This is a genomic window from Aliiroseovarius sp. (assembly GCF_030148435.1).
GTDB lineage: Bacteria > Pseudomonadota > Alphaproteobacteria > Rhodobacterales > Rhodobacteraceae > JASBTN01.
Genome location: NZ_JASBTN010000081.1, coordinates 107,967 through 164,129 on the forward strand (window position 1 = coordinate 107,967; position 56,163 = coordinate 164,129).

53 protein-coding genes and 1 other RNA gene (2 of these 54 running past the window's edge) are annotated in these 56,163 nt (G+C 64.4%); 30 read left to right on the forward strand and 24 right to left on the reverse strand.

Translation table 11 applies throughout. The annotated features are described in order from the left end of the window. Nucleotides 1-122 carry the start of a GntR family transcriptional regulator gene (locus Q1V43_RS15295; RefSeq protein ID WP_300519855.1) on the reverse strand. 547 nt of this gene lie to the left of the window's left edge, so 122 of the gene's 669 nt are visible here — the first part of the coding sequence; it begins with the start codon at nt 120-122; its stop codon lies off the left edge, out of view. 193 nt (nt 123-315) lie between these two features. Here Q1V43_RS15295 and Q1V43_RS15300 point away from each other — a divergent pair, with 193 nt between their 5' ends. The 6 genes from Q1V43_RS15300 to Q1V43_RS15325 are packed head-to-tail and all read left to right on the forward strand — an operon-like array spanning nt 316 to nt 6,450. Then, nucleotides 316-1,254, forward strand: coding sequence for a dihydrodipicolinate synthase family protein (locus Q1V43_RS15300; RefSeq protein ID WP_300520123.1), 939 nt, complete (start codon nt 316-318; stop codon nt 1,252-1,254). A gap of 11 nt (nt 1,255-1,265) precedes the next feature. Beyond that, nucleotides 1,266-2,696, forward strand: coding sequence for an aldehyde dehydrogenase family protein (locus Q1V43_RS15305; RefSeq protein ID WP_300519857.1), 1,431 nt, complete (start codon nt 1,266-1,268; stop codon nt 2,694-2,696). A 1-nt stretch (nt 2,697) separates the two neighbouring features. Further along, nucleotides 2,698-3,927 carry an FAD-dependent oxidoreductase gene (locus Q1V43_RS15310; RefSeq protein ID WP_300519860.1) on the forward strand — a complete coding sequence of 410 codons (1,230 nt, stop codon included), beginning with the start codon at nt 2,698-2,700 and terminating at the stop codon, nt 3,925-3,927. 10 nt (nt 3,928-3,937) lie between these two features. Beyond that, nucleotides 3,938-4,939 (forward strand): 4-hydroxyproline epimerase, encoded by a 1,002-nt coding sequence (locus Q1V43_RS15315; RefSeq protein WP_300519863.1) that lies wholly within the window; start codon nt 3,938-3,940, stop codon nt 4,937-4,939. A 23-nt stretch (nt 4,940-4,962) separates the two neighbouring features. Beyond that, on the forward strand, nt 4,963-5,979 hold the full coding sequence (locus tag Q1V43_RS15320; RefSeq protein ID WP_300519865.1) for a proline racemase family protein: 1,017 nt from the start codon (nt 4,963-4,965) through the stop codon (nt 5,977-5,979). Further along, complete coding sequence (locus Q1V43_RS15325) at nt 5,980-6,450, forward strand: protein phosphatase (protein WP_300519868.1); 471 nt, start codon at nt 5,980-5,982, stop codon at nt 6,448-6,450. Here Q1V43_RS15325 and Q1V43_RS15330 read toward each other — a convergent pair. The 4 genes from Q1V43_RS15330 to Q1V43_RS15345 all read right to left on the reverse strand — a co-directional run bounded on the left by Q1V43_RS15330 (nt 6,447) and on the right by Q1V43_RS15345 (nt 10,279). Continuing rightward, entirely contained in the window at nt 6,447-6,848 is a 402-nt protein-coding gene (locus Q1V43_RS15330; protein WP_300519871.1) for an ACT domain-containing protein, read from the reverse strand. The genes Q1V43_RS15325 and Q1V43_RS15330 overlap by 4 nt on opposite strands. A gap of 50 nt (nt 6,849-6,898) precedes the next feature. Next, on the reverse strand, nt 6,899-7,933 hold the full coding sequence (gene rsgA / locus Q1V43_RS15335; RefSeq protein ID WP_300519874.1) for a ribosome small subunit-dependent GTPase A: 1,035 nt from the start codon (nt 7,931-7,933) through the stop codon (nt 6,899-6,901). A gap of 244 nt (nt 7,934-8,177) precedes the next feature. After that, an RNA gene (ffs, locus tag Q1V43_RS15340) (signal recognition particle sRNA small type) lies at nt 8,178-8,276 on the reverse strand. A gap of 59 nt (nt 8,277-8,335) precedes the next feature. Next, a complete protein-coding gene (locus tag Q1V43_RS15345) occupies nt 8,336-10,279 on the reverse strand; it encodes a bifunctional 2',3'-cyclic-nucleotide 2'-phosphodiesterase/3'-nucleotidase (RefSeq protein ID WP_300519876.1) in 1,944 nt (647 codons plus the stop codon). Between the two features lie 264 nt (nt 10,280-10,543). Between Q1V43_RS15345 and nudC the strand changes: the two genes are divergently transcribed. Next, nucleotides 10,544-11,503, forward strand: a complete 960-nt coding sequence (gene nudC / locus Q1V43_RS15350) for an NAD(+) diphosphatase (RefSeq protein ID WP_300519879.1) — start codon at nt 10,544-10,546, stop codon at nt 11,501-11,503. Nucleotides 11,504-11,556: 53 nt separating this feature from the next. Continuing rightward, nucleotides 11,557-12,018 carry an SRPBCC family protein gene (locus tag Q1V43_RS15355; protein WP_300519881.1) on the forward strand — a complete coding sequence of 154 codons (462 nt, stop codon included), beginning with the start codon at nt 11,557-11,559 and terminating at the stop codon, nt 12,016-12,018. A 59-nt stretch (nt 12,019-12,077) separates the two neighbouring features. On the opposite strand, the gene Q1V43_RS15360 is transcribed toward Q1V43_RS15355, so the two are convergent. Then, on the reverse strand, nt 12,078-12,914 hold the full coding sequence (locus Q1V43_RS15360) for a prephenate dehydratase (RefSeq protein WP_300519884.1): 837 nt from the start codon (nt 12,912-12,914) through the stop codon (nt 12,078-12,080). A 121-nt stretch (nt 12,915-13,035) separates the two neighbouring features. Between Q1V43_RS15360 and Q1V43_RS15365 the strand changes: the two genes are divergently transcribed. The 5 genes from Q1V43_RS15365 to Q1V43_RS15385 all read left to right on the forward strand — a co-directional run bounded on the left by Q1V43_RS15365 (nt 13,036) and on the right by Q1V43_RS15385 (nt 19,615). Further along, a complete protein-coding gene (locus Q1V43_RS15365) occupies nt 13,036-13,566 on the forward strand; it encodes a cytochrome c family protein (RefSeq protein ID WP_300519886.1) in 531 nt (176 codons plus the stop codon). A gap of 236 nt (nt 13,567-13,802) precedes the next feature. After that, a complete protein-coding gene (locus Q1V43_RS15370; RefSeq protein WP_300519889.1) occupies nt 13,803-15,710 on the forward strand; it encodes an extracellular solute-binding protein in 1,908 nt (635 codons plus the stop codon). 37 nt (nt 15,711-15,747) lie between these two features. Next, entirely contained in the window at nt 15,748-16,908 is a 1,161-nt protein-coding gene (locus tag Q1V43_RS15375) for an ABC transporter permease subunit (protein WP_300519892.1), read from the forward strand. Next, complete coding sequence (locus tag Q1V43_RS15380; protein ID WP_300519895.1) at nt 16,905-18,011, forward strand: ABC transporter permease; 1,107 nt, start codon at nt 16,905-16,907, stop codon at nt 18,009-18,011. The genes Q1V43_RS15375 and Q1V43_RS15380 overlap by 4 nt, the downstream gene beginning before the upstream one ends. After that, on the forward strand, nt 18,008-19,615 hold the full coding sequence (locus tag Q1V43_RS15385) for an ABC transporter ATP-binding protein (protein ID WP_300519897.1): 1,608 nt from the start codon (nt 18,008-18,010) through the stop codon (nt 19,613-19,615). Before Q1V43_RS15380 ends, Q1V43_RS15385 begins: the two co-directional genes overlap by 4 nt. 28 nt (nt 19,616-19,643) lie before the next feature. Here the strand turns inward: Q1V43_RS15385 and Q1V43_RS15390 are convergent, their stop codons facing one another. Beyond that, the gene (locus tag Q1V43_RS15390; protein WP_300519899.1) at nt 19,644-21,050 is read right to left on the reverse strand and encodes a serine hydrolase; all 1,407 of its coding nucleotides are present in this window, start codon (nt 21,048-21,050) and stop codon (nt 19,644-19,646) included. 231 nt (nt 21,051-21,281) lie between these two features. Further along, complete coding sequence (locus tag Q1V43_RS15395) at nt 21,282-21,983, reverse strand: HAD family hydrolase (protein ID WP_300519901.1); 702 nt, start codon at nt 21,981-21,983, stop codon at nt 21,282-21,284. A gap of 123 nt (nt 21,984-22,106) precedes the next feature. Here Q1V43_RS15395 and clpS point away from each other — a divergent pair, with 123 nt between their 5' ends. Genes clpS through Q1V43_RS15410 form a run of 3 tightly spaced genes read left to right on the forward strand, consistent with a single transcriptional unit; the run spans nt 22,107 to nt 24,281 of the window. Continuing rightward, nucleotides 22,107-22,427: an ATP-dependent Clp protease adapter ClpS gene (gene clpS / locus Q1V43_RS15400; protein WP_300520126.1), complete on the forward strand. Its 321-nt coding sequence runs from the start codon at nt 22,107-22,109 to the stop codon at nt 22,425-22,427. 5 nt (nt 22,428-22,432) lie between these two features. Further along, nucleotides 22,433-23,416 (forward strand): class I SAM-dependent methyltransferase, encoded by a 984-nt coding sequence (locus Q1V43_RS15405; RefSeq protein WP_300519903.1) that lies wholly within the window; start codon nt 22,433-22,435, stop codon nt 23,414-23,416. 37 nt (nt 23,417-23,453) lie between these two features. Next, nucleotides 23,454-24,281, forward strand: coding sequence for an SDR family oxidoreductase (locus Q1V43_RS15410; RefSeq protein ID WP_300519904.1), 828 nt, complete (start codon nt 23,454-23,456; stop codon nt 24,279-24,281). Nucleotides 24,282-24,293: 12 nt separating this feature from the next. Here the strand turns inward: Q1V43_RS15410 and Q1V43_RS15415 are convergent, their stop codons facing one another. Continuing rightward, nucleotides 24,294-24,656, reverse strand: coding sequence for a hypothetical protein (locus tag Q1V43_RS15415; protein ID WP_300519907.1), 363 nt, complete (start codon nt 24,654-24,656; stop codon nt 24,294-24,296). 109 nt (nt 24,657-24,765) lie between these two features. Between Q1V43_RS15415 and hemF the strand changes: the two genes are divergently transcribed. Both hemF and Q1V43_RS15425 read left to right on the forward strand, forming a co-directional pair. After that, complete coding sequence (gene hemF / locus Q1V43_RS15420) at nt 24,766-25,656, forward strand: oxygen-dependent coproporphyrinogen oxidase (RefSeq protein WP_300519909.1); 891 nt, start codon at nt 24,766-24,768, stop codon at nt 25,654-25,656. Beyond that, nucleotides 25,653-26,405, forward strand: a complete 753-nt coding sequence (locus Q1V43_RS15425; RefSeq protein ID WP_300519911.1) for an SDR family oxidoreductase — start codon at nt 25,653-25,655, stop codon at nt 26,403-26,405. The genes hemF and Q1V43_RS15425 overlap by 4 nt, the downstream gene beginning before the upstream one ends. Nucleotides 26,406-26,423: 18 nt before the next feature. On the opposite strand, the gene hemE is transcribed toward Q1V43_RS15425, so the two are convergent. Next, on the reverse strand, nt 26,424-27,452 hold the full coding sequence (gene hemE, locus Q1V43_RS15430) for a uroporphyrinogen decarboxylase (RefSeq protein WP_300519913.1): 1,029 nt from the start codon (nt 27,450-27,452) through the stop codon (nt 26,424-26,426). A 116-nt stretch (nt 27,453-27,568) separates the two neighbouring features. Between hemE and hemC the strand changes: the two genes are divergently transcribed. Further along, a complete protein-coding gene (gene hemC, locus Q1V43_RS15435; protein WP_300519915.1) occupies nt 27,569-28,525 on the forward strand; it encodes a hydroxymethylbilane synthase in 957 nt (318 codons plus the stop codon). A gap of 322 nt (nt 28,526-28,847) precedes the next feature. On the opposite strand, the gene Q1V43_RS15440 is transcribed toward hemC, so the two are convergent. Then, nucleotides 28,848-30,248: an FAD-binding oxidoreductase gene (locus tag Q1V43_RS15440; RefSeq protein WP_300519917.1), complete on the reverse strand. Its 1,401-nt coding sequence runs from the start codon at nt 30,246-30,248 to the stop codon at nt 28,848-28,850. Between the two features lie 118 nt (nt 30,249-30,366). On the opposite strand from Q1V43_RS15440, the gene Q1V43_RS15445 reads away from it, so the two are divergent. Next, on the forward strand, nt 30,367-31,653 hold the full coding sequence (locus tag Q1V43_RS15445; protein WP_300519919.1) for a lipoprotein-releasing ABC transporter permease subunit: 1,287 nt from the start codon (nt 30,367-30,369) through the stop codon (nt 31,651-31,653). Continuing rightward, complete coding sequence (locus Q1V43_RS15450) at nt 31,646-32,329, forward strand: ABC transporter ATP-binding protein (RefSeq protein ID WP_300519922.1); 684 nt, start codon at nt 31,646-31,648, stop codon at nt 32,327-32,329. The genes Q1V43_RS15445 and Q1V43_RS15450 overlap by 8 nt, the downstream gene beginning before the upstream one ends. A 200-nt stretch (nt 32,330-32,529) precedes the next feature. On the opposite strand, the gene Q1V43_RS15455 is transcribed toward Q1V43_RS15450, so the two are convergent. The 6 genes from Q1V43_RS15455 to trpS all read right to left on the reverse strand — a co-directional run bounded on the left by Q1V43_RS15455 (nt 32,530) and on the right by trpS (nt 39,587). After that, the gene (locus Q1V43_RS15455) at nt 32,530-33,339 is read right to left on the reverse strand and encodes a hypothetical protein (RefSeq protein ID WP_300519925.1); all 810 of its coding nucleotides are present in this window, start codon (nt 33,337-33,339) and stop codon (nt 32,530-32,532) included. Continuing rightward, complete coding sequence (parE, locus tag Q1V43_RS15460; protein WP_300519927.1) at nt 33,340-35,295, reverse strand: DNA topoisomerase IV subunit B; 1,956 nt, start codon at nt 35,293-35,295, stop codon at nt 33,340-33,342. A gap of 90 nt (nt 35,296-35,385) precedes the next feature. After that, complete coding sequence (locus tag Q1V43_RS15465) at nt 35,386-36,588, reverse strand: hypothetical protein (RefSeq protein ID WP_300519929.1); 1,203 nt, start codon at nt 36,586-36,588, stop codon at nt 35,386-35,388. 74 nt (nt 36,589-36,662) lie between these two features. Continuing rightward, on the reverse strand, nt 36,663-37,439 hold the full coding sequence (gene truA, locus Q1V43_RS15470) for a tRNA pseudouridine(38-40) synthase TruA (RefSeq protein ID WP_300519931.1): 777 nt from the start codon (nt 37,437-37,439) through the stop codon (nt 36,663-36,665). A 70-nt stretch (nt 37,440-37,509) separates the two neighbouring features. Next, nucleotides 37,510-38,415: a haloalkane dehalogenase gene (locus tag Q1V43_RS15475; protein WP_300519933.1), complete on the reverse strand. Its 906-nt coding sequence runs from the start codon at nt 38,413-38,415 to the stop codon at nt 37,510-37,512. Nucleotides 38,416-38,567: 152 nt separating this feature from the next. Beyond that, nucleotides 38,568-39,587 carry a tryptophan--tRNA ligase gene (trpS, locus tag Q1V43_RS15480; protein WP_300519936.1) on the reverse strand — a complete coding sequence of 340 codons (1,020 nt, stop codon included), beginning with the start codon at nt 39,585-39,587 and terminating at the stop codon, nt 38,568-38,570. A 92-nt stretch (nt 39,588-39,679) separates the two neighbouring features. Here trpS and Q1V43_RS15485 point away from each other — a divergent pair, with 92 nt between their 5' ends. Further along, the gene (locus Q1V43_RS15485; protein WP_300519939.1) at nt 39,680-40,366 is read left to right on the forward strand and encodes a rhomboid family intramembrane serine protease; all 687 of its coding nucleotides are present in this window, start codon (nt 39,680-39,682) and stop codon (nt 40,364-40,366) included. A 9-nt stretch (nt 40,367-40,375) separates the two neighbouring features. On the opposite strand, the gene murJ is transcribed toward Q1V43_RS15485, so the two are convergent. From murJ to Q1V43_RS15500, 3 genes are read right to left on the reverse strand one after another with little or no spacing between them, the layout of a single operon-like run. Continuing rightward, nucleotides 40,376-41,917 (reverse strand): murein biosynthesis integral membrane protein MurJ, encoded by a 1,542-nt coding sequence (gene murJ / locus Q1V43_RS15490; RefSeq protein WP_300519942.1) that lies wholly within the window; start codon nt 41,915-41,917, stop codon nt 40,376-40,378. Next, a complete protein-coding gene (locus tag Q1V43_RS15495) occupies nt 41,917-44,670 on the reverse strand; it encodes a [protein-PII] uridylyltransferase (RefSeq protein ID WP_300519945.1) in 2,754 nt (917 codons plus the stop codon). The genes murJ and Q1V43_RS15495 overlap by 1 nt, the downstream gene beginning before the upstream one ends. Before the next feature lie 42 nt (nt 44,671-44,712). Further along, complete coding sequence (locus Q1V43_RS15500) at nt 44,713-45,885, reverse strand: penicillin-binding protein activator (RefSeq protein ID WP_300519948.1); 1,173 nt, start codon at nt 45,883-45,885, stop codon at nt 44,713-44,715. Between the two features lie 91 nt (nt 45,886-45,976). Between Q1V43_RS15500 and rsmI the strand changes: the two genes are divergently transcribed. The 4 genes from rsmI to Q1V43_RS15520 all read left to right on the forward strand — a co-directional run bounded on the left by rsmI (nt 45,977) and on the right by Q1V43_RS15520 (nt 49,120). Then, on the forward strand, nt 45,977-46,828 hold the full coding sequence (gene rsmI, locus Q1V43_RS15505) for a 16S rRNA (cytidine(1402)-2'-O)-methyltransferase (protein ID WP_300519951.1): 852 nt from the start codon (nt 45,977-45,979) through the stop codon (nt 46,826-46,828). Next, entirely contained in the window at nt 46,825-47,178 is a 354-nt protein-coding gene (locus tag Q1V43_RS15510) for a YraN family protein (protein WP_300519954.1), read from the forward strand. The genes rsmI and Q1V43_RS15510 overlap by 4 nt, the downstream gene beginning before the upstream one ends. Nucleotides 47,179-47,240: 62 nt before the next feature. Beyond that, nucleotides 47,241-48,182, forward strand: coding sequence for a glutathione synthase (gshB, locus tag Q1V43_RS15515; protein ID WP_300519957.1), 942 nt, complete (start codon nt 47,241-47,243; stop codon nt 48,180-48,182). Nucleotides 48,183-48,190: 8 nt separating this feature from the next. Continuing rightward, on the forward strand, nt 48,191-49,120 hold the full coding sequence (locus Q1V43_RS15520) for an alpha/beta hydrolase (RefSeq protein WP_300519960.1): 930 nt from the start codon (nt 48,191-48,193) through the stop codon (nt 49,118-49,120). On the opposite strand, the gene Q1V43_RS15525 is transcribed toward Q1V43_RS15520, so the two are convergent. The 4 genes from Q1V43_RS15525 to cobU form a co-directional block, all read right to left on the reverse strand. After that, nucleotides 49,090-50,604 (reverse strand): YifB family Mg chelatase-like AAA ATPase, encoded by a 1,515-nt coding sequence (locus tag Q1V43_RS15525; protein WP_300520128.1) that lies wholly within the window; start codon nt 50,602-50,604, stop codon nt 49,090-49,092. The two genes, Q1V43_RS15520 and Q1V43_RS15525, sit on opposite strands and share 31 nt — an antisense overlap. 147 nt (nt 50,605-50,751) lie before the next feature. After that, nucleotides 50,752-51,618: a glutathione S-transferase gene (locus tag Q1V43_RS15530; RefSeq protein WP_300519963.1), complete on the reverse strand. Its 867-nt coding sequence runs from the start codon at nt 51,616-51,618 to the stop codon at nt 50,752-50,754. Between the two features lie 58 nt (nt 51,619-51,676). After that, entirely contained in the window at nt 51,677-52,249 is a 573-nt protein-coding gene (locus Q1V43_RS15535) for a histidine phosphatase family protein (protein WP_300519966.1), read from the reverse strand. Beyond that, nucleotides 52,246-52,767 (reverse strand): bifunctional adenosylcobinamide kinase/adenosylcobinamide-phosphate guanylyltransferase, encoded by a 522-nt coding sequence (cobU, locus tag Q1V43_RS15540; RefSeq protein ID WP_300519969.1) that lies wholly within the window; start codon nt 52,765-52,767, stop codon nt 52,246-52,248. The genes Q1V43_RS15535 and cobU overlap by 4 nt, the downstream gene beginning before the upstream one ends. Nucleotides 52,768-52,842: 75 nt before the next feature. Here cobU and Q1V43_RS15545 point away from each other — a divergent pair, with 75 nt between their 5' ends. From Q1V43_RS15545 to moeB, 4 genes are all read left to right on the forward strand, one after another. Continuing rightward, nucleotides 52,843-53,670, forward strand: coding sequence for a ChaN family lipoprotein (locus Q1V43_RS15545; protein ID WP_300519972.1), 828 nt, complete (start codon nt 52,843-52,845; stop codon nt 53,668-53,670). Nucleotides 53,671-53,778: 108 nt separating this feature from the next. After that, nucleotides 53,779-54,978 (forward strand): bifunctional phosphopantothenoylcysteine decarboxylase/phosphopantothenate--cysteine ligase CoaBC, encoded by a 1,200-nt coding sequence (gene coaBC / locus Q1V43_RS15550; protein ID WP_300519975.1) that lies wholly within the window; start codon nt 53,779-53,781, stop codon nt 54,976-54,978. A 41-nt stretch (nt 54,979-55,019) separates the two neighbouring features. After that, nucleotides 55,020-55,484 carry a dUTP diphosphatase gene (gene dut / locus Q1V43_RS15555; RefSeq protein ID WP_300519978.1) on the forward strand — a complete coding sequence of 155 codons (465 nt, stop codon included), beginning with the start codon at nt 55,020-55,022 and terminating at the stop codon, nt 55,482-55,484. A gap of 21 nt (nt 55,485-55,505) precedes the next feature. Beyond that, a protein-coding gene (moeB, locus tag Q1V43_RS15560) for a molybdopterin-synthase adenylyltransferase MoeB (RefSeq protein ID WP_300519981.1) crosses the window boundary here: on the forward strand, nt 55,506-56,163 show its 5' portion. Its footprint extends 377 nt past the window's final position; 658 of the gene's 1,035 nt are visible here — the first part of the coding sequence; it begins with the start codon at nt 55,506-55,508; its stop codon lies off the right edge, out of view.

Here is a 56,163-nt window from a genome sequence, read left to right on the forward strand (position 1 = left end):
TCATCCTGCCGAAGCGGTTCACCGTCCTGCAATTCGCCCTCGATGATCGCTTTGCGCAGGGCCTCGAACACCAGGGTCGCAGCTGATGCTGTCTGCGCGATATCGACCGATTTCAGTTTCATGAGCTGCCTCCACTTGTCGCCAAGTTACCCGCAGGAAAGGGAAAAATGAAGAGTGTAAATTTTATATTGCATATTGGATCCAAAATACATTACCAGATTGACCGACCCCATCTACGGGGAGAGCAACCGATTCTCACCCGGGCCGCCCCGGTACATGTCTCTGGAAAGGAGCCCTCTCATGAGCGCCGCGCGCATTGCGAACACGATTTTCTCGGGTACGATCCCCGCCCTCATGACCCCCTGCACCGCCGACCGCAAACCGGATTTCGACGCGCTGGTGAAAAAGGGACAGGAGCTGGTCGCCGCCGGCATGTCCGCCGTGGTCTATTGCGGCTCGATGGGCGATTGGCCTTTGCTGACCGATGCCGAACGCATGGAAGGCGTGGCGCGGCTGGTGGCGGCCGGAGTGCCGACCATCGTGGGCACAGGCGCGGTCAACTCTGCCTTGGCCGTGGCCCATGCGGCGCATGCGCAGGACGTCGGCGCGCAGGGCCTGATGGTGATCCCGCGCGTCCTGTCGCGCGGGCCCTCGATGACCGCGCAGCGCCATCACTTCAAGGCGATCCTGGCCGCGGCGCCCAACCTGCCCGCCGTCATCTACAATAGCCCCTATTACGGCTTTGCCACCCGCGCCGACCTGTTCTTTGCCCTGCGCGCGGAACATCCCAACCTGATCGGTTTCAAGGAATTCGGTGGCGCCGAAGACCTGCGCTATGCGGCCGAGAACATTACTTCGGGCAATCCCGATGTGACCTTGATGATCGGCGTCGACACCACCGTATTCCACGGGTTCGTGAATTGCGGGGCCGGGGGGGCGATCACCGGGATCGGCAACGCCCTGCCGCGCGAGGTTCTGCACCTCGTGGGCCTGTGCCAGAAAGCCGCCGGTGGCTGCGCCACCTCGCGCGCCAAGGCACGTCAACTGGACGCGGCGCTGGGAGTGCTGTCCTCTTTCGACGAAGGGCCGGACCTTGTGCTCTACTACAAACACCTGATGGTGCTGAACGGCGACGCGGAATACACGCTGCATTTCAACGAGACCGACGCCCTGTCCGACAGCCAGAAAGCATATGTCGAAAACCAGTATGCCATGTTCAAAACCTGGTACGCCGACTGGGCGGCGCTGGTGTGATGGGCGGGCAGATGGACTATCGCAACCTCATCGCCGGGGGCTGGGTGGCCACGGGTGCAGGCACACCCAATGTGAACCCGTCCGATATTTCGGACATCCTGGGCCACGCAGCCCAAGCTGGCGCGACCCAGCTGGACGGCGCCATCGCCGCTGCACATGACGCGGCGCCCGGGTGGGCCGTTTCCACCCCGCAGCAGCGGTTTGACGTATTGGATTTCATCGGCTCCGAGCTGCTCGCGCGCCGTGACGAGCTGGGCCACCTGCTGGCCCGCGAAGAGGGCAAGACCCTGCCCGAAGGCATCGGCGAGGTTGCCCGCGCGGGACAGATTTTCAAGTTCTTTGCCGGTGAAGCGCTGCGTCAGGCTGGTGACATCCTTCCCTCGGTCCGACCCGGTGTCGGCGTCGAGGTAACGCGCAGCCCGGTGGGGGTCGTCGGGTTGATCACCCCCTGGAACTTCCCGATTGCCATCCCGGCGTGGAAGGTCGCCCCGGCGCTGGCCCACGGAAACGCGGTGGTGCTGAAACCTGCCGAGCTGGTGCCTGGCTGCGCCCATGCCCTGGCCGAGATCATCTCGCGCTCCGGCCTGCCCGCGGGCGTGTTCAACCTGATGCTGGGGCGCGGGTCGCAGCTGGGGCCGCAGCTGATTGCCGATCCGCGCGTCAACGCCATCTCGTTCACCGGCTCGGAGCCTACCGGGCGGGGCATCGCCGCCGAGTGCGGTGCGCGGCTGAAGAAGGTGCAGCTGGAGATGGGCGGCAAGAACCCGATGGTGGTGCTGGACGACGCCGATCTGGATGTCGCGGTCGAGGTCTGCCTGAACGGTGCCTTCTTCTCGACCGGTCAACGCTGCACCGCCAGTTCGCGGCTGATCGTGACCGAGGGGATCCATGACCGTTTCGTCGCCGCTTTGACCAAGCGGATGCGGGCGCTCTCTGTCGGCCATGCGCTTGAGGCGGGTATGCAGGTCGGCCCGGTGGTCGATGCACACCAGTTGGACCAGAACCAGGATTACCTGCGGATCGCGCGTGCGGAGGGCGGCGAGGTGATCGGCGGCGAACGGCTGGCGCGCGCAACCGAAGGGTTCTTCATGGCTCCCGCCCTCGTCACCGATACCACCAACGACATGCGCATCAACCGCGAAGAGGTCTTCGGCCCCGTCGCCAGCGTGATCCGCGTGGCCGACTATGACGAGGCGCTGGCGGTGGCGAATGACACCGAGTTCGGCCTCTCGGCCGGCATATGCACGCAATCCCTGAAACACGCGACCCATTTCAAGGCCAATGCCCAGGCGGGCATGGTGATGGTGAACCTGCCCACTGCGGGCGTGGACTATCATGTGCCCTTCGGCGGTACGAAAGGGTCAAGTTACGGCCCCCGCGAACAGGGGCGTCACGCGGCGGAGTTCTATACCACCGTCAAGACCGCCTATACGGGGGCGTAGGGTGCCGGAGGTCATTGTTATCGGTGCGGGTGTGGTCGGCATTTCGACCGCGCTGGCCATTCAGCGGCGGGGGTATCATGTCACCGTGCTCGACCGCGCCGGTGTGGCGGCCGAGGCGTCGGCAGGCAATGCCGGGGCGCTGGCCTTTGCCGATATCGAGCCGCTGGCCACACCCGGCATCCTGCGTCAGGCGCCGAAATGGTTGTTGGATCCGCTGGGGCCTCTGTCGGTTTCGCCCGGGTATGCGCCCCGTCTTGCCCCCTGGCTCTGGCGCTTCTGGCGGGCCAGCCGTCCGGCGAGGCACCGGGCGGGTACTGCGGCGCAGGCGGTGCTGATGGGCCTGTCGCGAGCCGCTTTCGAGCGACAGGTGGCTGACGTCGGCGGGCAGGGATTTCTGCGTCCCGAGGGGCAGCTGCAGCTTTACGAAGGTGCGCGCCAGTTCCGCGCAAGCCTGCCCGGTTGGGAGCTGCGCCGGACCCATGGCGTGGTCTTCCGCCTGCTCGAAAGCCCCGAGGAAATCGCCGCGCTGCAGCCCGGGATCCACCCCCGCTTCACTCATGCGGGCTTCACGCCGGGCTGGATCAACTTTACCGACCCGAAGCTCTGGGTCGAACATCTGGCTTTACGGTTCACCGAGCGCGGCGGGCGCATCGAGCGCGCCAAGGTCGCCTCGATCACACCTGCCGCCCGGATCATGGTCGAGGCAGGCGCACCATACGCGGCCGATCACGTGGTTCTGGCCGGTGGGGCCTGGTCGCGCGGGCTTGCGGCTTCGCTGGGGGATTCGGTGCCGCTGGAGACCGAACGCGGCTACAACACCACCCTGCCCGCGGGCGCTTTCGATCTGCGCATGCAGCTGACCTTTGGCGGGCATGGTTTTGTCGTCACGCGCATTGGCGATGGCCTCCGCGTGGGCGGGGCCGTTGAACTGGCGGGGTTGAAATACCCGCCGAACTACGCCCGCGCCGACGCGCTTCTGAAGAAGGCAAAAGCATTTCTGCCGAGGCTGAACACCGAAGGCGGAGCGCGCTGGATGGGGTTCCGCCCGTCCATGCCCGACAGCTTGCCGGTCATCGGTCCCGCCCGGGCCGATGCGCGGGTGATCCATGCGTTCGGCCACGGTCATCTGGGACTGACCCAGGCCGCCGGCACCGCCGAGATCGTCGCCGACCTTGTCTCCGGCCGAGCCCCCACCATCGACCTTTCCCCCTACCGGGCCACCCGTTTCTAAAGGCGCACACATGACCCAGTACACATTCCAATGCATCGACGGCCATGCCTGCGGCAACCCCGTACGGGTCGTCACCGGCGGGGCGCCGATGCTCAAAGGGGCCACCATGCTGGAACGCCGTGCGCATTTTCTGGCCGAGTTCGACTGGATCCGCACCGGGCTGATGTTCGAGCCGCGCGGCCATGACCAGATGTCGGGCGCGATCCTCTATCCGTCGACGCGGGAGGATTGTGATGTCGCGGTGCTCTATATCGAGACCTCCGGCTGCCTGCCCATGTGTGGCCACGGTACGATCGGCACGGTGACTACGGCGATCGAACACGGGCTTGTTACGCCGCGCACCCCGGGCGTGCTGCGGCTGGACACGCCGGCCGGTCCGGTGGTTGCCGAGTACCGGCTGGAAGGCCGTTTCGTGGCAGAGGTGCGCCTGACCAACGTGCCGTCGTTCCTCTATGCTTCGGGATTGACGGCAGAGGTCGACGGGCTGGGCGAGGTCACGGTGGACGTAGCCTATGGCGGCAATTTCTACGCCATCGTCGGGCCGCAGGACGCGTTCCGCGACATGGCGGACCATACTTCGACCGAGCTGGTCGCCTGGTCGCCCAGGCTGCGCGCGGCGCTGAACGCGGAATATGACTTCATCCACCCTGAGAAACCCGAGATCGCCGGGCTTTCCCATATCCTCTGGACCGGCGCTCCGACCCGGCCCGGTGTCACTGCCCGCAACGCGGTCTTTTATGGCGACAAGGCGATCGACCGCTCGCCCTGCGGCACCGGCACCTCGGCCCGCATGGCGCAATGGGCGGCGCAGGGCAGACTTGGCGTGAGCGACAGCTTCGTGCATGAAAGCATCATCGGCTCGCTGTTTCATGGTCGGGTCGAGGGCACCGCCCGCGTGGGAGGCCACAACGCCATCATACCGTCCATCGGCGGCTGGGCCCGTGTAACCGGGTTCAACACCATCTTCATCGACCCGCGCGATCCCTACGCGCACGGGTTCGTCGTAAACTGAACACGGCCACAAGGAGAAGAGCCATGCGCACATCGAAAGTGATCCACGTGGTCTCGGCCCATGCCGAAGGCGAGGTGGGCGATGTCATCGTCGGCGGTGTTGCGCCGCCGCCGGGCGACACGGTCTGGGCGCAGCGCGCCTGGATCGCCCGTGACGAGACCCTGCGAAATTTCGTCCTGAACGAGCCGCGCGGTGGCGTGTTTCGCCACGTGAACCTGTTGGTGCCGCCGAAACACCCGGAGGCGGATGCCGCCTGGATCGTCATGGAGCCGGAGGATACGCCGCCCATGTCCGGCTCGAACTCGATTTGTGTTTCTACAGTGCTGCTGGACAGCGGCATCCTGCCCATGTCCGAGCCGGTGACAGAACTGACTCTCGAAGCCCCCGGTGGGCTGGTGCGGGTGCGTGCGGAATGCGCGGGCGGTAAGGCCCGGCGCATTACCGTGCAGAACCTGCCGTCCTTCGCGCAGCATCTGGATGCCACGTTGGAGGTTGAAGGGCTGGGCACGCTAACCGTGGACACGGGCTTTGGCGGTGACAGTTTCGTGATTGTCGATGCCCCGGCACTGGGCTTTGCGATCACCCCGGACGAGGCCGGTGACATTGCCCGGCTGGGGGTGAAGATCACCAATGCCGCCAATGAACAGCTGGGTTTTACCCATCCGACAAATCCGGATTGGAAACACATCAGCTTCTGCAATTTCGTGACCCCGGTGGTTGAGGGGCAGGCGCGTTCGGCGGTGGCGATCCAGCCGGGCAAGATCGACCGTTCACCCTGCGGCACCGGCGTGTCGGCACGCATGGCGGTATTGGCCGCGAAGGGGCTGATGGGGGAGGGCGATGTGATTTCCACCCGCTCGATCATTGACGGGCAGTTCACCGGGCGCATTGCCGGAATGGTCGACCTGAACGGCACCCCGGCGATCATTCCCGAGATTTCGGGCCGCGCCTGGATCACCGGCACGCATCAGCACATGCTGGACCCGGAGGACCCCTGGCCGGGCGGCTATCGCCTGACCGACACCTGGGGTGCCCGGTAGGTGCCCGACGGCTTCGCCATCCACCAGCTGCCCGCCGGAGGCGGATGGCTGGGCATCTGTCCCCTGCCTCGGGCGGGAGATCTGCCGGTGCTGCTGGACTGGGCGCCGGACCTTGTGCTGTCGATGACCGAGATCGAGGAGATGGCGCAGCTTGGTGCCGGTGGTCTTGGCGAAGCCCTGAAGGGCGCCGGGATCCATTGGCGCCACCTGCCGATCCGTGATTTTGGCGTGCCGCCGACCGAGATACAGACCGTCTGGCCGATGGTTTCCGCCCGAGCGCACGAAATTCTTGCGGATGGCGGCAAGGTGCTGGCCCATTGCCGGGGCGGCTGCGGACGCTCGGGCATGGTGCTTCTGCGGCTGATGGTCGAACTGGGCGAGGCGCCGGACGCCGCCCTGACCCGCCTGCGAGCGGTCCGTTCCTGTGCGGTCGAAACCGAAGCGCAGCGGCTCTGGGCCGAACGGGTTTAACCCGCCTCTTCGGCGATCCGCGCCAGTATTTCCATCGCCTCCGCCTCGCGCCCCTCGGGGACGAAGAGGTGATCGTGAAAGAATCCCGACACCGGGTTCACCCCCATGCCATGGCGGGCAAGCTCGGTGGCAATCCGGGCGATGAAGCCGACCGCTTCCAGCGAGGAATGCACATCCAGTGTGATCATGCGGCAGGGAAACTCCCAGGACAGCCCGTGGGCTTCGGCCTCGGATTGCAGGCAGATAAGCGTCGTGCCCTCGGCTTCGCGAAACGCCATGCGCGGGGACAGGCCTGCAGGCAGGCGCCCTTCCGGCAGGGTCACAAAGACATAAGTCCCCTCAACCAGCCGGGCCGAGAGGGTGGCAAGCAATGCGTTCAGATCGGTTTCGCCGGACATCGCGCCCCCCATGAAAAACGCCCGCCAGCGGTGCCGGCGGGCGCCGATATTTACCGCCCCTTGCGCTTGTGGGACTGTTTCACAACGCCTTTGACCATCTTGGCAAAAGCTTTTCCCTTCGCCCGGTTCTGGGCAATCGTTTCGGTGTTGCGGTTGTCCTCGGCCAACAGTTTGCGCCAGCGGTCCAGTCGCTCGGGATCAAGCGACCCGTCCTCCAGCGCCGCCTTGACCGCGCAGCCAGGTTCCGTCTCGTGCTCGCAATTGGTGAACTTGCAATTGGTCGCCAGCTCCAGGATGTCGGCATAGAGCACCTCGATCCCCTCGCTGCTTTCCTCCAGCCGAAGCGCGCGCATGCCCGGCGTGTCGATGATCCAGCCACCGTTTTCCATCCGTTTGAGCGTGCGGGCGGTGGTCACGTGGCGGCCCTTGGCGTCGTCCTCCCGGACCGCGCCGGTGGCGGCATCCCCGCCGGTCAGCCTGTTGGTCAGCGTGGTCTTGCCAACGCCGGAACTGCCCAGCAGAGCGGCGGTCTGGCCGGGTTTCACCCAGTCCGCCATACGCGCGGCGTCGCCTGCGTCCTTGGCATTCACGACCAGCACGGTCAGCATCGGATCCAGGCTCCGCGCCTGACGTTCATAGTCGCCGGGATCGTCGCAGAGGTCCGGTTTGGTCAGTACCAGAACCGGCCAGGCGCCCGCGTCATGGGCCAGCGCCAGGTAGCGCTCCAGCCGCGCGATGTTGAAATCCGCATTGCAGCTCGACACGATGAACAGCGTGTCCACATTGGCCGCGATCAACTGCACCTTTGCTTCGCGCCCGGCGGCGCGGCGGTGCAGCAGGGTCTGGCGATCCAGAAGCGCATGCACATGGTCCTGACCGTTGGCCAACACCCAGTCGCCGACGGCGAAATCGCCGGTCGAGGCACCGGGGGTCAGCAGCACGCGCGGGCCGTCGGGGCCAAGCGCGACAAGGCGGTCATAATGCACCTCGCTGATGCGCAGGGGCGTTAGGTCGGTGGGGTCATGTTGCGCGAATTGCGCGGCGAAATGGGGGGACCATCCAAGGTCCGAAAGAGTCAGGGTCATTGCTCTGCCTGTCTAACATAAAAATCGACACCGCCCGCGCGCTCGCGGCGGGGGTGAGAAGGGGTCAGGCAGGAAATGGGGCTATCCCGTCAGAAACGGCCTGCCCGAAGGGCGGTTGCAACAATCATCAATGGCCCTCCGTGTTTGGCAGCGGGCAGGTGGCCCGGTTTCCTCAAAACAGGCTCTCGTTGGATTCTGCGAATTCAACTGACGCCCGACGCGCATGTGCTGCGCACATGCGCTTGGGTGAGAGGTTGGACATCGACCCAAGCGGGGCTCGTTGTGGCTGCTACCTTCCGGTCCTGACCAGGTTGGCGAGGCGCTTGCCCGCGCCAACCCCTCGCTGCCCATATAGGCCGGGAGTCGCGAGGATGCAAGATAGTGTGCGCGACAGCCCGGCAATCAGAAAGTCAGCCGGAATTGCTGAAACCCGCTCGGCAGCCGGGCCAGGGGGGACAGGTGCAAACCCGCTGCGGCCTTGTCGATCTCCTGCGCCAGTGGCAATGCGCGCGGGCTGCAATCGAGCGTTGCCGTTGTGCCGTGTGCGGCGGTCAGGCGCCAATGGGGGTCGGGTGCATGGTCCGTCACCGGGCCCTCGCGGACATGATCGCGCAGGATGTCGCGAATGCAGTCGCCCGCGCCCAGCACCTCCTCGGCCACGTCGGGCCGAGGATAGCGCCCTCCACCGCTGGCCCGAAAGCCGTTGGTGATCAACAGGAATTCCATATTGTCGCGCACCGGCGTCCCTCTGTGAGACAGGCCCTGAACGCGCCCGGAGGCAGCAGTTCTGCAAAGCGGCGCTCCCCGCGGGGTGTAGAGGGGCGCTCGGGCCAGATCGATCTGGTACTCCAGCCCCAGGACCGTCTCGTGGAGGTAACTGGGTGTGGACGGGTCGATCAGCGGCTGGTCGGGGCGATTCGGGTCCAGCCGGTTGAACACCGAGGCCGCGCGTTCCAGCCAGTCGCGCATCATGGCCCCGGTCACTTTCAACGCAACAAGGTCATTCGGATAAAGGTAGAGGTCCGCAATGGCCCGCAGGGTCAGTTCCCCGGCCGGTACGTCGGTATAGTGGTCCGGTCCGCCAATGCCGCCGCATTTCAGGGCGGAGGCCGAGGACAGGATCGGCAGCGAGGCATGTGGCGTGCCAGTCAACACCCGGGCCACAAAGTCGCGCTGGGCACGCTGCACCAGTTGGACAGCCGCATTGGGGGCGATCAGAGAGAAATAGCTGTGCAACCGCTGCGCGCTCTGCCCGACCGGGGTGCGCACATAGTGCAATGTTCTTGTGTGGTCAGGCGCCAAAGCGCGACGGATGTCCGGGTCTGCGGGGGCCGTCGCCCGAACCTGCCCGTCCGCGCCGCGCTGATAGGTGGCGCGCAGTTCGGCCCGGTCTGCCGCGACCCGCCAGCAATCGCCGTCATGGACCAGATCCAGGTCGATCACACCGAGGTGCGAGCCCCAGAACCCGGGTATGACCACCGGCACGCCGTTGACATGCCCGGTATCCGGCGACACCCCGGAATGTGGAGGGGAGGGCCGAGGACCGGGAAAGACCTGATGGGCGTGACCGCCGACGATGGCGTCGATCCCTTCGACTTCCGACAGGGGAACAAGCGCGTTTTCCTGGCCCGGATGATGCTCTGCCTCGCCAATTCCGGTATGGGCCAGAACCAGGACCAGGTCCGCGCCATCCGCGCGCAGTTTCGGGACGAGCCGTCGCGCGACCTCAACGATGTCGCCGGTTTCGGGAGGGGTTTTCAGCGTATGTCGCGGGCGAATCGAATGGGGTGGCAGAAAGCCGAGAACCCCGATGCGCAATGTGCGGGCGACGCCTTCCGCCGTGTGAACCTGCCGTGTGAGGATCGTGTAGGGCGGCAGGAAGCGGGCCGTGACCCCGTGTCCCGGCGGGCGGTCGAGATTAGCCAGCACAAGCGGAAATTCCGCCTGTTCCAGCACCCGTTCCAACCAGGCGAACCCATGATCGAAGTCGTGGTTTCCCAAAGTGGCCGCGTCATAGCCCAGTGCGTTCATCACCGATATCATCGGGTGCGGTTCGCCGCCCCCGTCACCAGGCCGGGCCATGCGCTGGGCGAATTCGTCGTCCATCGGTGTGCCGGTCAGGAAGTCTCCGTTGTCGACCAGCAGACAGGCGGCGGACACGGCTGCGGCTTCGGCCCGGGCGGCGTGGATCAGGCTGGCGGTGCGGGCAAGCCCGCGTGTCTGGGATGCGCTGTCGGTAAAGTAGTCATACGGCAGAATATGCATGTGCAAGTCGGTCGTCGCGAGAATGCGCAACCTTGCCCGCCCCGCCCCCTCAGCGCCATGCGCGTGATCTGCGTTGTCCAATCGGTCTTTCCCAGTCTTTCAACCTCTCGCGACGGCGGGAGGGTGGTGTATTGCTGTCTCTGCTCAACAGCCTAGCCCGTCTGTATGGGCAACGCCATATCGGGCGAGCAACTTTTGCTGCTTTCCTCTATAGGTTGAATTGAGGTGTAAGGCCCGCCACGCGCCGGTGCTGCGGCCCCGCTGATGTAGAGACAGGTTTACCTTTGGCCCCCGATCGTTAGGCTGCGCGTGAAACACGCAGGACCGCCAGAAGGAAGCCAGCCGATGCGCCATGCAGAAACCGTGACGTTCGGAGGGGGCGGGCTGGACCGCGCCGCCCATCTGCGCGGGCGTCCGGAGGAACTGGCCGCCTATGAGGCGGCTATCATACCGATGTGGAAAGGCCGCCCCGCCTTCCTGCCTGACGGGGGGGACGGGCAACGGCTTGTACGTGTTGCAGCCGGGCACACGGTATTGGGCCCGGCCAGGCAATCGCCTGTTTTTCTGGGTCTTGATGGCAACAAGTCAATGTTTGCACAAGATATTTCTGCCTGGAAGCCAGAAGGCGAGCAACCTGATCCCACATTGTTCTTCGATGCCAGCGAACAGCCGCATCCGGCGCTTCCGGCCGATGCCCGCTTTGCCGAGCTGCGCGGGCGGATGGCGCTGCTGTCACCGCTGGATGCCGAACTGGCCGCCACTGCCCGCTCAATTCTCAGCTGGCACCGCAGCCATCGGTTCTGTGCGGCCTGCGGGCAACCCAGCGATATGGTGCAGTCCGGTTGGCAGCGCGGCTGCCTGGACTGCGGTACACAGCATTTCCCCCGCACGGATCCGGTAGTGATCATGTTGGTGACACGCGGGAATTCGGTCCTGCTGGGGCGCTCGCCGGGCTGGCCGGAGGGCATGTATTCGCTGCTGGCCGGTTTCCTGGAGCCGGGCGAGACGATCGAGGCCGCGGTGCGCCGCGAAGTGTACGAAGAGGCCGGTGTGCAGGTGGGGCAGGTCGGCTACCTCGCCTCGCAGCCCTGGCCCTATCCCTCGTCGCTGATGATTGGCTGCCACGCCGAGGCGCTGGATACGGAAATCACCCTAGACCCCGCCGAGCTTGACCATGCGTTCTGGGTCACGCGCGAGGAGGTTCTGCGGGCCTTCGCCGGAGGGCACCCGGTGGTGCGCCCGCCCAGAAAGGGGGCGATTGCGCATTTTCTTCTTCAGAACTGGCTTGCGGACAAATTGGAATAGGACCAGAATCCGCGCGCCATGGCTGATAAGAGCAGGAAAGAAGTGAGGCTTTCATGAAACTGTCCACCCGCGAGGATATTGCCGCTCCGATTGATACGGTCTTTGCCGAGCTTTCCGATTTCGACGGATTCGAACGCGCTGCGTTGCGGCGCGGGGCCGAGGTTGTCCGCACGGATGGCAGCGGCATGGTCGGCGTCGGCATGACCTGGCGCGCGCAGTTCCCCTTTCGCAGCCGTGAACGTGTGGCCGACCTGACGCTGGTCGAGTTCGATCGACCCAACGGGTTGAAGGTCTTTTCCCAGTTGTCCGGAGTCGAGGCCGAAATCGTGGTTGACCTGGTGGCCCTGTCACGCAGTCGCACCCGCATGGCCATGTCCGTGGACATGCGTCCGAAGTCGATCCCGGCGCGGTTGATGATCCAGTCGATGAAACTGGCCAAGAGCAACCTGACCAAACGGTTCAAGAAACGCATTGCGGATTATGCCACGCTGATCGAGGACCGCCACGCGACCTGAGCCGCGCCTGCCCCTGACATTCCATTTTGAACCCCATGGTGGCCGGTCCCAGCGTGGTGTCAGTGCCGCTTGGGGTCCGCGGGATAGGTGCCCAGAATGTCCATCTGCGAGGTGAAGTAGCTCAGCTCTTCCAGGGCCAGTTGCACGTTGCGGTCGTCCGGGTGCCCTTCGATATCCGCATAGAACTGGGTGGCCGAGAAAGAGCCGTCGACCATGTAGCTTTCCAGCTTGGTCATGTTCACGCCGTTCGTGGCAAAGCCGCCCATCGCCTTGTAGAGGGCGGCGGGAATATTGCGCACCCGGAAGACGAAACTGGTCATCATGCCATGCTCGCCCCCGCGCCGGCGCAAGTCGGGTTCACGCGCCATCAACAGAAAGCGCGTGGTGTTGTGGGCGTGATCCTCGATGTGGCGGGCCAGGATGTGCAGACCGTTCAGCTCGGCGGCCAGGTCCGAGGCCAGGACACCCTCGGTCCCGCTGCCGGAACGCGCCAGTTCCTCGGCCGCGCCCGCACTGTCGGCCGCCGCTTCGCCCTTGATCCCGTATTGCTTCAGAAAGCCCGCGCTTTGCGGCAGCAGCACCAGATGCGCGCGCACCCTCTCGATATCTTCGATCTGCACGCCGGGATTGGCCATCAGGCTGATGTGTACGCGCACGAAGGCTTCTTCGACGATATGCAGCCCGCTTTCCGGCATCAGCCGGTGAATGTCCGCCACACGGCCATAGGTCGAGTTTTCGACCGGCAGCATGGCCATGTCCGCCTCGCCCTTCTGAACCGCACTGATTGCGTCTTCGAAAGTGTGGCAAGGCAGGGGCTCCATGTCAGGCCGCGCGTCGCGACAGGCCTGGTGGGAATAGGCGCCAGGTTCCCCCTGGAAAGCAATTCGTCCGGTCATTTTCGCCCCTCCTCCGGAATGTTTGCGCCGAAAGGCGCGGCTGAAAGCTGTCATACCGCTTGATATTGAGGAACGGAAGCGGCTAGAAGGCTTGGAAAATCTGGACGAGACGGAACGCGACATGTTCGACACAATGACTATCACCAAGCTAGGCGGCGGCGTACTTGGCGCGCTGCTGTTCTTCCTGCTGGGCAACTGGGCCGCCGAAAGCCTTTATCACACGGCTCCCGCCGCGTATGGCGACAAAGAACCGACCATGGGTTATAAAATTTCTACCGGCGGGGATGCGCCCGCCACCGAGGAAGTGGCCGAAGAAGGCCCGAGCTTCGAAGAGTTGCTGGCCGCGGCCGACCCGGCCAAGGGCGAGAAGGTCTTTTCGAAATGCAAGGCCTGCCACAAGCTGACGGATGGCGCCAACACTACCGGCCCGCACCTCTTTGGCATTTTCGACCGCGCCATCGGCTCGGTTGACGGCTTCGGCTACTCCGATGCGGTTGCTGGATTGGGCGGCAACTGGGGTGTCGATGAACTGAATGCCTTCATCGAGAACCCGAAGGGCTATGCGCCGGGCACCAAGATGTCGTTCAAGGGCATCTCGAAACCCACCGACCGCGCCAACCTGATTACCTTCCTGCAGACGATCGGCGGCTGACCGTCACCGGACGCGCCGAAACAGATGTACACTGGGGCCCGTTGCAGAACGCAGCGGGCCCTTCGCTTTTGGAAGGGTTGAGTTTTCCTGCGGGCGGCCAATTGCCGATCTGTCTTCCGGCGCAAGCCGCAATCACGCTTTGTTCACCAATTCGCACCTTGAATGTACGTGGGTCGCGGCTTTAGCTTGGATTAGAACAAAATCACGCGCAAAGCGCATATGACGGAGGAGAGCACATGCGCCAGACGCACCGCGCCACGGCCATTTCCAGGTCTACCGATTTCCGCCCGGTCCTGCTGGGACTGGCCGCCGGGGCGGTTCTCATCCTCTCCACCGCCCTGAGCGCCAAGGCCCAAGGCACCACAATCTCCCATGGCTATTCGAATTTCGGCGCGCTGAAATACCCGGCGGACATGGCCTATCTGGACTATGTGAACCCCGACGCCCCGAAAGGGGGCGAGATCTCGATCTCGGCCCAGGGCACATTCGACAGTTTCAACCTCTACGCGCGCAAGGGCGTGCCTGCGGCGCAGTCGACCATTGCCAGCGAATCCCTGCTGACGGCGACCGCAGATGACCCCTATGGCACCTACTGCATGCTTTGCGAGACGATGGAATATCCCGATGACCTGAAATGGGTCATCTTCAACCTCCGCAAGGATGTGACATTCGCCGACGGCACGCCGATGACCGCAGAGGACGTGGCCTTCAGCTACAACCTTTTCGTGACCCAGGGCATTGCCGAATACCGCGCCATCGTGTCGGGCGTGGTCGAGAATGTCGAGGTGCTGGGGCCGTACCAGATTCGTTTTACCTTCAACGACAACGTGCCGAAACGCGAGCGGCTCAGCTTTCCGGGTGGCACACCAGTCTTTTCCAAGGCCTGGTTCGAAGAAACCGGCGCGCGACTGGATGAAAGCTCGGACCAGCTGTTCATGTCCACCGGTGCCTATGTGCTGGATGAATACGAGATCAACCGCCGCGTGGTCTACAAACGCAACCCGGACTATTGGGGTGCCGATCACCCTATGCAGATCGGCCGTAACAATTTCGACAGGATTCGGATCGAATATTTCGCCGATGGCACCGCGGCTTTCGAGGGCTTTACTGCAGGCGTCTACACGATGCGGATCGAGAACTCGTCGTTGCTCTGGGCGACGAGCTATGATTTCCCCGGAGTGCAGAAGGGGAACGTGATCAAGGCCGAATTTCCGGACGGATCGGTCGGCACGGCGCAGTCCTTTGTTTTCAACCTCGACCGCCCGAACTGGCAGGATCCGCGTGTGCGTGAGGCCGTGGGCATGATGTTCAATTTCGAATGGTCGAACGAGACCTTGTTCTACGGGCTCTATACCCGGGTCGACAGTTTCTGGCCGGGCACCGATCTGGCGGCCACCGGTGTGCCGACGCAGGAAGAGATCGCCCTGTTGCAGCCGCTGGTGGACGAGGGGCTGATGCCCGCCTCGGTCCTGACCGACGAGGCGCAGGTGCCGCCGGTCCTTGACGGCGATCGCAACCGGCCCGACCGCCGCAGCTTCCGCGCGGCCTCGGCCCTGCTGGACGAGGCCGGGTGGGAAATCGGCGATGACGGCAAGCGCCGCAATGCGGCGGGCGAGGTGCTGACTCTGGACATCCTCAGCGTCAGCCCGCTGTTCGACCGGATCATCAACCCCTATGTCGAAAACCTGACCCGTCTGGGCATCGAGGCCAAGCTCGACCGGGTTGACAACGCGCAATATGTCGAACGCCGCCGCTCGGGCGATTTCGACCTGGTGAACCATGGATTCTCAATGGGATTTGAGCCGGGCATCGGGCTGGAGCAATGGTTTGCCTCCAAGACCGCCGATGACAGCTCGCGCAACCTGATGCGGCTACGCAATCCGGCGGTGGACCGGCTGCTGCCCAAGGTGGTCGAAGCCACGACGCTGGACGAGCTGCGGACCTCGGTTCACGCGCTTGACCGTGTCCTGCGCTACATCGGCTTTACCGTGCCGCAATGGTACAAGGATGTGCACACGGTCGCCTATTACGACATGTTCGGCCGTCCCGAGGCTTTGCCACCGCTTGACCCGGGGTTGCTGGACATCTGGTGGTATGACGCCGAAAAACACGAGGCCCTGAAGGCCGCCGGCGCGCTGCGCTGACCCCGACACGGACAACGACACAGGCAAGGACAACGCGATGGGCGCCTATATCCTCAGGCGATTGCTGCTGATCATTCCGACGCTGATCGGGATCATGATCGCGAATTTCGCGCTGACCCAGTTCGTGCCCGGCGGCCCGATCGAACAGATCATCGCCGAGTTCGAAGGCTCGGGTGACGTGTTTGAATCGATCTCGGGCGGGACCGGCGATGCAGGGTCCGGCGGCAATGGGTCCGGCAGCGACGAAGGCTATCTGGGCGGACGTGGCCTGCCCAAGGAGTTCCTGGACGAGCTGAAGGTCGAAATGGGCTTTGCCCGCATTGTCTGCGAGGACGGGTTCGAGGGTGAACTTGACGTGAACCACGAGGCCTGTGATTTCGAGGATATCGGCGCGGTCGAACGGTTCTTCACGATGATGAGCCGCTACCTGCGCTTCGATTTCGGCGAAAGCTATTTTCGCTCCGTGGGGGTGCTGGAACTGGTGATGGAGAAGATGCCGGTCTCGATCACCCTGGGCCTCTGGTCGACGCTGATCGCCTATTTGGTTTCGATCCCGCTGGGTATTCGCAAGGCGGTCAAGGACGGCTCGCGTTTCGACACCTGGACCTCGGGCGCGATCATCGTCGCCTACGCGATCCCGGGTTTCCTGTTCGCGATCCTTCTGCTGGTTCTGTTCGCTGGTGGGTCCTATTTCCAGTGGTTCCCGCTCAGGGGCCTCACCTCGGACAATTTCGCCGACCTCAGCCCGCTGGGCAAGGTGGCGGACTATTTCTGGCACATTGCCCTGCCGGTGCTGGCCTCGACCATTTCGGGCTTTGCCACGCTGACGTTGCTGACCAAGAACAGTTTTCTGGACGAGATCAAGAAACACTATGTCACCACCGCCCGCGCCAAGGGGCTGTCCGAGGGCAAGGTGCTTTACGGTCATGTTTTCCGCAACGCCATGCTGATTGTGATCGCCGGCTTCCCTGCGGTGTTCCTGGGCGTGTTCTTCGGCAGTTCGGTCATCATCGAGACACTCTTCTCGCTCGACGGGCTGGGGCGTCTGGGCTTCGAGGCGGCGCTGCAGCGTGACTACCCGGTGATCTTCGGCACGCTCTATTTCTTCGGGTTGATCGGCCTGGTGGTCGGCATCCTGTCGGACCTGATGTATGTGTTCATCGACCCGCGTATCGACTTCGAGGCGAGGGAAACATGAGACTGTCTCCGCTCAACCAGCGCCGCTGGCGCAACTTCCGCCGCAACGGGCGCGCCTTCTGGTCGCTGATCCTCTTCGTGGCACTGTTTACCCTGTCGCTCTTTGCCGAATTCCTGGCGAACGAGAAACCGATCCTGGTCAGCTATCGCGGCGAGTTTTACACGCCAATCTTCAAGTTCTACCCGGAAACGCAATTTGGCGGCGACCTGAAGATCGAGGCGGTCTATCGCGACCCCGAGATCGAATGCCTGATCGTGACCGGCGGGGTAGAGGCCTGCTGGGACGACCCCGAGCTTCTGATCGAGGATGCCGGTGACGGCGTGATCGAAGGCGAGGAGATCCACAGGGGCTGGGTAATCTGGCCGCCGATCCGATATGGGTACAAGACCCCGGCCGATCTGGATGTGCCCGCCCCTTCGGCACCCGATGCCGAACACTGGCTGGGCACCGACGACACCGCGCGTGACGTGCTGGCTCGGGTGATCTATGGGTTCCGCCTGTCGGTCTTCTTCACCATTATCGTGACCATCCTGACCTCGATCATCGGCATTGCGGCCGGTGCGGTGCAGGGCTATTTCGGCGGGCGCACCGACCTTATTTTCCAGCGCGCGCTCGAGATCTTCACCGCGATCCCGTCGCTTTACGTGATCATCATCCTCTTCGCCATCTTCGGGCGCAGTTTCTGGCTGCTGGTCTTTGTCACGGTCCTGTTCGGCTGGCCCGCCCTGGTCGGTGTGGTCCGCGCCGAGTTCCTGCGTGCGCGCAACTTCGAATATGTGCGTGCCGCGCGGGCGCTGGGCGTGTCGAACCGGGTGATCATGGTGCGGCACGTGTTGCCCAATGCGATGGTCGCCACGCTGACGCTGCTGCCCTTCATCATTACCGGTACGATCTCAACCCTGGCGGCCCTGGACTTTCTGGGTTTCGGCCTGCCGTCCTCGTCCCCGTCGCTGGGTGAACTGACCCGTCAGGCCAAGCAGAACCTGCAGGCGCCATGGCTGGGGTTCACCGCCTTCTTCACCTTCTCGATCCTGTTGTCGCTGCTGGTCTTCATCTTCGAAGGCGTGCGCGATGCCTTCGACCCGCGAAAGACCTTCCAATGAGCGTACTTGACGTCAAGGACCTGCGGGTCACTTTCCGCCAGGATGGCCAGGAAAACCCGGCCGTACGGGGGGTGTCCTTTACAATCGGGAAAGGCGAGACCGTCGCACTGGTGGGCGAAAGCGGTTCGGGAAAATCGGTGACGGCGCTGTCTACCGTCGCGCTCCTGCCCGATTCGGCGAAGATTGAAGGCTCGGTCAATTACGAAGGCCGCGAGATGGTCGGTGCCTCCGAGGCCACCCTGCGCCAGGCGCGCGGCAATGACATCAGCTTCATCTTTCAGGAGCCGATGACCTCGCTCAACCCGCTGCACACGATCGAGAAGCAGCTTACCGAGTCGATCGAACTGCACCAGGGGTTGCGCGGCGACAAGGTTCAGGCGCGCATTCTGGAACTGTTGAACAAGGTCGGTATTCGTGACCCGGAATCCCGGCTCAAAAGCTACCCGCACCAGCTTTCGGGTGGGCAGCGCCAGAGGGTCATGATCGCCATGGCGCTGGCCAACGGGCCGGAGCTGTTGATTGCCGATGAACCGACCACGGCACTCGATGTGACGATCCAGGCGCAGATTCTAGACCTGTTGAAGGACCTCAAGGATCGCGAGGGGATGAGCCTGATGTTCATCACCCATGATCTGGGCATCGTGCGAAAGATCGCCGACAAGGTCTGTGTGATGAGGGATGGCGAAGTGGTCGAGGCGGGGCCCACGGCCGAGATTTTCGACAACCCCGCGCATGAGTACACCCGCACCCTGCTGGAGGCGGAGGCCACCGGGCAGCCGTTGCCCGTGCCTGCGGACGCGCCCGAGGTCGCCCAAACTAAGGATCTGCGCATCTGGTTTCCGATCCAGCGCGGGCTCTTGCGCCGCACCGTGGGCCATGTGAAAGCGGTGAATGCGGCCACGTTCCGCGTGCGCGCCGGCGAGACCGTGGGCATCGTCGGTGAAAGCGGCTCGGGCAAGACCACGCTGGCGCTGGCCGTGATGCGGCTGATTTCTTCCGAGGGGCCGGTGGTTTTTCTGGGCGAGGACATCCAGGGGCGCAAATCCCGCGCTCTGGCGCCGCTCAGGCGCGACATGCAGATCGTGTTCCAGGATCCGTTCGGGTCGCTTTCGCCACGCATGACGGTCGAGGAGATCATCGCCGAGGGCCTGACCGTGCACGGGGTGGAACCCGGCCGCAACCGGACCGAGATGGTGGCCGAGATCATGCAGGAGGTCGGGCTGGACCCGGGCACGATGCATCGCTACCCGCATGAATTTTCGGGCGGGCAGCGCCAGCGGATCGCCATCGCCCGGGCAATGATCCTGCGGCCGAAACTGATGGTTCTGGACGAGCCGACCTCGGCGCTGGACATGACCGTGCAGGTGCAGATCGTCGAGCTTCTGCGCAAGCTGCAGGCCGATCACGGGCTGGCCTACCTGTTCATAAGCCATGACCTGCGCGTAGTCCGAGCCCTGTCGCACCAGGTTCTGGTGATGCGGGCAGGCGATGTGGTGGAAAGCGGACCGGTTGACCAGGTCTTTGACGCTCCGCAGACGGATTACACCCGCGCGCTGATGGCAGCGGCCTTCGACATGGAAGTGCGGGAAGGGGCGGCGGACTAGGCGCGCCGCCACCGCTGGCCCCCCCGGGTCAGCCCGGGCCGATGACCTTGCAGGACGCGCTGCGCGCTTCAAGGCGGCGGCAGGCCAGTTCGGCGCCGTCTTCGCTCAGCCCGACGAAATTCGCATGCCAGCCGTCGGGCCGTTTCACCACCTTGCGCAGGGCCTCGTCAAGCGTGCCCAGCTCGTTCAGGGCGGTCTTGAGAAGCAGCCGTTCGGCCTGGTAGCGGGTGGTCATGATACCCACGTTCACGCCCCAATGCCGTCCTCCGGAGGTGGACATGCGGGTTACGATCTCGGGCTCGGCGTCTTTCGCCTGCGGAATGTCCAGCGCGGTCAGGGTAATCGTGGCCGGGCGCGGTTGGGGCGTTGGCGTGGTCCGCGGGGCCGAGGCGGTGGCAATGATGATGTCGGCCTCCGCCACGCGGGCCTCTGGCGTTTCGGCGACGGTCGCTTCGGACTGCGGTTCAACAGCCTCTTCCAAAGCTTCGGCCACGCTGGTTTCCAGTTCGGCTATCAAGGTGGCGGGCACCTCGTCAAGCACCGGGCGCGGGATCGGGCGCGGGCTGGTCGTAGGGGCCACGACCACGCGAATGGTTCTGCCGACCGGCGGTTCAGCCGGACCGGAGCCGCCCCCGCCCTGATAGGCGGGGCGCGCCGGTCGGCGCAGTGCAACACGGGTGGGCGCACGGCGGAAGCCCAGGTCCATCAGCTCGGCCACCTTGGCATTGCGCGAGGCGACGCTGCGCCCGCCGAAGACGGTGGTAATGATGCGCTCGCTGCCACGTTCGGCCGAGGCCACCAGGTTGTAACCCGCGGCGCGGGTGTAGCCGGTCTTGATCCCGTCCGAACCGCGATAGCTTTTCAGGAAGCGCGTGTTGGTATGGGCCACGCGTTTCACGCCGGCATTGGCGGTCAGGCGCGAGAACAGATTGTAATACTGCGGATAGTCATAGAACAGCTGCCGTCCCAGCAAGGTCATGTCGCGGGCCGTCGACAGGTGCCCGCTCTCGGTCAACCCGTGGGCGTTTTTGAAATGCGTGCGCGTCATGCCCATCGACCTTGCGGTGCGGTTCATGCGCCGGGCAAAGGCGGCCTCCGAGCCGGAAATCGCTTCACCGATTGCGGTGGCCGCGTCATTGGCGGACTTGATCGCCGCGGCGCGGATCAGATAGCGCAGCTTTATCTTCTGCCCGCGTCGCAGGCCAAGCTTCGAGGGCGGTTCGGAGGCGGCCTTGGCCGAAACCGTGACCAGGGTGTCCAGGCTGATCTCGCCGTTTTCCACCGCTTCGAAGGCGATGTAGAGCGTCATCATCTTGGTCAGGGAGGCCGGGTGCAGCTGCGTGTCGGCATTGCGCGAATGCAGCACCTTGCCGGAGCGCGCATCCATCACCATCGCCGCATAGGGTGCGGCCAGCGCCGCGCCTTGCGTCAGCATTACGCTCGCGCCCAAAATGATCAGGAAAAACCCGAAACGGGCATTTTGCCCCAGACGTTGTATCACGTCGCCACCTGTACTCTGCCTCGAATGTGCCATGGTCTTGCGCCTGGCTGATTTGCCTGAAGCGTAGCACGTGAATTCGGGTGTTGAAAATGGATTGTTTTCAACGGGTTCAAGCGTGGCTGTGACGCCACGCCCCATATCTTGGGGTAGATGGGCGCGCGGACGCTATATCTGCTCGAATTCCGAGATCAAACCGGGCAGGACACCCAAGTGAGAAATTTCGCGAAAGCGGGAATGCGCAAGTGGCGCTTCGGCCTGTTCGTAGGCCCAGGTCAGATCATGCGGCACATGTACGCCCCAGGCGCCGGCGTCCAGTGCCGGAATGATGTCCGATTTCAAGGAGTTACCGACCATCACCGCTGTCTCCGGCCCTGGATCCGCAAAAGCGGTCAGATAGGTCTGCGTGGATTTGTCGGACACTACGTGAACGCCGTCGAACAAGTCTCCCAGCCCGGATTGGGCCAATTTGCGCTCCTGATCCAGCAGGTCGCCCTTTGTGATCAGCAGGATTTCATGCTGCTCGGCCAGCCGGGCGACGGTTTCGGCGGCATGGGGAAGCAGGTGGATCGGATGGGACAGCATCTCCTGCCCCGCTGCGATCAACTCGCGAATGACGCTGGCGGGAACCTGTTCTTCGGTCACGTCAATGGCGGTTTCGATCATCGACAGGGTGAACCCCTTCACGCCGAAGCCATAGTGGCCGATATTGCGCCGTTCGGCATCCAGCAGCCGTTCGGTCAGGTGATCGGGATCGGTGAAGTCGGCAAGAAGGGCTGCGAATCGCTCCTGCGTCACGCGGAAGAACGCCTCGTTCTGCCACAACGTGTCATCCGCGTCGAAAGCAATTGTTGAGACTTTTGTGCCCATTCTGTATGTGCCTTGCAGGTTTGCCCATGGCTGCCCCTTTTCCGGGACGGCTCATGGGTTATATTGTTTTGCCACATGGTGTCGAACACAAGTCCGGAGACGCGCGTGACCCTGAAGCCTTTCATGATGGCCGGAACACCGGATGACGACGGTGATGCCGCTCTGGCAGTGGCGACCAAGCCCAAGACCAAGCGGCCACCGATGTACAAGGTGTTGCTGCTGAACGACGATTTCACACCGATGGAGTTCGTCGTCATGGTGCTGGAGCGTTTCTTCGGCATGGATCACGCTCAGGCGTTCGAGGTCATGCTGACCGTGCACAAGAAGGGCGTCGCGGTTGTGGGCGTGTTCAGCCACGAAATTGCCGAAACCAAGGTGACACAGGTCATGCAGGCAGCGCGCGACCACCAGCACCCGCTGCAATGCACGATGGAAAAAGAGTAACCCTCGTGTCCTCGTCCCGACTGTCCCTGGCGCTGGAAGGTGCCGTATCGCTGCCCGAACAGGGGCGGATCGCCGTCATGGGGGCGCCCGCGGGGTATGACCTGTCGGCCCTGCCGCGTGATCGGCTTCAGGTGGTGCAGCGGTTCTTTCCGGACCATCTGGCCTGGGCGCGGGCCGGATACGACGTCGCGGTGAACCCGGAAGGGGAATTCTGCGCCGCGCTGGTCGTTGTGCCGCGGGCCAAGGCACAGGCGCGCGCGATGATCGCCGAGGCGCTGCGCATCACCGATGGCGGATTGGTGCTGGTCGAAGGGCAGAAAACGGATGGCATCGACAGCCTGTTGAAATCCCTGAAGAAAGAAGTGTCTATCTCGCAGGTGATTTCCAAGTCCCACGGCAAGCTGGCATGGTTCCGGGGCGGCGCCTTGTCCGGGTGGCAGGCTGTCGAGACCACGTTGCCCGGCGGTTTCGTGACCCGGCCCGGCGTGTTTTCCGCCGACAGGATCGACAAGGGCTCCGAGGCGCTGTTGACCGTTCTGCCGGATGACCTCAGGGGCCATGTGGCCGATCTGGGCGCGGGTTGGGGATACCTGTCGCGTGCGATCCTGGAACGGCCCGGCGTGACCGCTCTGGATCTGGTGGAGGCCGATCACGATGCGCTTGAGTGCGCCCGGCGCAATGTTTCCGACGGGCGTGCCCGCTTCTTCTGGGACGACGCCACCACGTTCGAGCCCCGCGCATTGTGCGATGCTGTCGTCATGAATCCGCCCTTCCACACTGGCCGGTCGGGCGACCCGGAGCTGGGCCGCGCCTTCATTCGCACGGCGGCACGCATCCTGAAACCCTCCGGGCGGTTGATCATGGTTGCCAACCGGCACCTGCCCTATGAACAGGAGCTCGCCAGCCGTTTCGGTCTGGTCGAAGAGCTGGGAGGCACGCCGGGTTTCAAGGTTCTGGCGGCTGCAAAGCCACGTCGCCAGCGGCGCTGACTTGAGCTAGGCTCGGCCAGAGAATCAGGAGGCATCCATGTCGCTATCCATCCAGGGCAAGACCGCCATCATCACCGGCGCGGCCAATGGCGTCGGTCTGGCCATCGCCCGCCACTTCGCCGCCCACGGCGCCAATGTGATCTGTGCGGACAGGGATGAAGAGAAGCTGATCGAGGAATGGGGCGAAAACCCGGATCCGGATGCCGAAGAGACCTCGAGTACCCGCTATTTCGCGGGCGACCTGCGCGAGAAACTGACCATCGCGAACCTGCTGTCGGCCACGATCGACGCCTTTGACCGGGTCGACATCCTGATCAACGCCAGCCGCCAGGTCATGACCGCCGATCCCCTGGACAGCGATGACAAGACGGTTCAGCTGCTCTTGGACCAGAACCTGATGACCAGCCTGCGCCTGAGCCAGGCGGTGGCGGCGCGGATGATCAAGCAGGGCGAGGATCTGGACGCGGATGAACAGGACGAACCGCTGGGTGCCATCGTGAACCTCAGTTCGATCGCCGGCACCCGGACGCAGCCCGGACTGATGGCCTTTTCCATCGCCTCAGCTGCGCTGGACCAGATGACCCGCTCGTTGGCGGTGGCGCTGGCGCCGCATCGAATCCGCGTCAATGCGGTCAGCTTTGGCAGCGTGATGAGCGCGAGCCTGATGGACGCGCTGCGCGAGACGCCGGAACGCCGCGTCGACGTGATCGAAGGCACGCCAATGGGGCGGATCGCCTCGGCCGGGGAAGTCGCCGAAGCGGTGCAATTCCTGTCCTCGGATGGGGCGGGGTTCATGACCGGTCACGTGATGGTCGTCGATGGTGGCCGGTCGCTCTGTGACGTTGTGGGCGACCCGGTCCACTGAGGGGCTGCGACCTCATCCTTCGGGATAGGCCTCCGCGCATTGTGCGACCTCACGTTCCAGAGCCGCCTTGCGTATCTCCAGCGCGTTGAGCTTGGCCTGTTCGGCAGCCTGGTCGATACGTACGCGGTGGTATTGCGGCAAGCTCGATCCCGCGCAGAACCGCACGTCGCCCCGGCGTGAGCAGATCCGGGTTCCGAACACGAAGCCTTGATCCCGTTTTACCAGGCTGTACCCGCGCGAGAGGTTGTCTTGGGCCTCGCGGATCTGAAGATTGATGTCATGCAGGTGACTGCGCGTACGGCTCTCACAGGTCTGACGCTCGCTACAGGCTGCCAGAACCAGCGGTAGGATGACGAACGGGTACAGGCATCGCATGAAGCTTCCCCTTTCCCCAGCAGTCTAACCCCGTCGGGCCCGGGTGGGAAACAGCCGTTTCCCTGTGGGTGAATTCCTGCTAATCCGCTGGGAAAACAGGGGGATCGATATGACCGAGATTATGCAGGACGAAAAGGCCCGCGCCAGTGCCTGGTTCCGCCAGCTGCGTGACGAGATCGTGGCGGCCTTCGAGGCGCTGGAGGACAGGCAGGCAACCGGTCCCTTCGCGGATCAGCCCGCGGGCCGGTTCGAAGTGACCGAAACCAGGCGCGCCTCGGATGATGGCAGCGACGCGGGCGGCGGGCTCATGTCTGTCATGCGCGGTGGCCGGGTCTTTGAAAAGGTCGGCGTCAATGTCTCGACGGTCCATGGCACCCTGGGAAAGGCGGCACAGAAGGCGATGGCCGCGCGCGGTGTGCCGGGCATCGAGGATGACCCGCGGTTCTGGGCTTCCGGCATCAGCCTGGTCGCCCATATGCAGAACCCGCACAGCCCCGCCGTACACATGAACACGCGCATGTTCTGGACCCCCGGTGCCTGGTGGTTCGGCGGCGGCAGCGACCTGAACCCCTGTATCGAATATGACGAGGACACCGCGCATTTCCACGCGGTGCAGAAACAGTATCTGGATCCACATGGGACCGACCTCTACCCCGAGCTGAAGGCCTGGGCGGACGAGTATTTCTTTATTCCCCACCGGGGCTGCGCGCGGGGTGTCGGCGGCATCTTCATGGATGACCGCAACACAGGAGACTGGCAGGCCGATTTCGCCCTGACCCAGGACATTGGCCGCGCCTTCCTGCCCGCCTTCCTGCCCGTTGCCGAACGGCGTATGAACACGCCCTGGACCGAGGAGGACAAGGATGTGCAATTGGTGCATCGTGGGCTCTATGCCGAATACAACCTGGTCTGGGATCGCGGCACCAAGTTCGGTCTTGCCACCGGCCATGACGCCAACGCGGTGCTGATGAGCCTGCCGCCGATGGCAAAATGGGTATGAGCATGAAGCTGGCAGTTGTGACCGGCGCCGCCCGAGGGATTGGCCTCGCCACCGCGAAACTCTTCCTTGAGGAGGGCTGGCAGGTCGCGATGATCGACCGGGATGGGCCCGCCCTGGGGGCGGCCTGCGAAGGATTGGAGGGCGTTCTGCCGATCCTCTGTGACGTCTCGCGACCCGATCAAGTCGCGGCGATGGTGGAGGAGATCATGTCCGGTCCCGGCCGCATCGACGCGCTGGTAAACAACGCCGGAGTGGCAGATTTCGGCCCAATCGCCGAGACCGACCTGGCGCGTTGGCGCCGGGTGATGGAAACGAACCTGGACGGGGTGTTCCTGACCTCGCAGGCCTGTCTGGAGGCGCTGAAATCGTCAAACGGCGCAATCGTCAATATCGGCTCGATCTCTGGACACCGCGCCAGCACCCTGCGCGTGGCCTATGGCACGTCGAAGGCCGCGGTCATGCATCTGACCCAGCAGCAGGCGGCAGAACTGGGCGAGTTCGGCATCCGCGCCAACTGTGTCTGCCCCGGCCCGGTGCGCACCAAATTGGCCATGGCCGTGCATACGCAGGACATTATCGACGCCTATCACGACGCCATCCCTCTGAATCGTTATGGTTCTGAACGGGAGATCGCTGAGGTCATAACCTTCCTCTGCTCGGACAGGGCGTCCTACGTTACCGGTCAGATCGTCAGTGTGGACGGTGGTTTCGAAAGCACAGGCATCGGGCTGCCTGCACTCAGGTCATAGAAATTTCCGACCGGCAATTCAGCCCTCGCGTACCGTGTCGATCATGCGTTGCACGTTGTCGGGGTCCGCGTCCGGGGTGATGCCATGGCCCAGGTTGAAGATATGCGGGCCGTTCGACAGGGCCTTGCAAATCCGCCTGGTCTCGTCGACCAGATCCTGACCACCCGTCACCATGTGCGACGAGGCCAGGTTGCCCTGCACACAGCCGTCCACCTGCACATTGGCGGCGGCCCATTCGGCCGAGACCGAGTTGTCCAGCGCGACGCAGTCCGCGCCGGTCGCCTTCGCAAACCCGATGTAACCGTCGCCCGCCTCGCGCGGGAAGGCGATGACGGGAATGCCCGGGTGGCGTGCTTTCAGCGCCTGGGTGATCTCGCGGGCCGGTTCCAGCGCGTATTTCACGAAGGCTTCGCCCTTCAGCGAGCCCGCCCAGCTGTCGAAGATCTTCACGACTTCCGCACCCGCTTCGATCTGCTTGGACAGGTATTCGATGGTGGCCTTGGTCAGCGTGGTGATCAGCGCGTCGAATACCTCGGGGTTTTCTTCGCGCAGCGCATGGGCCGGCCCCTGATCCTTGGTGCCTTTGCCAGCAATCATGTAGGTGGCGACAGTCCACGGCGCACCGGCGAAACCGATCAGGGTGGTTTCCTTCGGCAGCTCGCGCGACAGGATGCGGACCGTTTCGTAGATCGGGTTCAGCACCGCGTCGATCTCGTCGATCGGTTTCAGCCGGGCCAGGCCATCGGCATCCGTGATGGTCGACAGGCGCGGGCCCTCGCCGGTGACAAACCACAGGTCGGCCCCCAGCGCCTGGGGCAATAGCAGGATATCCGCAAACAGGATGGCGGCATCGAAGCCATAGCGGCGGATCGGCTGCAGCGTGACCTCGGCGGCCAGCTCCGAATTGTAACACAGCGACAGAAAATCCCCGGCCTGGGCCCGCGTGGCGCGGTATTCCGGCAGATAGCGGCCCGCCTGGCGCATCATCCAGATCGGAGGCGTGGGCAGGGTCTCACCGGCAAGGGCGCGCAGGATAGTCTTGGTCATGGGGTCGTCCTCGTTCGCGTTGTCTCATGCGTGGTGGGCCACACGTAGCGCGATGTCAAGCCGGGCACTTGATGTAGGTTATGGACAGGCCCTTTTGTCGCGTCTAAACGGTGGCCATGGTGAGCAATCTTCCGACCCCCGCCGAACCCCTGAAAATCGGCACCCGCGGTTCGCCGCTGGCGCTGGCCCAGGCCCATGAGACCCGCGCGCGCCTGATGGCGGCCTTCGAACTGCCCGAGGAGGCGTTCGTGATCGTGGTAATCAAGACCACCGGCGACGACCGCGCGCTGATCGACGCGGACCGCCCGTTGAAGGAGATCGGCAACAAGGGGCTCTTTACCAAGGAGATCGAGGAGGCGATGCTGTCGGGCGACATCGACATCGCCGTCCACTCGATGAAGGATATGCCGGTCGAGCAGCCCGACGGGCTGGTGCTGGACTGCTACCTGCCGCGCGAGGATACGCGCGATGCTTTCGTTTCGTTGAAATACAAGGCGATTTCGGACCTGCCGGAGGGCGCGGTGGTCGGCACTTCGTCGCTGCGGCGCAAGGCGCAGCTGCTCAATCGACGCCCGGACCTGACCATTGTCGAGTTTCGCGGCAACGTGCAGACCCGCCTGAAAAAGCTGGGCGATAACGTGGCCGAGGCGACCTTCCTTGCCATGGCCGGTCTGAACCGCCTGGGCATGGATGACGTGCCGAAGACCGCTATCCCGACCGGGGACATGCTGAACGCCGTGGCCCAGGGGGCCATTGGCATCGAACGCCGCGAGGATGACACCCGCGCCAAGGAGATGCTGACCGCAATCCACGACCACGAAACCGGACTGCGCCTGGCCGCCGAACGCGCCTTCCTGGGCGCTCTGGACGGCTCCTGCGAGACGCCCATCGCGGGGCTTGCCACGCTGGAGGGTGAGACCCTGACCCTCAAGGGGGAAATCCTGCGCACGGACGGTTCCGAAGCACTGGCGGATCAGATCACCGGCCCCACCGCCGACGGCCCCACCCTGGGCCGCCAACTGGCCGAAACCCTGCTGGCGCGTGCCGGCAAAGGCTTCTTCGACTGGAAATAGACCGCTCGCCATGCCGGGGATGCGGCGGGTGTCGCACAGGCCTCCCCGCCGCGTCCGCTGACTGGATGACCCTAAGTGCAGGGCCTTACGGATGGCGGTCCGGCCCCGGGCGAGTTCGTCAAGGCGATTCCCTTCGAAAATTGCCTCTATACGCAAAGGGTGCCTCTACGCCGCAAGGCCCTGCTATCGAATGGATCCTGAGCCCTCCTGTTGCATCCCGGCACGATGCAGCCTTTCATCTTTCAAGAATATCCCCGCCGGAGGCAGAAATCGGAGCGCAAGCGACGCCGCGCGCCTGCGCGGCTCCCCCGTTGCCGTCACGTCAGTCCGGCAGGACTTTACCCGGGTTCATGATCCCCTTCGGGTCCAGGGCCGACTTGATCAGCCGCATTACCCGCAGCGCCACCGGATCCTTTCGGCGTGCCATTGACGGTTTCTTCGACAAGCCGATCCCATGCTCGGCGGAAAAGGATCCGCCAAGCTCCAGCACCACGTCCTCGACCGCCTGCATGACCGCGTCGGCAAGGCCCGCGTCGCTGGGGTAGACCGTGTAGTGGATATTGCCGTCGCCCAGATGCGCCACGCTCAAGGCCCCGGCGCCCGGGTCGATCCCGGGCAGCACGGCCTCCATGCGTGTAAAGAAGGCGCCGACCCGGTCCAGCGGTACCGAGATGTCATTGTTGACCAGCGGATGACGCCCCAGACAGACCTCGGCGGCGGCCTCGCGCCGGGCCCACATCTCGGCCCGCTGGCTGTCGTTCCGGGCAATCACCGCGTCCCGCACGGTGCCTTCTTCCAGCATCTCGCCCAGCACTTCTTCCAGGTGGGACACCACCGGAACCGAACCATCCGGGCCCGGCGTTGCATCACGCGGGGCGGTGGCGCCGGCCTCGACCAGGATGTTGACATCGTGGCGAACGTCAAAAGGCGGACGGGCCCCGGTATGCGCGACATGGGCGTCGATATAGGCGCCGGGCATGTATTCGAACGCCTCGACGGCCCCGCCAGTTGCCTCCTGCAGCCGGTTCAGCAGCGCCAGCGCCTCGCTCAACCCCGGCGCGGCGACCATCGCGGTCGCATAGGCGCGCGGGGCGGGGGAGAGTTTCAGAACCGCCCCGGTGATCACGCCCAATGTGCCTTCGGCCCCGATGAACAGATCCTTGAGGTCGTACCCGGTATTGTCCTTGTGAAGCTCGCTCATCAGGTTCAACACCTGGCCATCAGGCAGCACGACCTCCAGCCCCAGACACAGGTCGCGCGTATTGCCGTATCGCAGCACGTTCGAGCCCCCCGCATTGGTGGCAAGCATGCCGCCCAGCGTGCAGGAGCCCTTCGCACCAAATGTCATCGGAAAGCTCAGCCCATGCCCGGCGGCGGCCTCGTGCAGAACCTCCAGCACCACGCCCGCCTCGACGATGGCCAGCCGCGCCTCGGCCCGGATCTCGCGAATGCTGCGCATCCGGTCGAGTGACAGGGCAATCGCGCCTTCGGCAAACGCCCCTCCCGAAAGGCCCGTATTGCCACCCACCGGCACAACCGGGGTTCCGCTTTCCTGCGCCAATGCCATGACGCGGCTGACCTCCTGGGTGGAGCCGGGCCGCACCACGCAAAGCGGTGCGCCCCTGTACTTGCCGATCCAGTCCGAGGTCCACGGGGCGGCATCAGTGCCGGTCAGGACAAGGGCCGGGTCCAGCACGCCCTGCAGTCGGGTCACGATATCCATGGGGTCTCCCGGTTTTTACACCACGCTATCTTGCTGATACCGCTCTCACAACCGCCCTTCTCCTTGACCTTCCCCGCCCCACGCCCCACTTTGCAACCCACAGAGGCAAGGAGCAGAAATGGCCCGCAGCACAGCCCCCTTTTCCCGCTTCGAGTGGATGATCGCCTGGCGCTATCTGCGCGCCCGCAAGGCCGAGGGCGGGGTCTCGACGATGACCTGGATCAGCCTTGTCGGCATTACCCTGGCCGTCGCTGCCCTGATCATTACCCTTGCCGTGCGCACCGGTTTTCGCGAGGAATTCGTCGATACGATCCTGGGGGCGAACGCCCATGTGACCGTGTTTTCGCAGACATTTATGACCGAGGAGGGGCGGACCGAACGAACCATCCCCGATTTCCGGGGCTGGGCCGAGCGCATCGCCCAGGTGCCCGGCGTCACCCGCGCCGCGCCGCTGGTCAAGGGGCAGGTCATGGTCAACAAGGGGCAGGTCAATGCGGGGGTGGAGGTCTATGGCATCGCCTATGACGACCTTCTGACCATCCCGCGCATCGCCCAGCCGGAACGTGCCGTGGGCGACATTCGTGACTTTGACAAGGGCATCGCCATCGGTTCCGGCGTGGCCCAGGCGCTGGGTGTCACCGTGGGGGACAGGATCAAGGTGATCTCGCCCAACGGGGTCAAGACCGCCTTCGGCACTTCGCCCCGCGTCAATGCCTACGAAGTCACCTATATCTTTACCGCCGGGCGCTGGGACATCGACCGCACCCGCGTCTACCTGCCCTTTGCCGAGGCGCAGAGCTTCTTCAACCGCGAGGGCGTGGCCGACGAGATCGAGGTCATGGTGGCCGAGCCCGAAGGCATCGATCAGTTGCTCATGCCGATTATGCGTGCCGCCGACCCGCTGGCCACCGTCTGGACCTGGCGCGACCGCTCCGGCGCCTTCCTGCGCGCGCTCGACATGGAGGACAACGTGATGTTCATCATCCTGTCGATCCTCGTTCTGATCGCCTCGATGAACATCATATCGGGCCTGATCATGCTGGTGAAAAACAAGGGCCGCGACATTGGCATCCTACGCACCATGGGCCTGACCGAGGGCTCGGTCCTGCGGGTCTTTTTCCTCTGCGGGGCGGTCACGGGGGTGGTCGGGACGATCCTGGGCGTGATCCTGGGTTGCCTCTTTGCGCTCAACATCGACAGCGTGTTTTCCCTGGTGAACTACCTGGCTGGCGGCGGGGTCTGGGAGCCATCAATTCGCGGCATCTACCGCCTGCCGGCGAAGCTCGAATTCTGGGATGTGGCCTCGGCCATCTCGCTTTCGCTCTTCCTCAGTTTCGTTGTCACCATCTTCCCGGCGCGCCGCGCCGCCCGCATGAACCCGGTGGAGGCCCTGCGCTATGAATGACGCCGTTCTCCGCCTGGACGGGATCGAGAAGATTTACAACCGTGGCCTGGCCTCCGAAGTCGCCGTCCTGCGCGGTGCCTCGCTGGAGATCGCACGGGGCGAGGTCGTCGCCCTGGTCGCCCCCTCCGGGGCGGGGAAATCGACGCTATTGCACATCGCGGGACTGCTGGACACGGCGGATGCAGGCGCCGTGCAGATCGCGGGCCAGGACATGACCCACAAAAGCGACCGCCGCCGCACCGCCACCCGCCGCGAAGAGGTCGGTTTCGTCTATCAGTTCCACCATTTGCTGCCCGAGTTCACGGCGGCCGAGAACGTGGTCCTGCCGCAGTTGGCGAACGGCGTGGGGCAGGGCGAGGCGAACACCCGCGCTCTGGACCTGCTGACCCGCGTGGACGTCGCCAAACGCGCCACCCACCGCCCGGCGGAACTGTCAGGCGGCGAACAACAACGCGTCGCCGTCTGCCGCGCGCTCGCCAACAGCCCCGCGCTTTTGCTGGCGGACGAACCCACCGGCAATCTCGACCCCGAGACCTCCGACACCGTGTTCGAAACCCTCATGGAGCTGGTCCGAAACACCGGCCTCTCCGCCCTCATCGCCACCCACAACCTGGAGCTGGCGGCGCGGATGGACCGCGTGCTGCGGTTGGAGGGTGGGGTGGTTACGGAGGGGTAGGATTCCCCGCCGAAGTTGGTGTTGAGGAACTGCCCTTTCCACCGCCCCGCCCGGCGGCACCGCCGGGCAGCGCCCGACCCTCCCCACGGGAGGGCGCTACCGCGATGTTGTGATCTTGATGGATGGTTGCATGTTACGCACCCACCGAGCCTCAATCACCCATAGAGGCGCCCACCCAGGGTCGGGCGCTGCCCTTTGCATCAAAGTTCTAGGAAACTCTTAAGACTCTCCTTATCGGCTTTGTTGAATCTGACCATCTCAAGGACCCATTCCAGAACATCGGCTCCGATATGGTCTACTTGGCCGAACCTTACGAAATGCGTATTTCGACTGTAGGTTCCTGCGGAAAACTCCCCGTTATCAAGGGCACCTTGCTCAAAGAAGGAAAAATTTCTCCAGCGAAAGGCCTCCGTTCTCTCGCCGTTCATCTGGTCTCGTGTTGATCTAAGTGGTGCGAAGTCAGAATGAGGTTGATAGTCAGGTTCCGCCAGAAGGTGTTCTCTGTATGTGGCGCCATAGCGAGGGTAAAATACAAAATCCAGAGGGACAGTGACACGCCGTATTTGGAATACCAGCTCATCGAACTTGTGGAGATCAAATAGGTCCACGAAAAGACCGTGGGACCTATAGCGGTTTTCAGGAGTACCGTTGTCTTCGACCCGTTTCAGAAAATGTGACGTTGGTTCGAAGCGACCCGTAGGGGAAAGAAAACGCACTGGAAAAAAACTTGGAGGGCACAACAAATCCGGCACAAGTCGCTCAGCTACTCCTTTCAGCTTCCGATACATTTTGTTCAGATCACCGTGGCCAAAATTTGCCACGCGGATATCATTAAGAAGCAACGCGCATTTTAGGTATTTCTCAAGAGCTTGTTGTGAGCTCCACGCGAATTGGTGTTGAAGCCCCACCTTTGCTGCCCAACGCGCCACCAGATAGTCTTCGTCGGCCGCGTCCAAGAAGAGACTGTAGGCGAGCCCCCTCGCTTTTGGGTTTTCATTTGGAATGCTCACTCAAACATCCAACTCCTCCACAAACCGCGCGTTCTCCTGGATATACTGGAACCGCAGTTCGGGTTTCTTGCCCATGAGCTGCTCGACCAAAGCGCCGGTTTCGCCGGGTTCGTCCTCGTCGATCGTGACCCGGATCAGGGTGCGCGATGCCGGGTCCATGGTGGTCTCTTTCAGGTCTTTCGCATCCATCTCGCCCAGGCCCTTGAAGCGGCTGACGTCGATTTTACCCTTGCCGCCCAGCCCCTTCTCCAGCCATGCGTCGCGTTCGGCCTCGTCCACGCAATAGACCCGTTTGGCGCCCTGGGTCAGGCGGAACAGCGGCGGGCAGGCGAGGTACAGGTGGCCCGTGTCGATCATCGGGCGCATCTGGGTGAAGAAGAAGGTCATTAGCAGAGACGCAATATGCGCGCCGTCGACGTCGGCGTCGGTCATGATGATGATCTTGTCATAGCGCAGGTCGTCGACGTTGAACTTGGTGCCCAGCCCGACGCCAAGCGCCTGGGTGAGGTCGTTGATCTCGGCGTTGGACCCCAGCTTGGAGGACGCCGCGCCCAGCACGTTCAGGATCTTGCCGCGCAGGGGGAGGAGCGCCTGTGTCTTGCGGTTGCGCGCCATCTTGGCGGAGCCGCCCGCGCTGTCGCCCTCGACGATGAAGAGCTCGGTGCCCTCGCGGTTGGTGGCGGAACAATCGGTCAGCTTGCCCGGCAGGCGCAGCTTCTTGGTGGCAGTCTTGCGCTGGGTCTCTTTCTCCTGCTTGCGGCGCAGGCGTTCCTCGGCGCGCAGGACCAGGAAGTCCAGGATCGCGCCCGCGGATTTGTTATCCGCCGCCAGCCAGTTGTCGAAATGGTCGCGCACGGATTGTTCGACCATCTTGGCCGCAGCCTCGGTCGAAAGGCGGTCCTTGGTCTGGCCGACAAAGGCCGGGTCGGCGATGAAGCACGACACCAAGGCACAGCCGCCGACCATCAGGTCGTCGCGGGTGATCTGGGCGGCCTTCTTGTTGCCGACAAGCTCGCCATAGGCCTTGATCCCCTTCAGGATCGCGGCCCAGAAGCCGGTGACGTGGGTGCCGCCTTCGGGCGTGGGCACCGTGTTGCAGTAACTCTGGATGAAGCCGTCGCGGGTGGGCGTCCAGTTGATCGCCCATTCGACATAGCCTGCCTCGCCGAATTTGTCGCGGAATTCGACCTTGCCGCCGAAGGGGTTGTCGGCGTAGGTGGTCGCCCCACCCAAGGTTTCCTTGAGATAGTCGGACAACCCGCCGGGGAAATGGAAGGTCGCCTCGGTCGGGGTTTCGCCGTCATTGACGTGGCTTTTCCAGCGGATTTCCACGCCCGAGAACAGATAGGCCTTGGAGCGGGCAAGGGTGAACAGGCGTTTGGGCTTGAACCGGTGGTGGCCGAAGATGTCCGCGTCCGCGTGAAAGGTGACTTCGGTGCCGCGCCGGTTGGGGGCGGCACCGACCTTTTCCACCCCGCCAAGGGGGATGCCGCGTGAGAAACGCTGTTCGAACATCTCCTTGTTCTTGGCGACGCGCACGACCATCGAATCCGACAGGGCGTTCACCACCGACGAGCCCACCCCGTGCAGCCCGCCCGAGGTCTGATAGGCCTTGCCCGAGAACTTGCCGCCCGCATGCAGGGTGCACAGGATCACCTCCAGGGCGGATTTGCCCGGGAACTTCGGGTGTGGATCAATCGGAATTCCGCGCCCATTGTCGGTGATTGTTACCGAACAATCCTCGTTCAGCGTGACTTCGATCCGGTTGGCATGGCCCGCAACGGCCTCGTCCATGGAGTTGTCGAGGATTTCCGCCACCATGTGGTGCAGCGCGCGTTCGTCCGTGCCGCCGATATACATGCCCGGACGCTGGCGCACCGGCTCCAGACCCTCCAGAACTTCGATGGAGGAGGCGTCGTAAGTCTCGGCCCCGGCGGGCGTCAGGAGGTCGTTCATGCGGGCTGCTCGTCGCTTGTCGTTGGTTGAGGCGTAGTATGCCCCGAGCCGATGGGGGGGCGCAATGCATGAAACCGGCGTGGGGCGGTCTCAGAAGGACAGGACGCCCGCGTTGTAGGTTTCCAGGTTCAGCTGTGTCGGGCCATCGCCAACCTGTTCCAGTTCGATATGGGCGGGCGGATGACCCAGTCCGCTGGCCAGATCGCCGGCCGCGCCGCCCCCGCCGGGCAGGACGTTGACGCGCACGCCGCCGCCGAAGTTGTCAAAGCTCGCCCCGCCCGAAGGCGACCAGTGTCCATCGCCGCGCACGTAGGGCGTGACCGGTCCTATGCTGGGGCCCGCCTCGACCCGCACGTCGACGCTGCCGTCACCATTGACCTTCACATGGGCCGAAAAGCCCGGCACGCCGATCGAGAAGCCCGCGTTCAGGCCCGGGATCATGATACCGTAATCGGGGAAATCCTCGCTGCAGTCATAGGAGGTCGGATAGGGTTTGCCTTCCTGGCAGGCCAGTTGCGCCGAGGAGTTCTCGATCTCGCAGGTGACTGACTGGATGCCGCCGATAATGCTTTTCGGGCAGATTTCCTGGCAACGGAAGTTCACGTTGCAAGTGGGGCCGACATTGGCCTGATAGGCGCCCTGACTGGCGGGCAGGCTGCCGACGGCGGTCAGGAGCGCCATGCCGTTGGGTTCCAGCGCGTGCGCGCGGGCCAGCGCGGCGGCTGCGCCATCCGTGTCGCCCGCGGCTTCGCGTGCGCGGGCGAGGTTGGTCCAGAAGAGCGGCTCGTCAGGGGCCAGCTCCGTGGCCCGGGTGGCGGCGGCAACCGCTGCGGCCGCGTCGCCGGCGGCGCGTAAGGCATTGGCCAGGGTGTTGTGGAATGCGGCATTGTCCGGGGCCATGTCCACGGCGGTCTGCGCAGCGGCGCGTGCGGCTTCGAGCCACTCGGCCGGGGCCCCGCCCGCCGCGTGAAGTTCAGTCACCAGGGCTGCAAAATTGTTCAATGAAACGGGGTCGGTCGGGTCTGCCCCCGCCGCCGTGCCGAAGAACCAGGCGCTTCGATCGAAATGGCGGCGCGTGTAGAGCAGGTGCCCAATCGTGTCGCCGCTCACCCCATCGGGCAGGTCGTCAATGAGCGCGGTAAAGGCCTGGGCCTCGCCATCGGGAAAACCCGCGCCCAGCCCCGCAACCGTTTCCGAAATCCCCGTTGCCAGATTTTGCGCGGTGGCGGATTGCGCTGCTCCCAGGGTCAGGATCCCGATCCCCAGGGCCAATCCGAGATGCGTGATTTGCATGTTCCATCCTCCCCTCGTTCAGGGGAAGTATAGCGCAGCAAGTGGTGTTCACCCAAATTCGGCCGTAGGCCGGGTCAGGCTGGTGGTGTGAACGGGTCCACCGGATAGGCCACATCGGCCAGATACAGCCCCTCGGGAGGGCACACGGGGCCACAGGCGGCGCGGTCGCGGGCGTCAAGGGCGACGCGGATATCGTCAGGCGCCCAGGTGCCGCCGCCGACCTGCTCCAGCGATCCGACAAAGCTGCGCACCTGGTTGTGCAGAAAGCTGCGGGCGCGAATGGTGAAACGGTATTCGATGCCGTGGGGATAGTCGTGTTCGGTGATCGACAACTCGTCCAGCGTCTTTACCGGACTATCGGCCTGGCAATAGGTCGACCGGAAAGTGGTGAAGTCGTGACGCCCCACAAGGTGGGCAGACCCTTCCCGCATGGCCTCGACGTCCAGCCTGCGCACAACACGCCAGGCCAGGCCCTTGTCGTGGGTCAGCGGCGCACGGCGTTGGATCAGGCGGAACAGGTATTGCCGTTCGGTGGCCGAAAAGCGCGCGTGGAAATCGTCATCCACCCGGGCGCAGGCGGTGATCGCGACCGGATTGGGCTTCAGGTGGTAGTTCAGCGCCTCGGACAGGCGGAACGGGTCCCAGTTCTTTGCCATGTCGCAATGGGCGACCTGGCCGGTTGCGTGCACGCCCGCGTCCGTCCGGCCCGCTGCGGCGATGGTGTGTGCGCCCGGTTCCAGGCGGCACAGGGCTGCCTCGATCGCACCCTGCACCGAGGGCTGGTCCTTCTGGCGCTGCCATCCGGCGAAAGGCGCGCCGTGATATTCGACTTTCAGGGCATATCTGGGCATGGGGCGGGCATAGCTTGCGGCGGGTGTCGGGGCAATCCCCGATCCACGGGGCAATCGGGGCAGGAAATTTCTAGGAGCGTTTCATGAAGGCCAGTGTCGCCTGGGCCAGTTCCGCGCCCACGTCCTCCTGTAGGAAGTGGCCGGCATTCGCCAGGACCTGGTGTGGTTGCCCCACCGCCCCCGGCATGAGGGTCTGAAACACCCTGTCCACGCCCGCCATGACCTTGTCATCGGCGCCAAACACAGTCAGCACGGGAATATCAAGGCCGCGCAACACCTCCCACGCGGCGCGGTTGGGCTCGGCCGCGGGATCCTCGGGGGAAGAGGGCACAAGCATGGGAAATTGCCGCGCACCCTGTTTGTAGCGTTCGTCCGGGAAGGGCGCGTTATAGGCGGCAACCTCGGCATGGGTCAGTTTCGTGGTCGTGCCGCCATGAACGATCCTGCCCGCATTGAACTCCGGGGTGGACTGGGAAAACGCGCGCCAGGCTTCGAACGCGGGGCCAAGGGGCCGATCGCCGGTCGGCAGCGCCGTGTTTGCCACCACGATGCGGGCAAAGCGCTCCGGCATCTCCGCCACCAGCCTGAGGCCGACCAACCCGCCCCAGTCCTGACAGACCAGCGTGATGCCGGTCAGATCGACCTGCCGCAGCCAATCGCCCATCCAGTCCACGTGTCGCTGGTAGCTGTAGTCAGCCCGTTCCGTCGGCTTGTCAGAACGCCCAAAGCCGACAAGGTCGGGGGCAATCGCCCGATACCCGGCGGTCGTGAAGATCGGGATCATATGGCGGTAGAGATAGCACCATGACGGTTCACCGTGCAGGAGCAGGACGGGCGCGGCATCCTGCGACCCTTCATCCAGATAGTGGACCCGGAGCTTGCCTCCTTCGGTGTCGTCCACCCAGGCATAGCGTGCGGCAAAATCGAAATCCGGCAGATCGGCAAATCGGTCATCCGGTGTGCGCAGATACTCCATGTGTCCCCCTGGTCTTGGACGGTTGTCTCAGACTGGGAACAATGGGCGGGCCTGTCCACATTTTTCCGGCAGGCGCCACCTGCGTCGTGGGGATGCGAAACAAAAAACGCAGCCGGGAAGCTGCGCTTTCAGGTTGTCGGGTGAATGCAGGTTCAGCGCGAGCGCACCAGCCCGACGATGTCATAGGTTTTCTGCAAAATCGGCTGGGCGATCGCATCGGCCTTTTCGGACCCCTTGGCAAGGATCGCGTCGATCTCGTCGGGTTTCTTCATCAGCCGCGCCATTTCCTGGCTGATCGGGGCCAGTTTCTCGACCGCCAGGTCGGCCAGGGCCGGTTTGAACCTTCCCCAGCCCGCGCCAGCGTATTCCGAGATCACGGCCTCCGGTGTTACCTCGGAGAGGGACGCGTAGATGTCCACGAGGTTGCGCGCTTCGGGACGGTCCTTCAGGCCATCCAGTGTCTCGGGCAGGGGCTCGGGATCGGTCTTGGCCTTCTTGAACTTCTTGGCGATCTTGTCGGCGTCATCGGTCATGTTGATGCGCTCCATGTCGCTTTCGCCGGACTTGGACATCTTCTTGGTCCCGTCGCGCAGGTTCATTACCCGGGTGGCGGGGCCCTCGATGATCGGCTCGCAGAGCGGGAAGAAGTCCCCCGCCTTGAAGTCGTGGTTGAACTTCGAGGCAATGTCGCGGGTCAGTTCGACATGCTGTTTCTGGTCCTCGCCCACCGGCACGTGGGTCGCGTGGTACAGAAGAATGTCGGCGGCCATCAGCGAGGGGTAGGCGTAAAGGCCCAGTGAAACCTGTTCGGCGTTCTTGCCGGCCTTGTCCTTGAACTGGGTCATGCGGTTCATCCAGCCGACGCGGGCCACGCAGTTGAATATCCAGCCCAGTTCCGCGTGGGCGGGCACCTGGCTCTGGTTGAACAGAATCGACTGGCTGGGATCGATGCCCGAGGCGATGAAGCCCGCGGCCACTTCGCGCGTGGCATCCTTCAGCACCGCCGGATCCTGCCAGACGGTGATCGCATGCAGGTCGACGACGCAGTAGATGGTCTCGAACTCCTGGCCCTGCATGTCCACGAAACGCTTGATCGCGCCGAGGTAATTGCCAAGGGTCAGGCCGCCTGAAGGCTTGATACCCGAAAAGACGCGCGGGGTATGGGTGGTCATGGGACGCTCCCGTCTGGATTTCCTGTCCGGGGTCGCTTACCCATGTGGCGAAGTCCCGTCAAGGAAACGGGCGGTTTCAGGAGCCTTGCGCCATGTCGAGTGACCCCAATGCCTCGCCGCTTAACCCGCTGCCGCCGATCGTGGTGGCCCTCACGGTGTTTCTTGTCGGAGTCGAGCTGGTGTTCCAGGCGGGTGAGAACGGACTGGCGGGCGGCCCCGCCGCGACCGGCTGGCGGATCGAGGCTCTGGAGCGCTGGGGATTCTACGAGCCCCTGTTCGACTGGATGCTGACCAATGGCATCTGGCGCTGGGATTACGCGGTACGCTTCGTGACCTACCCGTTCGTGCATGGCCATTATACCCAGCTGATCTTCGTGATCGTGTTTCTGCTGGCCCTGGGCAAGATGGTGGGGGAGCTGTTTTCGCCCCTGGCCGTTCTGGTGATCTTCTTCGGTTCCTCCATCGTGGGAGCGCTGGCCTATGGGCTGGTCTGGGATACGCGGGTCATGCTGGTGGGGGGCTTTCCGGCGGTCTACGGGCTGATCGGCGCGTATTCCTTCCTATTGTGGGTCAAACTGGCGGGAAACGGTGAAAACCGGCTGATGGCGTTTCGGCTCATAGCCTTCCTGATGGGGATTCAGTTGGTGTTTTCGCTGTTCACCGGAGGAAGCAAGGACTGGGTCGCCGACATTGCCGGTTTTGCCACCGGTTTCTCCCTGTCCTTCGTGGTGGCCCCGGGGGGGGTGAAACGCGCTCTGGAGTTGGTGCGGCGTCGCTGATTCCCGAGGTCAGCCCCGTCGCATCGCCGCCTTGAACTCGCCCAGGCGGAAGGCGCCGAGCATCTGGCCGATCATGCCATAGGCCACCATGCCAAGTGTGACCAGAAGGGCCAGCGCAAGGTAGCGCAGAGCGCCAGCACCGAACATCGGCCCCAGGGCCACGGCGCCAATCCACAGCACCGCGCCCATCAGCCAGCTCGCGGCGGCGATGCGCCAGAAGCGGCGCCAGAAGCGGCGGTCGAAGCGGGTTTCCTCGCCCATGCGCCAGCTTCCCCACCACAGCAGCGCGGTCATGACCCAGCCGGCGACAGTGGTGCCGACGGCGGCGGCGATGAAGCCGATCCAATAGCTCAGCCCGACCGCCAGCAGGGCGTTCACCACCATCGCCACCAGGGCAAAGCGGAACGGCGTACGGGTGTCCTCGCGCGCGAAATAGATCGGTTGCAGCACCTTGGCGAGCACGAAGGCAGGCAGGCCCAACCCGTAGATCGCGCAGGCCAGCGCGGTGCGGGCGGTGTCGTCGGCGGTAAAGGCACCGCGCTGGAACAGCACCTCGACCAGTGGGCCGGGGATGACGATCAGCGCGACGGAGGCGGGGATGGTGAGGGCCAGCGACAGCTCTCCCGCGCGGCTGAGGGCCTCGCGCGAACCTGCCGTGTCGCCGACACGCAACCGGCGGCTGAGGTCGGGCAGAAGCACGATGCCGATGGCGATGCCGACCACGCCGAGGGGCAGTTGATACAGGCGATCGGCGTAGTAGAGCCAGGCAAAGGCGCCCTCGAAGAAGCTTGATACCTGGCGGCCGACCAGCAGGTTGACCTGGGTCACGCCACCGGCCAGGGCGGCCGGGGCGGCAATCACGGCCAGGCGCTTGAGTTCGGGGGTCATGACCGGGCGGCGGGGGACCAGGCGGTAGCCCGCACGCGCGGCGGCGATCCAGACCAGCACAAGCTGACCGATCCCGGCCAGAGGCACCGTCCAGGCCAGCGTCAGGCCCATATCCCAGTCCAGCATCGCGCCACCGACCATTGCGGCAATGAAGATCACGTTCAACAGCACCGGCGCGGCAGCCGCGGCGGCAAAGCGGCCCAAGGCGTTCAGAACGCCGGACAGAAGGGCGGCAATCGAGATGAACAGGATATAGGGAAAGGCAATGCGCCCGTAGATCACCGCAAGATCGAAACGTTCGCCGCCGGTAAAGCCCGAGGCCATCGCATAGACCAGCCAGGGCATGAAAATCTGGCCCATCAGGGTGAACAGCACCAGCACGAACAGCAGCCCCGACAGCGCGTCGCGGGCAAAATCAAGGCCGTCTTCGCCGCCCTCGACCTTCTTGGCGAACATCGGGACGAAAGCGACGTTCAGCGTTCCCTCGGCAAAGAAGCGGCGGAACATGTTGGGCAGGGAAAAGGCGGCCAGGAAGGCCTCGGCCACGGCAGACGAGCCCAGGTAAGCGCCGATCAGGATGTCGCGCACGAACCCCGTGATGCGGCTGACCATGGTCCAGCCCCCCACAGTGGCAAAGGCGCGCAGAAGGCGCGGGGCCGCCATCAGGCCGTGGCCCTTTCCGCGCCCTTTTCGATCGCCTCACGCAGGCGCTTTTCCAGGGTCTTCTGCTTGCCTTCATTGTAGAATTTCAAGCCGAACATGTCCTTTACATAAAAGGTGTCGACAACCTGCTCGCCATAGGTCGCGATCACCGCGGAAGCGATATAGACATTCGAATTGGCCAGCGTGCGGGTCAGGTCGTACAGCAGGCCGGGGCGGTCGCGGGTGTCGACCTCGATGATCGTGTAGATCTCCGACCCGTCATTGTCGAAGGTGATATGGGTCGGCACCTTGAAGGCACGTTCGCGTTTCTTGATCTTGTCACGCCCGGCGATGGCGTCGCGGGCGATGACCTCGCCCATCAGGGTCTTGTGGATCATCTGCTGCAGGCGCGGCAGTTTCGAGGCGTCATAGGGGCTGCCGTCGCCGTCCTGCACCCAGAAAATCGCGGTCGCGTAACCGTCCTTGGACGTGTAGGTGCGCGCATCCACGATATTTGCGCCGACCAGGGTCAGGGCGCCGGCGAGGCGCGAGAAGATGCCCGGATGGTCGGCCAGGACGATATGCACGCGGGTCACGTCGCGTTCCTCGTCCAGTTCCAGTTCCAGCCGCACCTCGTCGTCGCCGATGTCGCGCAGGAGCCCGGCAAAGACCGTGTGGGCGGTGACGTGCAGGCCCTGCCAATAGGCGTCGTAGTGACGGGCGGTTTCTTTCTTGAGGGCCTTGGCGTCCCAATCGCTCAGCGCCGTGCGCAGGGCACGTTTTGCCTCGGCGCCGCGGTTCTCGCGGTTCAGATCCTCCATACCGCCTTCCAGCGCGCGGCGCGTCTGGTTGTAGAGCGTGCGGATCAGCGTGGCTTTCCAGTTGTTCCATGTGGTCGGGCCGACCCCGCGAATGTCGCAGACCGTCAGCACCGTCAGGAGGTCCAGCCGCCGCACGCTTTTCACAGCCTTGGCAAAATCGCGTACCGTGCGCGGGTCGGCAATGTCCCGTTTCTGGGCCATGTCCGACATCAGGAGGTGATGACGCACCAACCACTCGGCGGTCTCGCATTCCTTGGCGCTCAGCCCCAGGCGCGGCGCAACCTTGCGGGTGATCTGCGCCCCCAGGATCGAATGGTCCTGTGGCCGTCCCTTGCCGATGTCATGCAGAAGCATGGCCACCATGAGGGTCTTGCGATTGACCCCTTTGCTGAGGATTTCCGAGCTGATCGGCAGCTCGACTTCCAACTCGTGCCGCTCGATCTGCGCAAAGTTCGAGATCACCTGGATCGTGTGTTCATCCACCGTGTAGGAGTGGTACATGTTGAACTGCATCATTGCCACGATCGGTTCGAACTCGGGGATGAAGGCAGACAGCACCCCCAGTTCGTTCATTCGGCGCAGGGCGCGTTCCGGATTGCCGTGTTTCAGAAGCAGGTCGAGGAATATGCGTATGGCTTCCTTGTCCGACCGCATTTCGTCGTCGATCAGATCCAGGTTGGCGGAGACCAGGCGCATGGCATCCGGGTGGATCAGCATGCCGGTCCGCAGGCCTTCCTCGAACAGGCGCAGGATACTCAACTTGTCGTCATGAAAGACGCTGTCACCCTTCACGGTCAGGCGCCCCTGCTTGACGGCGAAAGGCGCCTTGGCGCGGCGTCGACGCCGCAGGAGGCCGATCAGCAGCGGCGCTTTCTTGAGGTGCTGCTCTTCCAGCGCGGTCAGAAAGATGCGGGTGATTTCCCCCACCGCCGTGGCGTGGCGGAAATAGGCCTGCATGAAATGCTCTACCGCCCGGCGCCCGCCATGGTCGGTGTAGCCCATGCGCGCGGCCACCTCGACCTGCAAGTCGAAGGTCAGCTGGTCGGCGGCGCGATTTGTCACCAGATGCAGGTGGCAGCGGGTGGCCCAGAGAAATTCATCCGCCCGCATGAACGTGTCATATTCCTCGGAGGTAAAGACCTTGAGGTCGACGAAATCGCGGATGTTCTTGACCCGGTGGATGTATTTTGCAACCCAGAACAGGGTCTGAAGGTCACGCAGGCCTCCCTTGCCCTCTTTCACGTTGGGCTCGACCATATAACGCTGGCCGCCCTGTTTCTTGTGACGTTCCGAACGTTCGGCCAGCTTGGCCTCGATGAATTCGGCTTCGGTCCCCTTGAAAAGGCCGGACCAGAGCTGTTCGGTCAACTCCCCGGCCAGCCCCGCGTCCCCGCAGACCGGGCGGTGTTCCAGCATGGCGGTGCGGATGGTGTAGTCTTCGCGGCCCAGACGCAAACAGTCTTTCACCGTGCGCGAGCTGTGACCGACCTTCAGGCGCAGATCCCAGAGCATGTAGAGCATGCTTTCGATCACGCTCTCGGCCCAGGGGGTGATCTTGTAGGGGGTCAGGAACAGCAGGTCGACGTCGCTATGCGGTGCCATTTCGAACCGGCCGTAGCCACCGACGGCCAATACCGCCAGGCTTTCCGAGGCGGTCGGGGTGTGCAGCGGATGCAGCGTGCCTGTCGCGACCTCGTGGACCGCACGCACAAGGCAATCGGTCAGCCAGGCATAAGAACGCGTTGCGGCATGGGCCATATGCGGGTCGGCCTCGAAGGCCCTCGCGATGGTCCGCCGGCCCGCGTTCATCACGTCGCGCAGGGTCGCGACCGTGGTCTTGCGCACTTGCGCGGCGTCCTTGGCATCCTCGAACGCCTGTTTCAGGCGGGCGCTCAGGGCGACCGGATCGAGGATGTCCTCGGCCGGGCAGATCAGGTCCTGGGTTTGGGTCATCCGGGTCTTTCGTCTGGCCTGGTGGTTACGCGGAGGGGGGGCTCAGAACCCGGCGCCGGCAAAGCTGCGCGGGGCGGGTTCGAGGATCACGACCTGACCCTCTTCGATCGTGGCCACGGCCAGGCCGCGTTCGTTGGTGCCGTCTCCGCGCAGGCGGAAGACGCCGTTTACGCCGGCAAAGCCTTGCGGTTGGGTCAAGGCCGTGGTGGTCAGCGCGTCGGACTGACCGGTACTGGCCAGCGCCCCAATTGCGGCAATTCCGTCATAGGCCAGGCCGGCAATCGGATGCGGCTGGGTGCCGTAACGGGCCTCGTAGCGGGCCAGGAATTGCGCATTCAGGTCCTGATCGGGCAGGGCGAACCAGCCGCCCTGAAGGCCCGGCAGCGACATGGCGGTTGCCGGAATGTCGAAGCGCTGCAGCCCGATATACTGGGTCTCTGTGGGTTTCACGCCATTTTCCGGCAGCAGTCCCGCCAGGAAGGGAATGGCGCCATCGGTCCCGGAGGTGAGAAAGATCGACTGTGCGCCGGTGTCGCGCACCTGGGCGCTGATCTCGGGCAGAGCGTTGATGATGCCGGTCTGGCTGAGCTCAAAGCTTGCGATGCCCGCCAGCGTGGCCGGGGTGCTGGCAATGGCGCGCTCGATCGAGGACCGGCCTGCGTTCTCGGCCGGGCTGTTGGCGTGCACGATCAGGATGTTGCCCTTGTCCTGGTTGGCGGCATAACCGACCAGCCGGTTGGCGGTCGACTGGAAGGTGTGGCCCAACACGAAGACGTTGCCGCCCGCAATGTCGGTATTGTTCGAGAAGGCCAGCACGTTGATTCCCCGATTCGCCACAGCAAGGCCCGCCGCGTTGGCATTGCCCGCATAGACCGGGCCCAGAATGATCTTGGCCCCGTCGCTGACGGCCTTGGTGGCCATCGCGCTTGCGGTCGTGGCATCGGCGGCGGTGTTGTAGACCCGCAGATCGATCACGACCCCGTCCAGCTCCGCCATGGCGAGGCGTGCTGCGTTTTCCAGCGAGGTCGCCAGGGTCGCGTCGGCCGCATTGTCGGACCCGCCGGGCACCAGCAAGGCCACCGGGATCGGACGCGAGGTGTTGACCGAGGGGCCGCCGGACGGCAGGGTCATCCCGCAGGCGGCAAGCGCCAAGAGCGACAGCAAAGCAATCCACGCACCCGACACCTTGCGGGCGACAGCCAAAACAGCAAACATGATACAATCCTCGTTCCCGGGGCCGCGCGGGCAAATGTACCCGGCGGACAGTCGGGCACCATCATAAACGCCACATCGGACAGGTCCAGCCTTGAAACCCGAAATCAAACCGCTCGAACCGGGGCTCTACCTGGTTGCCACTCCCATCGGAAACGCTCGCGACATCACCTTGAGGGCTTTGGATATTCTGGCCTCCTGCGATGTCATCGCGGCCGAGGATACGCGCACCGCGCGCAAGCTGATGGAACTGCATGGCATCACCGTGGGCAAGCGCCTGCTGATCCCTTATCACGATCATTCCGGGCCCAACGGGCGGGCCGGGTTACTCAAGTTGATCGGCGAAGGGCGCGCGGTTGCCTATGTCAGCGAGGCAGGTACGCCTCTGGTTGCCGATCCTGGTTATGCGCTCGCACGCGAGGTGGGCGGCGCGGGCCACCTGGTCACAGCCGCGCCCGGTGCCTCGGCGGTGCTGACCGCGCTGAGCCTGTCGGCCCTGCCCAGCGACCGGTTCCTGTTCGCGGGATTCGCACCCACGGCCAGGGCCGCGCGCCGCAGTTGGCTGCAGGAGTTGGTGAACATACCTGCCACCCTGGTGCTCTACGAAAGTCCAAAGCGCATTAACCAACTGTTAGCTGACCTGTGCGAAACTGCGGATGATGGTCGGCAAGCGGCGGTGGCACGTGAACTGACCAAGAAGTTCGAAGAGGTCATGCGCGGCTCCCTGGCCGAGCTGCGCGATCAACTGGCCGAACGCAGCCTGAAAGGCGAGATCGTGCTGGTGCTGGACCGTGGCACGGCCGCGGTCAGTGATGAGACGATGGAGGAAGCCCTGGTGCAGGCACTGAAAAGCATGAGCATCAAGGATGCCGCCGCCACGGTGGCCGCCGCGCACGGATTGCCCAGGCGCAAGGTTTATCAGGCAGCTCTGGAGTTGACGAAATGAGCGGAATGACCTCCTACTTGGCCGGGCAATCGGCAGAAAGCTCGGTGGAAGCGGATTATGCGCGGCGGGGCTACCCGGTCGCAGCCCGCCGCTGGCGCGGGTCACGCGGGGAGTTGGATATCGTTCTGCGCGACGGGAAAAGCTTCGTATTCGTCGAGGTGAAGAAAGCGCGTAGTTTCGCCCGCGCCGCCGAACGGCTGACCCGGGCGCAAATCAACCGTATCTGGGGCGCCGCGCAGGAATTCGTGGCACGCGAACCCAAGGGACTGCTGACGGAAATGCGTTTCGACGTGGCACTGGTCAACGAGCGCGGCGAGGTGCAGATCATGGAAAACGCCTACGCCTATTGATCCGCCCATTGAACCCGGCCCCGCCCTGCGCCAAATAGGGGGAAATCACCGGGAGCCCGACCATGACCCTGACCATCGCTTTCCAGATGGATCCGATCGACGCGATCGACATCGACGCCGACAGCACCTTCCGCATTGCCGAAGAGGCCCAGGCGCGTGGCCACAGCCTGTTCTACTACACGCCGGACATGCTCTTCTATCGCGAGGGTCGCGTCATGGCGCGGGGCTGGCCGCTGGAGGTGCGCCGCGAGAAGGGCAACCATTTCACGCTGGGTGACGAGGCCGAGGTCGATCTGGCCGAGGTCGACGTGGTCTGGCTGCGCCAGGATCCGCCATTCGACATGGGCTACATCACCACCACGCATCTATTGGACATGATCCACCCTGAGACCCTGGTGGTGAATGATCCGTTCTGGGTGCGCAACTACCCGGAAAAGCTTCTGGTTCTCGAGTTTCCCGAGCTGACGCCGCCCACGATGGTTGCGCGTGACCTCGAAACCCTGCGCGCCTTCAAGCACGAACATGGCGACATCATCCTGAAGCCGCTCTATGGCAATGGCGGTGCGGGCGTGTTCCGACTCGATGCGAATGACCGCAACCTGACCTCGCTGCATGAGCTTTTCGCCGGCATCAACCGCGAGCCACTGATTGCACAGAAATTCCTGCCCGCTGTCAGTGCCGGCGACAAGCGGGTGATCCTGGTTGACGGTGAGCCCGTCGGGGCGATCAACCGCGTACCGCAGGCGGGGGAAACCCGCTCGAACATGCATGTCGGCGGGCGCCCGGAGAAAGTCGGCCTGACCGAACGCGACCTGGAGATCTGCACCGCCATCGGACCGCTTCTGTGCGAGAAGGGGCAGGTGTTTGTCGGTATCGACGTGATCGGCGACTGGCTGACCGAGATCAATGTGACCTCGCCCACCGGCATTCAGGAACTTGAGCGTTTCGACGGCGTTAATATCGCCGAGAAGATCTGGCAGGCCATCGAAGCCCGCTTGGGCTGAGGTCGGGGATGAGCTGGCAACTGACCCTCGCCAATATGTGGATGCGGGTTGGGGTCAAACCGCTTTTGACGCACATGCACCAGGTGCGGCTGGCGCGTGCGCTGCTGGACCGCGTGGCGCCGAAACTGTTCCGCGCCCCGCCCCTGTCCCTTTACCGTTGGGAGAGGTTGGCGCCCAACCTGCGCGCGCTTCTGATCAGCAACCGTCCCGGCTCGCACCCGCCGCGCCCCGGCAAGGTCATTCTCTATTTCCACGGCGGCGGTTTCATCGCGGGCAGCCCGTTGACCCATCGCCACATGCTGGCCCGCCTGTCCCGAATGACCCGGGTAGAAGTCGTCGCCCCGCGCTATCGCCTGGCACCCGAACACCCGTTTCCCGCCGCATTCGAGGATGCCTGCGCGGCTTTCGATGCGCTGGTGGCACGAGGATATTCCCCTCAGGAGATCATCCTGGGGGGCGACAGCGCGGGCGGGTCGCTGGCTCTGTCGCTGCTGGCCCGTCTAACTGGCGAGCGGCGCGTGCCCCGCGCGCTTTTTGCCTTTTCCCCGCTCACCGATATGAGCTTCAGCGGTGACTCCTTTCGGGCGAATGCGCTGGCGGACCCCGTTCTGCCTGCCAGCCGATCCGGGCTCTTGTCCGACTGGGTTCTCGCCGGGGCCGAAGCCACGGATCCGCGCATTTCGCCCCTGTTTGCCAGGTTCGTCGCCCCGCCGCCCGTGCTGCTGCAATTTGGCGACACGGAAATTCTGCGCGATGACAGCCGCCGCATGGCGGCGCGGCTGCGCGCGGCGGGCGGGGAGGTCATCTGCGACGAATGGGTAAACTGCCCCCATGTCTGGGCGCTGATGGATGGCTTGGTGCCCGAAGCACGCGAATCCCTTACCCGCGTGGCAAGCTTCGTGAATGCTCAGTTCGGCTGCGAAAAGGCCAGCCGGTAGCTTGCCGCTTCGGCCAGATGGGGTTTGCGCACGTCCGGTGCCCCCTCCAGATCGGCGATCGTACGCGCGACACGGAGAACCCGGTGATAGCCGCGTGCTGTCAGGCCAAACCGGTCGGCCACCCGGGTCAGGAAGTCACGGCCTTCGGTGTCGGGGCTGGCAATTTCCTCCAACATGGCGCCCTCGGCATCTGCATTCACGCGCAGGGCCTCCCGCCCTTCGAACCGCGCGTCCTGAAGCGCGCGCGCCCGGGCCACGCGGCCGGCCACAGTGGCGGAGCTGTCCCCCGTGGCCGGCATGTCCAGATCGGTGAACTCGACCGGCGGCACCTCCAGGCGCAGGTCGAACCGGTCCATCAGCGGGCCCGAAATGCGCCCCATGTAATCCGCTCCACATCCCGGCGCGCGATTGCATGCGCGGTTGGCATCGCTGAGGTAGCCGCATTTGCAGGGGTTGGCAGCGGCGACCAGCATGAAGCGGCAGGGATAGCGCACATGGGCGTTGGCACGGGCCACCACGACCTCGCCGGTCTCGATCGGTTGGCGCAGGGTTTCCAGCACGGTGCGGTTGAATTCGGGGAATTCGTCCATGAACAGAACGCCATGGTGCGCGAGGCTGATCTCACCCGGTTTGGCACCGCGTCCGCCGCCGACGATGGCAGCCATGGAGGCGGTGTGATGCGGTTCACGAAACGGACGCGTTCGCGAGATGCCGCCATCGTCCAGATGACCCGCAAGCGATTGAATCATGGACGTTTCCAGCGCCTCTGAGGGGGACAGGGGCGGCAGGATCGAGGGCAGGCGCGCGGCCAGCATGGACTTGCCCGCGCCGGGGCTGCCGACCATCATCAGGTGGTGGCGACCCGCGGCTGCGATCTCCAACGCCCGCTTGGCACGTTCCTGTCCCTTCACCTCCAGAAGGTCGCGCCCCGTGGGATTGGTGGACACTTCGCCGGGATCGGCCGGTTCAAGCGGCGATTGGCCGGTGAAATGCTGGATCACCGCAGGCAGGGTGCGTGCGGCCAGCACCTTGGCGGCCCCGACCCAGGCGGCTTCGGCCCCGCAGGCTTGCGGGCAGATCAGGTCGCGGTCATCTTCGGCGGCGGCCATGGCGGCGGGCCGGGCGCCGATCACCGGGACCAGCGAGCCGTCCAGCGACAATTCGCCCAGGGCCAGGGTGTTTGCGACCTCTTCCGAGGGGATGATTTCGAGCGCGGCGAGGACAGCCAGTGCGATGGGCAGGTCGAAATGCGAGCCTTCCTTGGGCAGGTCGGCGGGCGACATGTTGATGGTGATCTTGCGCGCGGGCAGGGCAATCGCCATGGCGTTCAATGCGGCGCGAACCCGCTCGCGGGCTTCCGAGACAGCCTTGTCCGGAAGGCCGACAATGGAAAAGGAGGGCATGCCGGGCGAGAAGGCGCATTGCACCTCGACCCGGCGGGCTTCGATGCCTTCGAAGGCGACCGTATAGGCGCGCGTGACCATGGGAGCTCCGTAAATCACTGCGTTGAAATCGTTCACAATGGTTAACGCGGGCTTGGTTTACAAATGGTTAACCCCTGCGATGTTAATCGTCATGGAACCTGCCGGGAAGTCGGGTTCAGCCCAGTCTCCGCGTGACGGTGGGCGGGGTCACAGCAGGGCCATGAAGGCCGGCCAGGCCTCGGGGTCATTCACCGTCTTGTCGCGGCAGGCGGGATTGCAGAAGCCGAACACTCGCCCGTCGAGTTCCAGGAAGTCGGCGACCGGCTTGCCCGAAAAGGGGCAGGCGGTGTTTTCCGACGGGCCGGTATCCACCGCCCGGGCCTTGCGCGGGGCGGGGCCGGGCCAGGGGCCGTGGGTGACTGCCATCGCATATGGCATCGGGTCATAGCTTTTTGTCAGCCCCAACGCGCGCCAGCGGCGGAAGGCGGGGTCGGCGAGGTGTCGGGCGACGTAAGCTGCGGCCCGATCCCCGACCGGCAGGCCGTAGCCCGCGATACGGGCGGCAACGGGGGCGTAGAAAACATCGGCCAGGGAATAGGCGCCGAACAGCCAGGGGCCCTCCGGTCCGTGGCGGGTGCGGGCCAGTGACCAGAGCTCTTCGATCCGGGCAAGGTCGGCGCATACCGCGTCCGAGGGGGTGAAATCGGTGTAGCCGCTGTGCAATTGCATCGGGCAGTCGCCGCGCAGGGCGGTGAAACCCGAGTGCATCTCGGCAACCAGCCAGCGGGCGAGTGCCCGGGCCTCGGGATCGACGGGCCAGAACCCAGCATCGGGATGGCGTTCCGCCAGGGTCTCGGCCATGGCGAGGGTATCGCCGATCACCGTGCCCTCGGGCGTGCGCATCACGGGGACAAGGCGGGCTGGGGCGAGGGGCTCAAGGTCCTGTTTCATCGTGCCGGAATAGAGCCCGACAGGCTGGGTGCGGGCGGGGATGCCGAAGCGCTCGAACATGAGCCATCCGCGCAGGGACCAGGAGGAAAACATCCGGTCGCCGATATAAAGATCATAGGTCATGGGGACAGGTTAGGGCCTGCTCCGCCTCACGCCAAACCACAATTTTTGGCAGGCTCCATCACGGGAGGTGATTGATCTCGCCGACCTCCGCGCCCATTGGCCCCAGGGTAATGCGGGTCAGCGACAGGTTGTCGATGCGTTGCGCCAGGATGGCGGCAGGCGCCCTTTGCAAGGCCAGCGCCAGTTGGGTCAGGATCGCGCCGAAATGGGCGACGATGATGATATCGGCGGGGCCGCGCAGGGTCTCTACCGCAGCACTGACGCGGGCCTCGGTCTGGAACCAGCTCTCTCCGTTCGGGGCGGAGACATGGCCGGGTTCATCCCAGAAGCGGCGCGAAAGCTTGCCGTGAGTGGCGTCGATTTCATCGAAGCTTTTCAGTTCCCAGTCGCCGAAGTGAATTTCGCGTAGACGGGGGTCGTCGGGCAGGCGCGGGCGACCGCGGGCGATGGCGTCTGCGGTGGCGCGGCTGCGGATGAGGTCGGATGAGACAACCGGCGCTCCCTCGGGCAAGTAGGCGGCAAGCCGGTCCAGTTGTGCGGTGTCCGACAGGTCGGCGGGAAGGTCGCTCCACCCGACCATGGTCCTGGCGTGGGTGGGGCCATGGCGGATCCACCAGAATGTCGTCGTCATTTCAACACCAATGGCAGGCCGGCGATGACGGCGATCACGCTGTCGGCGGCTGCGGCCAGCCGCTGGTTCAACGCGCCCTGGGCATTGCGGAACCTGCGCGCCAGAGCGTTTTCCGGCACGATGCCCGCGCCGACCTCGTTTGTGACCACGACCACCGGGGCGGGACAGGTATTCAGTGCCTCGATCAGCCGGGCCTCTTCGGCCGCAAGATCGCTGTCGGCAAAGAGGTGATTGCTCAGCCAGAGCGTGGCACAGTCCAGCAGCACGGCCTCATCCCTGCGGGCCTGTATCAGGGCGGCGGGCACATCCAGGGGCGCCTCGATCGTGCGCCAGGCCGTGCCGCGCCGGTCCTGGTGCAGTCTGATCTTGCGCGTCATCTCCTCGTCATGGGCCTGGCCTGTCGCGATATAGAGCAACGGGCGGCCCGTGTCGGTCAGCAGCCTCTCGGCATGGGCGGATTTGCCGGAGCCGGCGCCGCCGATGACAAGGCTGAACTGGGGCAGGGGGGCATTGGTCATGCGCCCTGCCTAACGCCTGCGACGCATTGGCGCAATCGGGTTGCACCGGGGCGGGCCGGGTGGCAGGCTTTGCGTATGAAAACGGTTTTGTCAGGTTGGATGATCGGGGTCGGGGTGGTGATGGCTACGCCTGCGGCCTGGGGTGCAGGCGAGGGCAAGAATGTCGTGCCGGACGCCGCTTTGCAGGCGGATGTGATCATCCTGGGCGAGACCCACGACAATCCGGCGCACCATCAGGTTCAGGCGGGTTGGGTGACAGCCTTGAAGCCGAAGGCTCTGGTATTCGAAATGCTGACAGAGGCGCAGGCGGCCGCGGATGCGCCGGAGCTTCGTTCCGATCAGGCGGCGCTGGGGGCAGCGTTGGGCTGGGCAGACAGCGGCTGGCCGGATTTCGCCATGTATTATCCGATCCTTGCTGCCAGCGACGCACCCATCTACGGCGCTGCCGTCCCGCGCGAAACGGTGCAGGCGGCCTTTGACGGCGATGTGATGGCCCTGTTTGGGGAAGGCGCCGCAGCCTACGGTCTGGCCGACCCCTTGCCCGAAGCGCAGCTGTCCGCACGTCTGGACCTGCAATTCGATGCCCATTGCAAGGCGATGCCGCGCGAGGCGCTGGGAGGAATGATCGAGGTCCAGCGGTTGCGAGATGCGAACCTGGCCCGCGCCGTGGTGCGCGCATTGGACGAGGTCGGTCCACCGGTGGCGGTGATAACCGGCAACGGCCACGCGCGGCGGGACTGGGGCGTACCGTCCTATCTGGCGCGGGTGGCGCCGGAGCTTTCGGTCTTTGTCCTGGGGCAATCCGAGGACGCCGTGATGCCGGATGGGGGCTTTGACCTGGTGCTGGATGCGCCGGCAGTGGAGCGCCCGGACCCCTGCGAGGTATTTCTGAACCGCGAATAGGGGTTTCGCGGCCCGGCCCTTACCCCGTTGCGCCGGGAAGGCCCCTTTGGGTTGCAGTTTGCGCGCCTACTTCGTAACACTCGGGTCTGACACCGAAAGGGGGCGCATATGCTCGCAGGCAAACGCATTCTTCTGATCATCGGCGGCGGGATCGCGGCGTTCAAATCGCTGGACCTGATCCGGCGGCTACGCGAGCGGGGGGCGTCGGTGGTGCCGGTCATCACAAGGGCGGGGCAGGAATTCGTGACCCCGCTGAGCGCCTCGGGTCTGGCCGCCGAGAAAGCCTATACCGAGCTGTTCGACCTGACCGATGAAGCCGAGATGGGTCATATCGAGCTGTCGCGCGCCGCCGATCTGGTGGTGGTGGCCCCGGCCACGGCGGACCTTCTGGGCAAGATGGCGGGGGGGCTGGCAAATGACCTGGCCTCGACCCTGCTGATGGCGACCGACAAGCGGGTGCTGGTGGCACCAGCGATGAACGTGCGCATGTGGGAGCATCCGGCCTGTCAGCGCAATGTTGCGACCCTGAAGGGCGATGGCGTGCTGTTTGTCGGCCCGAGCGAGGGCGACATGGCCTGTGGCGAATACGGGCCCGGGCGCATGTCGGAACCGCTGGAGATTGTCGCTGCGGTCGAAGTGGCATTGGCCGAAGGGCCGCTCAGCGGCAAGCATGTGCTGGTAACATCCGGCCCCACCCATGAGCCGATAGACCCGGTGCGCTATATCGCCAACCGGTCTTCCGGCGCGCAGGGCTCGGCGATTGCATCCGCGCTGGCGGCATTGGGGGCGGATGTGACCTTTGTGACCGGCCCGGCCGATGTGCCGCCGCCCTCGGGGGTCACGGTGGTCAGGGTTCAGACCGCCCGCGAAATGCTGGAGGCGGTACAGGGTGCCTTGCCTGCGGATGCCGGGATCTTTGCCGCGGCTGTGGCCGACTGGCGCGTGTCCTCGGAAAGCGGGTCGAAGATCAAGAAGGATGGCAAGGGCAGCCTTCCGGTTCTGGAGTTTGCCGAGAACCCGGATATTCTGGCCACGGTCAGCCGGATGGGTGAAGATCGCCCCGGGCTGGTCGTTGGCTTCGCCGCCGAGACCGATGACGTGATTGCCCACGCCACCGCCAAACGCGCCCGCAAGGGCTGTGACTGGATCGTTGCCAATGACGTGAGCCCGGAGACGGGCATCATGGGCGGGACCGAGAACGCCGTGACCGTGATCGATGAAGAAGGCGCCGAGGAATGGCCGCGCATGGGCAAGGACGAGGTTGCGCGCAAGCTGGCCGCGCGGGTGGCCGAGGCCTTGGCGCAGTAGATTTCTTGCCTCCGGCGGGGATATTTGGGGAAAGATGAAAGATGCCTGTCATTCGCTTGATCTGGGACGAGGGCGCGGATCAGACCCTGCCGTTGCCGAGCTATGAAACACCGGGATCGGCGGGCGCGGACCTGCGGGCGAACCTGTCCGAAGCGGACCGGGAGACGGGGATCACACTGGCCCCGATGGAGCGGCGACTCATCCCGACCGGGCTCAGGGTCGAAATCCCCGAAGGGTTCGAGATGCAGATCCGGCCGCGCTCGGGCCTGGCGTTGAAACACGGGATTTCCCTGCCCAATACGCCCGGTACGATCGACAGCGATTATCGTGGACCCCTGGGGGTGATCTTGATCAATCTCAGTGCAGAGCCCTTCACCGTGGGCCATGGTGAGCGCGTTGCCCAGGCCGTGATCACCCCCGTGGTGCAGGCCGGGTTCAACGTCGTGGAGACGCTGGGCGAGACCGGGCGCGGAGCCGGGGGCTTTGGGTCAACCGGTCGCAAATAGGGCCGAAAATAGGAGCGAGACATGCTGTGGGTTCTGGCCATCTTGGCACTGATCTGGGGGTTGGGCTGGGCCTTTGACATGCCCCGCGCGCGGCTGTGGTTCCTGACCGGCATCGTCCTGGTCGCGGTGCTGGCGATCCATGCGACCCTGCCGGTGAACAACCCGCTGGTGGTGGCGATCGGCGGCACCCTGGGCGGCTGGCTGGTGGTAATCGGGGCGGTGGCAGTGGGGGGGCTCTATGGGCGCGGGGTGGCCTGGTTGAAGGCACACGCGCCCGAGGCCCCGAAGCCCGAAGAAGGTCCGTTCACCGACACCGAACTCAACCGCTATGCGCGTCACATCGTGTTGCGCGAAGTCGGCGGGCCGGGCCAGTTGGCGATGAAAAACGCCAAGGTGCTGGTGGTGGGGGCAGGCGGGTTGGGCAGCCCGGCGCTTCTGTACCTGGCCGCTGCCGGGATCGGCACCATCGGGGTGGTGGATGATGACGAGGTCGACAACTCGAACCTGCAACGCCAGGTGATCCACCGCGATCGGGACATCGGCACCCCCAAGGTGTTTTCCGCCGAACGCGCGATGAAGGCGCAGAACCCGGCCATCGAGGTGCGGCCCTACAACCGCCGTCTGGACGAGGAAAGCGCCGAGGCGATCATCGCCGAATATGACCTGGTCCTGGAGGGCA

Bases quoted from the DNA above. Each gene is read 5' to 3' on its own strand.
- Q1V43_RS15370 (WP_300519889.1), top strand. From the start codon at position 13,803: ATGCGCCAGACGCACCGCGCCACGGCCATTTCCAGGTCTACCGATTTC.
- Q1V43_RS15495 (WP_300519945.1), bottom strand. From the start codon at position 44,670: ATGACCCAAACCCAGGACCTGATCTGCCCGGCCGAGGACATCCTCGAT.
- trpS (WP_300519936.1), bottom strand. From the start codon at position 39,587: ATGACCACCCATACCCCGCGCGTCTTTTCGGGTATCAAGCCTTCAGGC.
- Q1V43_RS15450 (WP_300519922.1), top strand. From the start codon at position 31,646: ATGAATGACGCCGTTCTCCGCCTGGACGGGATCGAGAAGATTTACAAC.
- Q1V43_RS15520 (WP_300519960.1), top strand. From the start codon at position 48,191: ATGAGCTGGCAACTGACCCTCGCCAATATGTGGATGCGGGTTGGGGTC.
- Q1V43_RS15330 (WP_300519871.1), bottom strand. From the start codon at position 6,848: ATGTCCGGCGAAACCGATCTGAACGCATTGCTTGCCACCCTCTCGGCC.
- Q1V43_RS15395 (WP_300519901.1), bottom strand. From the start codon at position 21,983: ATGGGCACAAAAGTCTCAACAATTGCTTTCGACGCGGATGACACGTTG.
- Q1V43_RS15410 (WP_300519904.1), top strand. From the start codon at position 23,454: ATGTCGCTATCCATCCAGGGCAAGACCGCCATCATCACCGGCGCGGCC.
- Q1V43_RS15485 (WP_300519939.1), top strand. From the start codon at position 39,680: ATGTCGAGTGACCCCAATGCCTCGCCGCTTAACCCGCTGCCGCCGATC.
- hemF (WP_300519909.1), top strand. From the start codon at position 24,766: ATGACCGAGATTATGCAGGACGAAAAGGCCCGCGCCAGTGCCTGGTTC.
- hemC (WP_300519915.1), top strand. From the start codon at position 27,569: ATGGTGAGCAATCTTCCGACCCCCGCCGAACCCCTGAAAATCGGCACC.
- Q1V43_RS15425 (WP_300519911.1), top strand. From the start codon at position 25,653: ATGAGCATGAAGCTGGCAGTTGTGACCGGCGCCGCCCGAGGGATTGGC.
- Q1V43_RS15415 (WP_300519907.1), bottom strand. From the start codon at position 24,656: ATGCGATGCCTGTACCCGTTCGTCATCCTACCGCTGGTTCTGGCAGCC.
- Q1V43_RS15380 (WP_300519895.1), top strand. From the start codon at position 16,905: ATGAGACTGTCTCCGCTCAACCAGCGCCGCTGGCGCAACTTCCGCCGC.
- Q1V43_RS15320 (WP_300519865.1), top strand. From the start codon at position 4,963: ATGCGCACATCGAAAGTGATCCACGTGGTCTCGGCCCATGCCGAAGGC.
- nudC (WP_300519879.1), top strand. From the start codon at position 10,544: ATGCGCCATGCAGAAACCGTGACGTTCGGAGGGGGCGGGCTGGACCGC.
- Q1V43_RS15530 (WP_300519963.1), bottom strand. From the start codon at position 51,618: ATGACCTATGATCTTTATATCGGCGACCGGATGTTTTCCTCCTGGTCC.
- Q1V43_RS15535 (WP_300519966.1), bottom strand. From the start codon at position 52,249: ATGACGACGACATTCTGGTGGATCCGCCATGGCCCCACCCACGCCAGG.
- parE (WP_300519927.1), bottom strand. From the start codon at position 35,295: ATGAACGACCTCCTGACGCCCGCCGGGGCCGAGACTTACGACGCCTCC.
- Q1V43_RS15360 (WP_300519884.1), bottom strand. From the start codon at position 12,914: ATGACCGGACGAATTGCTTTCCAGGGGGAACCTGGCGCCTATTCCCAC.
- hemE (WP_300519913.1), bottom strand. From the start codon at position 27,452: ATGACCAAGACTATCCTGCGCGCCCTTGCCGGTGAGACCCTGCCCACG.
- Q1V43_RS15440 (WP_300519917.1), bottom strand. From the start codon at position 30,248: ATGGATATCGTGACCCGACTGCAGGGCGTGCTGGACCCGGCCCTTGTC.
- Q1V43_RS15525 (WP_300520128.1), bottom strand. From the start codon at position 50,604: ATGGTCACGCGCGCCTATACGGTCGCCTTCGAAGGCATCGAAGCCCGC.
- Q1V43_RS15390 (WP_300519899.1), bottom strand. From the start codon at position 21,050: ATGCTGACGCAAGGCGCGGCGCTGGCCGCACCCTATGCGGCGATGGTG.
- Q1V43_RS15315 (WP_300519863.1), top strand. From the start codon at position 3,938: ATGACCCAGTACACATTCCAATGCATCGACGGCCATGCCTGCGGCAAC.
- Q1V43_RS15365 (WP_300519886.1), top strand. From the start codon at position 13,036: ATGTTCGACACAATGACTATCACCAAGCTAGGCGGCGGCGTACTTGGC.
- coaBC (WP_300519975.1), top strand. From the start codon at position 53,779: ATGCTCGCAGGCAAACGCATTCTTCTGATCATCGGCGGCGGGATCGCG.
- dut (WP_300519978.1), top strand. From the start codon at position 55,020: ATGCCTGTCATTCGCTTGATCTGGGACGAGGGCGCGGATCAGACCCTG.
- Q1V43_RS15305 (WP_300519857.1), top strand. From the start codon at position 1,266: ATGGACTATCGCAACCTCATCGCCGGGGGCTGGGTGGCCACGGGTGCA.
- gshB (WP_300519957.1), top strand. From the start codon at position 47,241: ATGACCCTGACCATCGCTTTCCAGATGGATCCGATCGACGCGATCGAC.
- cobU (WP_300519969.1), bottom strand. From the start codon at position 52,767: ATGACCAATGCCCCCCTGCCCCAGTTCAGCCTTGTCATCGGCGGCGCC.
- Q1V43_RS15375 (WP_300519892.1), top strand. From the start codon at position 15,748: ATGGGCGCCTATATCCTCAGGCGATTGCTGCTGATCATTCCGACGCTG.
- Q1V43_RS15445 (WP_300519919.1), top strand. From the start codon at position 30,367: ATGGCCCGCAGCACAGCCCCCTTTTCCCGCTTCGAGTGGATGATCGCC.
- clpS (WP_300520126.1), top strand. From the start codon at position 22,107: ATGATGGCCGGAACACCGGATGACGACGGTGATGCCGCTCTGGCAGTG.
- Q1V43_RS15510 (WP_300519954.1), top strand. From the start codon at position 46,825: ATGAGCGGAATGACCTCCTACTTGGCCGGGCAATCGGCAGAAAGCTCG.
- Q1V43_RS15475 (WP_300519933.1), bottom strand. From the start codon at position 38,415: ATGGAGTATCTGCGCACACCGGATGACCGATTTGCCGATCTGCCGGAT.
- Q1V43_RS15545 (WP_300519972.1), top strand. From the start codon at position 52,843: ATGAAAACGGTTTTGTCAGGTTGGATGATCGGGGTCGGGGTGGTGATG.
- murJ (WP_300519942.1), bottom strand. From the start codon at position 41,917: ATGGCGGCCCCGCGCCTTCTGCGCGCCTTTGCCACTGTGGGGGGCTGG.
- Q1V43_RS15465 (WP_300519929.1), bottom strand. From the start codon at position 36,588: ATGCAAATCACGCATCTCGGATTGGCCCTGGGGATCGGGATCCTGACC.
- Q1V43_RS15385 (WP_300519897.1), top strand. From the start codon at position 18,008: ATGAGCGTACTTGACGTCAAGGACCTGCGGGTCACTTTCCGCCAGGAT.
- rsgA (WP_300519874.1), bottom strand. From the start codon at position 7,933: ATGACCCTGACTCTTTCGGACCTTGGATGGTCCCCCCATTTCGCCGCG.
- Q1V43_RS15500 (WP_300519948.1), bottom strand. From the start codon at position 45,885: ATGTTTGCTGTTTTGGCTGTCGCCCGCAAGGTGTCGGGTGCGTGGATT.
- truA (WP_300519931.1), bottom strand. From the start codon at position 37,439: ATGCCCAGATATGCCCTGAAAGTCGAATATCACGGCGCGCCTTTCGCC.
- Q1V43_RS15355 (WP_300519881.1), top strand. From the start codon at position 11,557: ATGAAACTGTCCACCCGCGAGGATATTGCCGCTCCGATTGATACGGTC.